The organism is Rhodococcus sp. NPDC058639, assembly GCF_042717545.1.
In the GTDB taxonomy this organism is placed as follows: domain Bacteria; phylum Actinomycetota; class Actinomycetes; order Mycobacteriales; family Mycobacteriaceae; genus Rhodococcus.
The window spans coordinates 433,666-489,121 of record NZ_JBHXRF010000001.1; the positions used below are offsets into that span (position 1 = coordinate 433,666).

56 protein-coding genes and 1 pseudogene (1 of these 57 cut by a window edge) are annotated in these 55,456 nt (G+C 66.3%); 34 read left to right on the plus strand and 23 right to left on the minus strand.

Annotated features, from left to right (window positions below; all coding sequences use genetic code 11):
* Positions 1 to 221 precede the first annotated feature (221 nt).
* The 7 genes from ACFWU2_RS02020 to ACFWU2_RS02050 are packed head-to-tail and all read right to left on the minus strand — an operon-like array spanning position 222 to position 8,598.
* Positions 222 to 1,742, minus strand: coding sequence for a TerD family protein (locus ACFWU2_RS02020; RefSeq protein WP_378599482.1), 1,521 nt, complete (start codon positions 1,740 to 1,742; stop codon positions 222 to 224).
* A gap of 3 nt (positions 1,743 to 1,745) precedes the next feature.
* A complete protein-coding gene (locus ACFWU2_RS02025; RefSeq protein WP_378599485.1) occupies positions 1,746 to 3,005 on the minus strand; it encodes a TerD family protein in 1,260 nt (419 codons plus the stop codon).
* A gap of 56 nt (positions 3,006 to 3,061) precedes the next feature.
* Positions 3,062 to 3,838, minus strand: coding sequence for an HAD family hydrolase (locus ACFWU2_RS02030; protein WP_378600231.1), 777 nt, complete (start codon positions 3,836 to 3,838; stop codon positions 3,062 to 3,064).
* Positions 3,839 to 3,894: 56 nt separating this feature from the next.
* A complete protein-coding gene (locus tag ACFWU2_RS02035; RefSeq protein ID WP_378599488.1) occupies positions 3,895 to 5,001 on the minus strand; it encodes a cysteine protease StiP family protein in 1,107 nt (368 codons plus the stop codon).
* Positions 4,998 to 6,293, minus strand: a complete 1,296-nt coding sequence (locus tag ACFWU2_RS02040) for a phosphoribosyltransferase family protein (RefSeq protein WP_378599491.1) — start codon at positions 6,291 to 6,293, stop codon at positions 4,998 to 5,000. The genes ACFWU2_RS02035 and ACFWU2_RS02040 overlap by 4 nt, the downstream gene beginning before the upstream one ends.
* Positions 6,290 to 7,447 (minus strand): HpcH/HpaI aldolase/citrate lyase family protein, encoded by a 1,158-nt coding sequence (locus tag ACFWU2_RS02045; RefSeq protein ID WP_378599494.1) that lies wholly within the window; start codon positions 7,445 to 7,447, stop codon positions 6,290 to 6,292. Before ACFWU2_RS02045 ends, ACFWU2_RS02040 begins: the two co-directional genes overlap by 4 nt.
* Before the next feature lie 29 nt (positions 7,448 to 7,476).
* Positions 7,477 to 8,598 (minus strand): hypothetical protein, encoded by a 1,122-nt coding sequence (locus ACFWU2_RS02050; protein WP_378600235.1) that lies wholly within the window; start codon positions 8,596 to 8,598, stop codon positions 7,477 to 7,479.
* A gap of 298 nt (positions 8,599 to 8,896) precedes the next feature.
* Between ACFWU2_RS02050 and ACFWU2_RS02055 the strand changes: the two genes are divergently transcribed.
* The 4 genes from ACFWU2_RS02055 to ACFWU2_RS02070 all read left to right on the plus strand — a co-directional run bounded on the left by ACFWU2_RS02055 (position 8,897) and on the right by ACFWU2_RS02070 (position 13,966).
* Positions 8,897 to 9,472 (plus strand): TerD family protein, encoded by a 576-nt coding sequence (locus ACFWU2_RS02055; RefSeq protein ID WP_169623015.1) that lies wholly within the window; start codon positions 8,897 to 8,899, stop codon positions 9,470 to 9,472.
* Between the two features lie 113 nt (positions 9,473 to 9,585).
* Positions 9,586 to 10,686: a DUF475 domain-containing protein gene (locus ACFWU2_RS02060; RefSeq protein WP_378599498.1), complete on the plus strand. Its 1,101-nt coding sequence runs from the start codon at positions 9,586 to 9,588 to the stop codon at positions 10,684 to 10,686.
* A gap of 123 nt (positions 10,687 to 10,809) precedes the next feature.
* Entirely contained in the window at positions 10,810 to 11,466 is a 657-nt protein-coding gene (locus tag ACFWU2_RS02065) for a tellurium resistance protein (RefSeq protein WP_378599501.1), read from the plus strand.
* A gap of 127 nt (positions 11,467 to 11,593) precedes the next feature.
* Positions 11,594 to 13,966, plus strand: a complete 2,373-nt coding sequence (locus ACFWU2_RS02070) for an FdhF/YdeP family oxidoreductase (protein WP_378599504.1) — start codon at positions 11,594 to 11,596, stop codon at positions 13,964 to 13,966.
* Between the two features lie 13 nt (positions 13,967 to 13,979).
* On the opposite strand, the gene ACFWU2_RS02075 is transcribed toward ACFWU2_RS02070, so the two are convergent.
* Positions 13,980 to 14,969 (minus strand): MBL fold metallo-hydrolase, encoded by a 990-nt coding sequence (locus ACFWU2_RS02075; RefSeq protein WP_378599507.1) that lies wholly within the window; start codon positions 14,967 to 14,969, stop codon positions 13,980 to 13,982.
* 157 nt (positions 14,970 to 15,126) lie between these two features.
* On the opposite strand from ACFWU2_RS02075, the gene ACFWU2_RS02080 reads away from it, so the two are divergent.
* From ACFWU2_RS02080 to ACFWU2_RS02100, 5 genes are all read left to right on the plus strand, one after another.
* Positions 15,127 to 15,606 carry a TspO/MBR family protein gene (locus tag ACFWU2_RS02080; RefSeq protein WP_378599510.1) on the plus strand — a complete coding sequence of 160 codons (480 nt, stop codon included), beginning with the start codon at positions 15,127 to 15,129 and terminating at the stop codon, positions 15,604 to 15,606.
* A 67-nt stretch (positions 15,607 to 15,673) separates the two neighbouring features.
* On the plus strand, positions 15,674 to 15,856 hold the full coding sequence (locus ACFWU2_RS02085; protein WP_072700725.1) for a hypothetical protein: 183 nt from the start codon (positions 15,674 to 15,676) through the stop codon (positions 15,854 to 15,856).
* Positions 15,857 to 15,963: 107 nt separating this feature from the next.
* Positions 15,964 to 16,500, plus strand: a complete 537-nt coding sequence (locus tag ACFWU2_RS02090; protein ID WP_378599513.1) for a DinB family protein — start codon at positions 15,964 to 15,966, stop codon at positions 16,498 to 16,500.
* A 34-nt stretch (positions 16,501 to 16,534) separates the two neighbouring features.
* Positions 16,535 to 17,881 (plus strand): phosphotransferase family protein, encoded by a 1,347-nt coding sequence (locus tag ACFWU2_RS02095; protein WP_378599516.1) that lies wholly within the window; start codon positions 16,535 to 16,537, stop codon positions 17,879 to 17,881.
* 100 nt (positions 17,882 to 17,981) lie between these two features.
* Positions 17,982 to 18,389, plus strand: a complete 408-nt coding sequence (locus ACFWU2_RS02100) for a PPOX class F420-dependent oxidoreductase (RefSeq protein WP_378599520.1) — start codon at positions 17,982 to 17,984, stop codon at positions 18,387 to 18,389.
* Between the two features lie 44 nt (positions 18,390 to 18,433).
* On the opposite strand, the gene ACFWU2_RS02105 is transcribed toward ACFWU2_RS02100, so the two are convergent.
* A complete protein-coding gene (locus ACFWU2_RS02105) occupies positions 18,434 to 18,556 on the minus strand; it encodes an excalibur calcium-binding domain-containing protein (RefSeq protein WP_378600239.1) in 123 nt (40 codons plus the stop codon).
* Here ACFWU2_RS02105 and ACFWU2_RS02110 point away from each other — a divergent pair.
* Positions 18,504 to 18,797 (plus strand): hypothetical protein, encoded by a 294-nt coding sequence (locus ACFWU2_RS02110; RefSeq protein WP_378600284.1) that lies wholly within the window; start codon positions 18,504 to 18,506, stop codon positions 18,795 to 18,797. The two genes, ACFWU2_RS02105 and ACFWU2_RS02110, sit on opposite strands and share 53 nt — an antisense overlap.
* A 200-nt stretch (positions 18,798 to 18,997) precedes the next feature.
* On the opposite strand, the pseudogene ACFWU2_RS02115 reads toward ACFWU2_RS02110, so the two are convergent.
* Both ACFWU2_RS02115 and ACFWU2_RS02120 read right to left on the minus strand, forming a co-directional pair.
* Positions 18,998 to 19,096, minus strand: a pseudogene (locus tag ACFWU2_RS02115) (DUF2510 domain-containing protein); the annotation flags it as partial.
* A gap of 86 nt (positions 19,097 to 19,182) precedes the next feature.
* Positions 19,183 to 19,770: an HdeD family acid-resistance protein gene (locus tag ACFWU2_RS02120; RefSeq protein WP_378599523.1), complete on the minus strand. Its 588-nt coding sequence runs from the start codon at positions 19,768 to 19,770 to the stop codon at positions 19,183 to 19,185.
* A 209-nt stretch (positions 19,771 to 19,979) separates the two neighbouring features.
* Here ACFWU2_RS02120 and ACFWU2_RS02125 point away from each other — a divergent pair, with 209 nt between their 5' ends.
* On the plus strand, positions 19,980 to 20,459 hold the full coding sequence (locus ACFWU2_RS02125) for a hypothetical protein (RefSeq protein ID WP_378599526.1): 480 nt from the start codon (positions 19,980 to 19,982) through the stop codon (positions 20,457 to 20,459).
* A 48-nt stretch (positions 20,460 to 20,507) separates the two neighbouring features.
* Here ACFWU2_RS02125 and ACFWU2_RS02130 read toward each other — a convergent pair whose 3' ends face one another.
* Positions 20,508 to 21,020 carry a MarR family winged helix-turn-helix transcriptional regulator gene (locus ACFWU2_RS02130; protein ID WP_378599529.1) on the minus strand — a complete coding sequence of 171 codons (513 nt, stop codon included), beginning with the start codon at positions 21,018 to 21,020 and terminating at the stop codon, positions 20,508 to 20,510.
* A gap of 70 nt (positions 21,021 to 21,090) precedes the next feature.
* Between ACFWU2_RS02130 and ACFWU2_RS02135 the strand changes: the two genes are divergently transcribed.
* Positions 21,091 to 22,500, plus strand: a complete 1,410-nt coding sequence (locus tag ACFWU2_RS02135) for an FUSC family protein (protein ID WP_378599532.1) — start codon at positions 21,091 to 21,093, stop codon at positions 22,498 to 22,500.
* Positions 22,501 to 22,502: 2 nt separating this feature from the next.
* On the opposite strand, the gene ACFWU2_RS02140 is transcribed toward ACFWU2_RS02135, so the two are convergent.
* Positions 22,503 to 22,898 carry an Lsr2 family protein gene (locus tag ACFWU2_RS02140; protein ID WP_378599535.1) on the minus strand — a complete coding sequence of 132 codons (396 nt, stop codon included), beginning with the start codon at positions 22,896 to 22,898 and terminating at the stop codon, positions 22,503 to 22,505.
* Between the two features lie 38 nt (positions 22,899 to 22,936).
* Positions 22,937 to 24,031, minus strand: a complete 1,095-nt coding sequence (locus ACFWU2_RS02145; RefSeq protein ID WP_378599538.1) for a nucleoside hydrolase — start codon at positions 24,029 to 24,031, stop codon at positions 22,937 to 22,939.
* Between the two features lie 70 nt (positions 24,032 to 24,101).
* Here ACFWU2_RS02145 and ACFWU2_RS02150 point away from each other — a divergent pair, with 70 nt between their 5' ends.
* A complete protein-coding gene (locus tag ACFWU2_RS02150; RefSeq protein ID WP_378599541.1) occupies positions 24,102 to 24,902 on the plus strand; it encodes an acyl-CoA thioesterase domain-containing protein in 801 nt (266 codons plus the stop codon).
* Positions 24,903 to 25,051: 149 nt separating this feature from the next.
* The gene (locus tag ACFWU2_RS02155) at positions 25,052 to 25,903 is read left to right on the plus strand and encodes a DUF5995 family protein (protein WP_378599545.1); all 852 of its coding nucleotides are present in this window, start codon (positions 25,052 to 25,054) and stop codon (positions 25,901 to 25,903) included.
* A gap of 34 nt (positions 25,904 to 25,937) precedes the next feature.
* Here ACFWU2_RS02155 and ACFWU2_RS02160 read toward each other — a convergent pair whose 3' ends face one another.
* A complete protein-coding gene (locus ACFWU2_RS02160) occupies positions 25,938 to 26,678 on the minus strand; it encodes a M50 family metallopeptidase (protein ID WP_378599548.1) in 741 nt (246 codons plus the stop codon).
* Positions 26,679 to 26,794: 116 nt separating this feature from the next.
* Between ACFWU2_RS02160 and ACFWU2_RS02165 the strand changes: the two genes are divergently transcribed.
* Together ACFWU2_RS02165 and ACFWU2_RS02170 are read left to right on the plus strand one after the other, a co-directional pair.
* Positions 26,795 to 27,487, plus strand: a complete 693-nt coding sequence (locus ACFWU2_RS02165) for an AzlC family ABC transporter permease (protein WP_378599551.1) — start codon at positions 26,795 to 26,797, stop codon at positions 27,485 to 27,487.
* On the plus strand, positions 27,480 to 27,809 hold the full coding sequence (locus ACFWU2_RS02170) for a branched-chain amino acid transporter permease (RefSeq protein WP_378599554.1): 330 nt from the start codon (positions 27,480 to 27,482) through the stop codon (positions 27,807 to 27,809). The genes ACFWU2_RS02165 and ACFWU2_RS02170 overlap by 8 nt, the downstream gene beginning before the upstream one ends.
* On the opposite strand, the gene ACFWU2_RS02175 is transcribed toward ACFWU2_RS02170, so the two are convergent.
* Positions 27,779 to 29,026: a glycosyltransferase 87 family protein gene (locus tag ACFWU2_RS02175; RefSeq protein WP_378599557.1), complete on the minus strand. Its 1,248-nt coding sequence runs from the start codon at positions 29,024 to 29,026 to the stop codon at positions 27,779 to 27,781. The two genes, ACFWU2_RS02170 and ACFWU2_RS02175, sit on opposite strands and share 31 nt — an antisense overlap.
* Positions 29,027 to 29,326: 300 nt before the next feature.
* Here ACFWU2_RS02175 and ACFWU2_RS02180 point away from each other — a divergent pair, with 300 nt between their 5' ends.
* Positions 29,327 to 30,514 (plus strand): AAA family ATPase, encoded by a 1,188-nt coding sequence (locus ACFWU2_RS02180; RefSeq protein ID WP_378599560.1) that lies wholly within the window; start codon positions 29,327 to 29,329, stop codon positions 30,512 to 30,514.
* A 30-nt stretch (positions 30,515 to 30,544) separates the two neighbouring features.
* Here ACFWU2_RS02180 and ACFWU2_RS02185 read toward each other — a convergent pair whose 3' ends face one another.
* The 3 genes from ACFWU2_RS02185 to ACFWU2_RS02195 form a co-directional block, all read right to left on the minus strand.
* Positions 30,545 to 31,222: a nitroreductase gene (locus ACFWU2_RS02185; protein ID WP_378599563.1), complete on the minus strand. Its 678-nt coding sequence runs from the start codon at positions 31,220 to 31,222 to the stop codon at positions 30,545 to 30,547.
* A 77-nt stretch (positions 31,223 to 31,299) separates the two neighbouring features.
* Complete coding sequence (locus tag ACFWU2_RS02190; protein WP_378599566.1) at positions 31,300 to 31,881, minus strand: SOUL family heme-binding protein; 582 nt, start codon at positions 31,879 to 31,881, stop codon at positions 31,300 to 31,302.
* 158 nt (positions 31,882 to 32,039) lie between these two features.
* Positions 32,040 to 33,047 carry an NAD(P)H-dependent glycerol-3-phosphate dehydrogenase gene (locus ACFWU2_RS02195; protein WP_378599569.1) on the minus strand — a complete coding sequence of 336 codons (1,008 nt, stop codon included), beginning with the start codon at positions 33,045 to 33,047 and terminating at the stop codon, positions 32,040 to 32,042.
* 156 nt (positions 33,048 to 33,203) lie between these two features.
* On the opposite strand from ACFWU2_RS02195, the gene ACFWU2_RS02200 reads away from it, so the two are divergent.
* The 3 genes from ACFWU2_RS02200 to ACFWU2_RS02210 are packed head-to-tail and all read left to right on the plus strand — an operon-like array spanning position 33,204 to position 34,226.
* Positions 33,204 to 33,653, plus strand: a complete 450-nt coding sequence (locus tag ACFWU2_RS02200) for a helix-turn-helix transcriptional regulator (protein WP_378599572.1) — start codon at positions 33,204 to 33,206, stop codon at positions 33,651 to 33,653.
* A 5-nt stretch (positions 33,654 to 33,658) separates the two neighbouring features.
* Positions 33,659 to 34,069 carry a VOC family protein gene (locus tag ACFWU2_RS02205; RefSeq protein ID WP_378599575.1) on the plus strand — a complete coding sequence of 137 codons (411 nt, stop codon included), beginning with the start codon at positions 33,659 to 33,661 and terminating at the stop codon, positions 34,067 to 34,069.
* Between the two features lies 1 nt (position 34,070).
* Positions 34,071 to 34,226 (plus strand): hypothetical protein, encoded by a 156-nt coding sequence (locus ACFWU2_RS02210; RefSeq protein ID WP_378600289.1) that lies wholly within the window; start codon positions 34,071 to 34,073, stop codon positions 34,224 to 34,226.
* Between the two features lie 17 nt (positions 34,227 to 34,243).
* Here the strand turns inward: ACFWU2_RS02210 and ACFWU2_RS02215 are convergent, their stop codons facing one another.
* Positions 34,244 to 34,843 carry a TetR-like C-terminal domain-containing protein gene (locus ACFWU2_RS02215; protein WP_378599578.1) on the minus strand — a complete coding sequence of 200 codons (600 nt, stop codon included), beginning with the start codon at positions 34,841 to 34,843 and terminating at the stop codon, positions 34,244 to 34,246.
* A 44-nt stretch (positions 34,844 to 34,887) separates the two neighbouring features.
* Between ACFWU2_RS02215 and ACFWU2_RS02220 the strand changes: the two genes are divergently transcribed.
* Genes ACFWU2_RS02220 through ACFWU2_RS02230 form a run of 3 tightly spaced genes read left to right on the plus strand, consistent with a single transcriptional unit; the run spans position 34,888 to position 39,394 of the window.
* A complete protein-coding gene (locus ACFWU2_RS02220) occupies positions 34,888 to 36,024 on the plus strand; it encodes a hypothetical protein (RefSeq protein WP_378599581.1) in 1,137 nt (378 codons plus the stop codon).
* A complete protein-coding gene (locus tag ACFWU2_RS02225; protein ID WP_378599584.1) occupies positions 36,021 to 37,025 on the plus strand; it encodes a TIGR03617 family F420-dependent LLM class oxidoreductase in 1,005 nt (334 codons plus the stop codon). The genes ACFWU2_RS02220 and ACFWU2_RS02225 overlap by 4 nt, the downstream gene beginning before the upstream one ends.
* Entirely contained in the window at positions 37,016 to 39,394 is a 2,379-nt protein-coding gene (locus ACFWU2_RS02230) for a PEP/pyruvate-binding domain-containing protein (RefSeq protein ID WP_378599587.1), read from the plus strand. Before ACFWU2_RS02225 ends, ACFWU2_RS02230 begins: the two co-directional genes overlap by 10 nt.
* 94 nt (positions 39,395 to 39,488) lie before the next feature.
* Here ACFWU2_RS02230 and ACFWU2_RS02235 read toward each other — a convergent pair whose 3' ends face one another.
* Positions 39,489 to 39,611 (minus strand): hypothetical protein, encoded by a 123-nt coding sequence (locus ACFWU2_RS02235; RefSeq protein WP_378599590.1) that lies wholly within the window; start codon positions 39,609 to 39,611, stop codon positions 39,489 to 39,491.
* Between the two features lie 51 nt (positions 39,612 to 39,662).
* Here ACFWU2_RS02235 and ACFWU2_RS02240 point away from each other — a divergent pair, with 51 nt between their 5' ends.
* Genes ACFWU2_RS02240 through ACFWU2_RS02250 form a run of 3 tightly spaced genes read left to right on the plus strand, consistent with a single transcriptional unit; the run spans position 39,663 to position 44,269 of the window.
* Positions 39,663 to 42,059 carry an ATP-binding cassette domain-containing protein gene (locus ACFWU2_RS02240; RefSeq protein WP_378599594.1) on the plus strand — a complete coding sequence of 799 codons (2,397 nt, stop codon included), beginning with the start codon at positions 39,663 to 39,665 and terminating at the stop codon, positions 42,057 to 42,059.
* Positions 42,060 to 42,117: 58 nt separating this feature from the next.
* On the plus strand, positions 42,118 to 43,254 hold the full coding sequence (locus ACFWU2_RS02245; RefSeq protein ID WP_378599597.1) for an alkaline phosphatase family protein: 1,137 nt from the start codon (positions 42,118 to 42,120) through the stop codon (positions 43,252 to 43,254).
* A gap of 40 nt (positions 43,255 to 43,294) precedes the next feature.
* On the plus strand, positions 43,295 to 44,269 hold the full coding sequence (locus ACFWU2_RS02250; RefSeq protein ID WP_378599600.1) for an alpha/beta hydrolase: 975 nt from the start codon (positions 43,295 to 43,297) through the stop codon (positions 44,267 to 44,269).
* A 7-nt stretch (positions 44,270 to 44,276) separates the two neighbouring features.
* On the opposite strand, the gene ACFWU2_RS02255 is transcribed toward ACFWU2_RS02250, so the two are convergent.
* The gene (locus ACFWU2_RS02255) at positions 44,277 to 45,125 is read right to left on the minus strand and encodes an alpha/beta hydrolase (RefSeq protein ID WP_378599603.1); all 849 of its coding nucleotides are present in this window, start codon (positions 45,123 to 45,125) and stop codon (positions 44,277 to 44,279) included.
* Positions 45,126 to 45,457: 332 nt separating this feature from the next.
* On the opposite strand from ACFWU2_RS02255, the gene ACFWU2_RS02260 reads away from it, so the two are divergent.
* Positions 45,458 to 47,125: an ABC-F family ATP-binding cassette domain-containing protein gene (locus tag ACFWU2_RS02260; protein WP_378599607.1), complete on the plus strand. Its 1,668-nt coding sequence runs from the start codon at positions 45,458 to 45,460 to the stop codon at positions 47,123 to 47,125.
* A 6-nt stretch (positions 47,126 to 47,131) separates the two neighbouring features.
* On the opposite strand, the gene ACFWU2_RS02265 is transcribed toward ACFWU2_RS02260, so the two are convergent.
* Positions 47,132 to 48,052 (minus strand): LysR substrate-binding domain-containing protein, encoded by a 921-nt coding sequence (locus tag ACFWU2_RS02265; RefSeq protein ID WP_378600244.1) that lies wholly within the window; start codon positions 48,050 to 48,052, stop codon positions 47,132 to 47,134.
* Between the two features lie 95 nt (positions 48,053 to 48,147).
* Here ACFWU2_RS02265 and ACFWU2_RS02270 point away from each other — a divergent pair, with 95 nt between their 5' ends.
* From ACFWU2_RS02270 to ACFWU2_RS02300, 7 genes are all read left to right on the plus strand, one after another.
* Positions 48,148 to 49,548: an NAD(P)/FAD-dependent oxidoreductase gene (locus ACFWU2_RS02270; RefSeq protein ID WP_378599609.1), complete on the plus strand. Its 1,401-nt coding sequence runs from the start codon at positions 48,148 to 48,150 to the stop codon at positions 49,546 to 49,548.
* A 272-nt stretch (positions 49,549 to 49,820) separates the two neighbouring features.
* Positions 49,821 to 50,243: a holo-ACP synthase gene (locus tag ACFWU2_RS02275; RefSeq protein ID WP_378599611.1), complete on the plus strand. Its 423-nt coding sequence runs from the start codon at positions 49,821 to 49,823 to the stop codon at positions 50,241 to 50,243.
* On the plus strand, positions 50,240 to 50,482 hold the full coding sequence (locus ACFWU2_RS02280) for an acyl carrier protein (protein WP_169622941.1): 243 nt from the start codon (positions 50,240 to 50,242) through the stop codon (positions 50,480 to 50,482). The genes ACFWU2_RS02275 and ACFWU2_RS02280 overlap by 4 nt, the downstream gene beginning before the upstream one ends.
* A complete protein-coding gene (locus ACFWU2_RS02285) occupies positions 50,479 to 51,678 on the plus strand; it encodes an acyl-CoA dehydrogenase family protein (RefSeq protein ID WP_378599613.1) in 1,200 nt (399 codons plus the stop codon). The genes ACFWU2_RS02280 and ACFWU2_RS02285 overlap by 4 nt, the downstream gene beginning before the upstream one ends.
* Complete coding sequence (locus tag ACFWU2_RS02290) at positions 51,675 to 52,616, plus strand: amino acid--[acyl-carrier-protein] ligase (RefSeq protein ID WP_378599616.1); 942 nt, start codon at positions 51,675 to 51,677, stop codon at positions 52,614 to 52,616. Before ACFWU2_RS02285 ends, ACFWU2_RS02290 begins: the two co-directional genes overlap by 4 nt.
* Complete coding sequence (locus tag ACFWU2_RS02295) at positions 52,613 to 53,572, plus strand: DUF1839 family protein (RefSeq protein WP_378599619.1); 960 nt, start codon at positions 52,613 to 52,615, stop codon at positions 53,570 to 53,572. The genes ACFWU2_RS02290 and ACFWU2_RS02295 overlap by 4 nt, the downstream gene beginning before the upstream one ends.
* 15 nt (positions 53,573 to 53,587) lie before the next feature.
* Positions 53,588 to 55,456, plus strand: the 5' portion of a protein-coding gene (locus ACFWU2_RS02300) for a glycosyl hydrolase (protein ID WP_378599621.1). It continues 603 nt past the right edge of the window; only the first 1,869 of its 2,472 coding nucleotides appear in the window; the start codon lies at positions 53,588 to 53,590; its stop codon lies off the right edge, out of view.

The window sequence follows — 55,456 nt, forward strand, 5'->3', positions numbered from 1 at the left end:
GCGTTCGTCCAGGTGGCCTCCGCCGTTCCGTCCTGTGGCTCGGGGGCGGCGTGGGGGGGGGGGGCCCCCCCCCCCCCCCCCCCGGGCCCCCGGGCGCCGCGCCCCCCCCCCCAACCCCCCCCCCCCCAAACCCCCCCCCCCCCCCACGACGTCATAGGGGAAACCTATGGAGAGCAGCTCGAGCGGGCGATGATCAACTTCCGCAGGCCGTCGACGCGCGATCAGGTTCTGATGGCTCCGAGTGCTGCCACCACCGTGCGCAGCAATTCCTCGTCCGTGGGGAGCGTGTCGGCTGCGAACCGCCAGTCGGTATTCGTCCACGGGTCGGCGAGGTGACCGTCCTCGGCAGCGGGCAGATGCTGCGACGCGTCCCGCAGCAGGGCGTACGCGGGATTGTCCACGACCTTGTCGTCCGAACCGGTGATCACAATCGAAATATCCTGCGACGAACCCATTCTTGCCAGGTGCACGACGTTCACCAGATCGATGCTGCCGAACCCGTGCGGCAGGCCCGCGAGCACGATGACGCGGGGTTCGGGCCGGAGCGTGTCGGCACCGGACGACAGCGCCAAGCCTGTGAGGTCGGCGGCTTCGGCGAGGCCCTTCAGCTTGGGCGCCACCCCGGCGACGTCGTGAATGGGAGGCCCGGCGAGCATGGGGCGTGCCAGTTCGCCCAACGCGAGCAACGATCCGGACGGATCGATGATGTCGAGGCGGGATCCGGGGCGCGCGGACAACAGGCGCAGCGCCAGCGACGACGCGACCGCGCCGGCAACTGCGGCCTCGCCGTCAATCCACAACGGCCTGCCCAGGGGAAGCGGTACGCACAGCGGTAGCCGAAGCGATCCGCGATCGGGTGCCGACAACTCGCCCACGCGCACACCGTCTCCCGGGACCAGCGTGCCGCGCCATGCGTCCGAGTCCCACGAGGCAAGGGACGCGGGCAGCACCGCATCGACCGTGTCGAGTTCGGCGGCGAGTGTCACGCTGTCGTCACGATGCCGGGACTCCGCTGCCGCAACGAGTTCTTCGCAGCGCCGGTGTGCTTGTGCGCGGGCGGTTTCTGCTGCCCGACCGGTACGGGAGGAGGGGTCCGCCACTGCCGCCGACAACTCGTCGTCGAGCCGATGCTGCGCGTATTCGTGCGCAGCGACGTAGGCGGCGGCCGATCGGGAGGCGTCTTCGAAGATCCGCCACACCAGTTCGTATGACGGAGGAAGCTCGGTCCCTGTCGTCGCCGGTGCCGCATCCGCCTGTGCGGGAGCAAGATCGGCGGGCTCGTCGACCACGACGCCGTGCGCGATGAACATCTCCGCGAGTCCACCGGCATAACCCGCACCGAGCGCGCGCATCTTCCAGTTTCCGTTGCGGCGGTAGATCTCCCAGCACAGAAGTGCGGATTCTGTGCCCGTCGCCGGCGTGATGTGGAAGGACGCGAAGGGTGTTCCGTCGGTGTGACACAGCGTGGTGGATACCGAGGTCGCCGATTCTGCTCCCACGGCGCACAGCACTCGCGCGCCCGGGCGCAGGACGTCCGGCTCGAGGACGATGGTGTCGCCCTCGACCCGGACGCCCGCTGTGGCCGGCTGGTTGTAGAAGACCACGTCGTCCGCAGTCGCGACCTGCAGGAGGTCGTCCACCACGAATGCGCACAGGTCGAGCGGAACCTGCGCGGACGCGGCGAAGCGCAGCGTGCGGACCGTCAGCGGGGCGTTTTGCCCCGCCGAGAATTCATGCGTCATCCGCTACGTAGCCAGGAACCGGCCCAGTTGGGGTGCGGCCTCACCGGGATGCTTGGCCTGGATGCCCTCGCCGATCGCTTGCAGCTTCCAGGAGTTGCCCTCGCGGTACACCTTCGCCATCACCATGCCCGTGAACGGCATACCGCCCTGCATGGTGTACCGGGCGAGTTCGCCGTTGGTGGTGCCGTCGACGAGACGGCAGAACGCATTCTGAACCTGCTCGAAGGAATGACCCTTGTACGACGTGACGACGAACATCACGGTCGTGATGTGCGCCGGGATACGCGTGAGGTCGACGAGCACGACCTCGTCGTCGCCCGCGCCCTCACCGGTCAGGTTGTCGCCCTGGTGCTGGACCGATCCGTCCTTCGACTGCAACTGGCCGTAGTAGGCCACGTCCACGATGTTGTGGTCGGCGAACAGGACGGCGGACGCATCGAGGTCGATGTCGGCGGAACGATTGCCGAACAGGCCGCGCTTCTCGATCGGATCCCAGCCGAGGCCCATGCGCAGGTACGTCAGTGCCACGCCGCCTTCTTTGCGGAGCGTGACCTTCTGGCCCTTGACGAGGCTCACGGGACGGTTCTTCGACAGGCTGACCTCGGCGGGCTGCGCGGGTGCGGCTGCCGGCGGCGGAGCCTGGTCGTACTGCTGCTGCGGCGCGGGCGGCGGGGTGTACGCGGGCGGCGGGGCGTACTGCTGCTGCGGCGGCGGAGGCGGCGTCTGGGCAACGCTCGGTGCCGGCGCCGATGCCGGTGCGTCGTCGACGGACACCCCGTGATCGGTGACGAGCGCTGCGAATCCTCCCGCGTAGCCCTGGCCGACCGCGCGTACCTTCCACGAGCCCTGTCGCCGGTACAGCTCGAGAGCGATCACGATGGACTCGCTGGACAACCCCTCGATCCGGTATTCGAACAGCACGTTGCCCGCTGCGTCGGAGACACGGGCGGTGGGCGGCGCGAACCGGCCGAAACTGCTCGACGCGTCGTCGAGTGTGATCACCGCGCGCACCTGGTCGATATCGGCGGGCACCTGCGGCAACGACACCGCCAGCGACGAGTTCTGTCCCGCCTGCCCGGGCACGAGACGCACACCCGGCCCGACCGGCTGATTGAAGAACACGAAGTCGGCGTCGGACCGCACCTTTCCGTCGGCCTTGACGAGCAGCGCCGACAGATCGGCGGGCGTCGTGAGTTCGAGCGAAACGACGACGTCGGAGACGGTGAGCGGTCCGTTCTGACCCTTGGAGAGCGAAGTCGGCAAGAGATGTGTCCTCACTGTGTCGGCAACCGTGTTGGCGGTCGCGTGCAAGTCCTACTCTACGAACCGCCCTCGACGCGGGCAGACCGGGCGAACCAGGAGAGGATTTCTTCGCCGGCTGCGATGCCCGAGTGTTCGGTCACCGAGAGGTTCGCATGCTGCCATTCGAGCAGTTCGAGTTCGCCGTGACGTGGGCGGATCGCAGCGTCCGCAGCTCTCAGCATCTCGGCATCGAGCGCTCCGTCGCCGGCTGCGAACACGGGGGCGTCGGCGTCGATCACTCCCTCTTCGGCGAGCCGGCGGTGCACCTCGGCCACCGCGTGGGACTTACAGACGCTGTCGGGCATCGTGTAGATCTTGCGGCCCTGCTGCGAGACGTTCCAGCCGCGGATACCGCACCATTCCTGCCAGTCCTCGACGAAGCCGGCCGGCTGGGCGGCGACGTCGACGACGAGATAGCAGAACAACCCGTCGGCGATCCGGAACTTGGAGACCCAGCTCTCGGAGATGCGCCGCCGCAACTCGGCGGTGACCTCGTCGAGGGAGGCGCCTCCTTCGCGTACGGCGGTCTCCACGTGCCGGCGCCATTGTTCGTCCGGTTCCCCGTCTGCCAGCAACGCTCCGCCGTTGCTGGTGATGGCATATCGCCACGGGCCGCCGGGCAGATCGATGCGGCGGAACTGTTCCGGTGTCCGGGTGGTGGTGGGAACCACGGTATGCGCGGACGTGAGGTCTTCGAGTTGTCGTGCGGCGGTCTCGGTGACGTACGACAGCGGTGCGCCCTCGTAGTACTCGATGCACCGCAGATTCCCCGCCGAATACTGCGTTCCTGTCATCGCCGCACGCGAATAGATGAGGGTGCGGTCGAGGTCGGTGGCGATCAATGCTGCTGTCACGGTAGACCCTTGATGAGTCCCATGCACGAATACGCGAGGTCGGGAATCTCTTCGACGGGAACGTCGCGGGCAGCGGCGAGCATCCGGATGTGTGCGTGCTCGTCGGCGGTCATGTCGCGTACGAGGATCTTCCACGGCACCCGGCGCAGCAGTACCCGGGTCGTCTCTCCGACACCGGGTTTGACGAAATTGATGCTGGAGATGCCGTACCGCACGCGGATGCGTTCCACCGACTCCCACCCTGCCCAGGTCGGTTCGCGGTCGGACCCGAGCAGTTCGCGTGCGCTCGCCAGTGCCGATGTGCGATCGCCGAATTCGGCCGACACCGTATCGAGCAGGAGCGTCGAGACATCGTCGCCGGCGAGTTCGGCGTAGTACTTCGCACCGTGGAATTCGCCGGGGCCTATCCACGTGTCGTTCAGTACCGTGCGCGACACCAGACCCGACACCGTCGAGTTCAGGCACGCCGACGCGATGAGGAAGTCGTCTCGGGTGCCGTAGGTCCGCACGCAATGGCCGGGATCGGCGAGCACGGCGAGGTCGTCCGACAGGGCCGGGCCACCGGCGGCGGAGTACTCCGCCAGCGCAGCCGCCAGTTCTCGCGCGATCGCGCCCTTGCCGGTCCAGCCGTCGACGAACACGACCGAGGCGGGGTCGTGATGTTCGGTGATGTAATCGAGTGCCGCGGAGTCGATTCCGCGTCCACGCACGATCGAGACCGCGTAGTGCGGCAGAGACAGACCGTGATGCCGCTGCGCCCAGCGGCGGATCAGGATTCCCACCGGCGTTCCCGCGCGCGCCAACGACACGAGGGTGAGGTCCGTCCCGCGTTCGGCGATCAGGAGTTCGGTCAGGGTTCCCACCGCGTGGGCGAGTCGTCCCGCGGTGGACGCGAGTGCCTTGTCGAACAACTCGCGGTACGGGGCGTCGGGCTGGTACTCGACCGGCAAGGACTCTGCGTAGTGCGCGAGTCCCGCCTGGATGCGGGCCTCACGCTCGGCGATGTCGCCTTCGAGGTCGACGTGCGAGAGATCCTTGAGCAGCCAGGTCACCTCGTCGGGGGCGTACGAACCGAAATCGGGTCCGGTCAACGGCGTGGTCATCGTGTCTCCCTCGAGGCAGCCAGTGCTGCCGGATCTGTGGCCGGCACCATCACCACCAGTACGTCCTCGCCGGCCGCGCTCAGAACGTCGAGCACACCCCCGTCCGCGCGCAGGCGGTCGGTATCGCCCGGCGAGTCGACCACGAGGATCAACTCCGGGCGTACCTCGGTGGGTTCTGTCCACCGGGCGTTGTACAGGTACCGGGCCGCCTCGGTTTCGTGTTCGGACGGTATGTGTTCCGGTGCGACGAAAGAGAATCCGCGCCGCAGCGGGTAACCCGGGACATCCCGGACGTACGCGGGCGACCGTGTCGTGGTCTGGAATCTGGTCGCGGTGCCACGATCGGAGAGCGCCTGTGCCAGTCGCAGCGGCAGGTACATGAGCTCTTCGTGGCCGATGACGATCGCCGGACGATCGCTCTCCCGGACGGACTCGACCGTCGCTGCCGCCGTGGCGACTGCGGAGTCGTAGGCCGCGAAGTCGCTGCCCAGCACGCCGTGCCGTCCTCCGTCGGGGACGTCCGACGGCCAGGGCACAGAGACGAATCGCACGGCACCGCGGTGAGCAGCGACAGGATTGAGGTCGGGAGCCGGCAGCGCGGTGACCCGGTCGGTGAGATCGGCGGGCAGCACGGTGTGGCCGTGCGCGAGACTCACGTGCTCGATCGTCGCGCTGAGGTCGAGTTCCGCCGCGGCGGTCTGGCGACGGTGCTCGTCGCCGCGCATGTCCACGAGCGACGCCACGATGTAACGGTCGCGGGGATGAATCCGGTGCAGCGCGCGGATGGCGTCGACAGCCGTTGCTCCGGTAGAGATTTCGTCGTCGACCAGAACGAGCGGTGCGGTGTTGGCGAAGAGATCCGGCGAGGTGGGCTGCAGCAGGTGCGAAGTCGCGTGGGAGTGTCCCTCCTCGAAACCTGCGAACACCACCGCGCCGGGAACGCGGCGACGTGTCGAATGCAGGTAACACCCCGCCCCAACCGCTTCTGCGACGCAGTGGCCCAAACCGGTTGCGGTTTCCGCGAATCCCAGAACGAGCGCATTCGAGGCGTCGTCACCGAGCAGGTCGGCGACGAGTTTCCCGAGATCGCGGCCCGCCGCCAGTACCGAGGCGGGGTCGGTGGGAATGTGCTTGCCGAGCACGGTCGACACCAGCAGATGCGCCCGGCGCGGGTTCCGGCGCAGGCCGGGCTGGACGAGTTCCGGGACGGTGTATCCGCTCGAGGTGCCTCGATGCTCGAGTGCGAGCCCGAACTCCTCGGTAGCCCAATACTTCTGGAGGATGTCGGTCATCGGTCCACCAGCGCCGTCAACAGGTCGACGAACGTAACGCCCTTGTTGGTGACTCCGAATACGGACGCGCGGACCAGCGTCTGCTCCGCCCAGGTGCGGTGGGGACGGCGTTCGTTCATCTTGTTGCCGTACCCGGACGCGCTGACCCCACCGGTGTCGCGATCGAGAATGTCGGTCGCGTCGTGATACTCCTCGTGCGTGACCGCCGACAACGCGTGCACCGCCGCGACGTGCGACGGGTGGATGACCGTCTTGCCCTGGATGCCGTTCGCGCGGTCCAGCGCGATCTCCCGCAGGAGACCGTCGAGATCCCGGCTGACGAGTTGCTGCCGGAACACCACGGCGTCCTGCTCCTCGAACGGGGTAGCGCGCAGCATAGGCCGGAACATGCGTTCGTGGTCGGCGAAGTATTCCCACACCGGGCCGGTGATGACGAACCCGGTGCCGTCGGTGCGGCCGAGGTGATTGACGATGTCGGCGATCACGTCGACGACGACCCGCACGTCGTAGATCGTCAGGTCGCGGTCGCGCCGGATGCCGAAGGTCGCACACATATCGGTTGCGCCGATCCGGACGGCGAGGATCCGGTCGCGATGTTCGGCAAGCAGCCGGGCGATCGCGCGCAGTTCGTCGTCGCGGGTTTCGCGATGCACCACGGCGGCCGACTCGATGACGGGCATCGCGTAGAGGTTCCGCCCGACCCGCTCGGAGGCGGCCGCGACGGCGTCGAGGAAGTCGCTTCCGGTGGCGGCACCGAACTTGGGAAGCACGAATCCGGTGAGCACGCTGCTCCCGGAACCCAGCATCTCGGTGAGCCGGTCGATTCCGTCGGGGGTGCGGACGCGAACGAACAACATCATCGGCGCTTCGCTGCGAAGAGCGAGTTCGTCGAGGGTTGCGACGGCGTTGCGGAGCCCGTCTTCGACTTCGTCGTCGGCGACGGCATCCTCGAGATCGAGCACCATCGAGGTCACGCCTTCGGCGGAGCGCCGGACGATGGTGGCCGTGAGGTCGTGCCGGGTGGCGGGGACGTACAACGTGGCACCGAGCGCCATCGCGAGCCGCTGACGGGCGTCGGCGTGACCGAACGGCTGGGGATGGTGCAGGAACAGGCGGTCCAAGGTGGGCCGATCCAGATGTCGGAAGTGCCGCATCGCCCGCACCTCGGTATGAGTAGCCCCGGTCATCGGTCCGTGTTCCGTCCTCTCATGCGATTCACCACTCCGGTGATGAACGTCGATACCGCGTCCAGGTCTTTGACGTACGCCCAGTAGTCGGGATGTACACCGGTCAGCGCATCGACTGCCCGGTCGATTCGATTCAGCTGGGCGTCGAGGACGGATCCCCATTCTGCGGTGAGTCCACGCTGTACCGCGAGGTGTTGTGCATCACGCAGCCGAAACCGTACGTCACGGACTTTCGACTCGGGGTTTTCCTTGACGGCCCGTAGCGTCGCGAGCCGGCTGGTCACGGCATCGACCAGATCTTCGGCCCGCGCAAGCTCCGCGCGCACCACACCGGCCTGGGCGAGCGCTTCTTCGGGACGTCCTGCTGCGAGGGACGCCCGGGCGACGTCGAGTTCCTCGGCGGCGCGCTCGAGCAGAAGGAGGGCTTGTTGTTCGTTGCCGGACAGATCCGCCGAACTGGCGGCATTGAACTCGCGCAGCAACGCCGAGTAGGCCGGTGCGAGACCTTCCGACCGGGTGCGCACGGCGCCGAGCCGGGTGGTGACGGAGGCGAGGGTGTTGCGTGCCTCGGCCTGCCGTCCCGGTGCCTCCGCGAGCGCTTCACGAAACGCTGTGGTTGCTTCCTTCACCTGGTGGGCGGCGGTACGCACCGCACCCGCACCGGTCGCGGCACCGAGGGTGCTGAGTGCGCGTTGCACCGCGTCGGCGGTCGCGCGGACGGACGGGTACTCGGCGAACGCACTGTTTTCGGGCGCGTCCAGGGCACCGAGGGCGTCGCGGGCATCGGCACTCACCCGGGCGGCCAGCTGGGGCGCGGTCTGCGCGACCGTGACCGCGTGTTCGAGATGACCCCGGTGGCGCTCGTAGAACTCGTCCAGACTTCTTGCGGCGTCCGCAATCTGGTGGATGACCTGCTCGTAGGCTGCGGCAGGGGCCAGTTCTTCCTCGGGTTCGGTGCGAGCGAGTTGCAGATACGCCTCGGCTGCCTGGTAGCACTTCTGCCGGATCGGTTCCCACCTGCGGAGGAGGTCCCGTTCCGGCGCGACCTCGTGGGAGGCGATGACGCCGGCCTCCGCGATGGACTGGCGCTTGTCCATGTCGAGGAACGCGGCCACCATCGCGTCATGGGCGCGGAGGGCCGCGGGATCATCGGTGCGCCCGCCGCCGAAGAGGCGGCGCGTCCATCGGCTCGCCACAAGACCGAATGGTACTGCTCGCCCGGCCCGTGCCTGTCGACTCGACGTCCCGGGACCCTGTACGGGGGCCTCGGCCGGGTATTCGCGGCGTGACCCGGCACGGAGTCGGCATAGTGGGTAGGGGCGCACCTCACAGAGACCTATTACTGTGGGGGCATACGCGCACACTGGGCGTGCCCTTCCGGTACGTCGACCGTAGGAACGATCGAAAGGACCCCGCATGGGCGTCAGCTTGACCAAGGGTGGCAACGTTTCGCTCACCAAGGAAGCGCCGAACCTCACGGCTGTGGCCGTCGGCCTCGGCTGGGACGTGCGTACCACCACCGGTACCGACTTCGACCTCGACGCCAGTGCGATCGCTACGGGTGCCGACAAGAAGGTCGTCTCCGACCAGCACTTCGTGTTCTTCAACAACATGAAGTCGCCCGACGGCTCGATCGAGCACGCCGGCGACAACCGCACCGGTGAGGGCGAGGGCGACGACGAGGTCATCAACGTCGATCTGTCCGCCGTTCCGGCGAACATCGAGTCCATCTTCTTCCCCGTCTCGATCTACGACGGTGAGACCCGCAGCCAGTCGTTCGGCCAGGTTCGCAACGCGTACATCCGCGTCGTCGACCGCGCCAACGGCTCCGAGCTGGCCCGTTACGACCTCTCCGAGGATGCGTCCACCGAGACCGCCATGGTCTTCGGTGAGCTGTACCGCAACGGTGCCGAGTGGAAGTTCCGGGCCATCGGCCAGGGCTACGCCTCGGGCCTGTCGGGCATTGCGCGTGATTACGGTGTCAACGTCTAGTTCGATCAGTCGTGATCCGGTCCCGGCCGTGCCGGGGCCGGATCGACGCTCTCCGGAGCCTGCAGTAACCACCCTGCACCGCCCCTGACTTCTACTCAGAAAGGCCACGCTTCGTGGTTCTGCGAATATTCGGCCCGTCGCTGGCCGTCACCGTCATCTCTCTCGTGGTGGCGTTTCTCTACGGCGGTCCCCAGGCTCTGTTCCTCTGTGTGATCCTCGGCATCCTCGAAGTCTCGCTCTCGTTCGACAACGCGGTCATCAACGCGACCGTGCTGCGCCGGATGAGCGAGTTCTGGCAGAAGATCTTCCTCACCGTCGGCATCCTCATCGCCGTCTTCGGCATGCGTCTGGTGTTCCCGCTGCTCATCGTGTGGGTGGCATCCGGACTCGGTCCGATCGCGGCACTCGATCTTGCGCTCAATCCGCCGGCGGACGGGGCCGCATACTTCCCCGACGGCAGCGCGAGCTACGAGACGCTGATCACCGACGCGCACCCCCAGATCGCTGCGTTCGGCGGCATGTTCCTGCTCATGCTGTTCCTGCACTTCATGCTCGAAGAGCGTGAGATCAAGTGGCTGCGATGGCTCGAAGTGCCCCTCGCGAAGGCCGGCAAGCTCGACCAGCTCGAGGTTGTTGTCGCCACGGCACTGCTGCTGATCACCGCCACCGTCATCGCACCCGACGACAAGGTGTCGACGGTGATGATCGCCGGCGCGCTCGGCATGATCACCTACATCGCGGTCAACGGTCTCGGCGAGATGTTCCACGTCCCCGAAGAAGACGAAGTACCCAGCGGTGGGCCGAGCGGACTGGCCAAGGCCACCGGTAAGGCCGGGTTCTTCCTGTTCCTCTACCTCGAGGTACTCGACGCTTCGTTCTCGTTCGACGGCGTCATCGGGGCGTTCGCGATCACGTCCGACCCGATCATCATCGCTCTGGGTCTGGGCTTCATCGGCGCGATGTTCGTCCGATCCATCACCATCTACCTCGTCCGCAAGGGCACGCTGAACGATTACGTGTATCTCGAGCACGGTGCCCACTGGGCGATCGGCGCGCTCGCGTTGATCCTGCTGTACTCGATCGGCACGCACGTTCCCGAGGTGATCACCGGCTTGGTCGGTATCGCCCTGATCGGCGCAGCCTTCGCTTCGAGCGTCTACCGCAATCGCAACAACGGGAAGAAGACGGACGCGGACGAAGTAGTGTCCGCCTGAGCAGTCCGACAGTGAGTTCGACAGCGAAGGGAGCCTCCGACCCGGATCTCGGGAAGAAGGCTCCCTTCGCTGTTTCGTATCCCCAGTGCAGTCCGCACACCGCAGTTCCGACGAAAGGCAATCGTGGCCATCGACTACAGCAAGAAACCTGAACAGAATTCGGGCGTCAACCTCAGCAAGATCAACCTCACGAAGGAGTCCCCGACGGTCAGCCTGTCCAAGGGCGGGTCTGCTCGGGGAGTCACACGCGTCAACCTCGACTGGTCGCGCGGGGAGCAGAAGAAGGGCTTCCTCGCGAAGCTGACCGGAGCGAGTAACGGTGTCGACCTCGACCTCGGGTGCCTCTTCGAGCTTGCCGATGGTTCCAAGGGTGTCATCCAGGCCCTCGGCAACAGCTTCGGATCGCTGAACACCCCGCCGTACATCCACCTCGACGGTGACGACCGCACCGGGTCGGTGGCGGGTGGCGAGAACATGCACATCAACCTCGAGCGACCCGAACTGTTCAAGCGCGTGCTGATCTTCGCGATGATCTACCAGGGCGCGCCCAACTGGGCCGCGGTCGACGGTGTGGTCACGCTGTCCCCGCCGTCCGGACCGCAGATCGAGGTCCGCCTCGATTCCCCCAACAACGGGGCACGCATCTGCGCCATCGCGATGATCGAGAACACCGGTCAGGGAGTCACCGTGAACCGCCTGGTGGAGTACATCGACGGCAGCCAGTCCGATCTCGACCGCAAGTACGGGTGGGGCATGAAGTGGCAGGCCGGCCGCAAGTAGCGGACGGACGGGGCAGGGGTGCGGCCACGGTCGCGTGGCCGCACCCCGCGGCTCTTCGACCTCCGGGTTCTATGGGGTCTGTCACACTGGACGGAGCACAAAACGCTGCGCTGTGAGGAGTGATCCGATGCGGGACGATGAACGACGCGAGTACGACGAGCAGGACCTGCGCGTCGGAGACCACAAGAACAGTGCGGCCGGTGTCACCGGCGTTGCGGTCGCGTTGAAGCGCTCGTTGCGCGAGATGGGCATAGTGCGCTCGGCCGAGACTCTTCTCCAGCTCAATCAGGAGGAGGGGTTCGACTGTATGAGCTGCGCGTGGCCCGATCCGGAGCCGGGGCACCGGAAGATCGCGGAGTTCTGTGAGAACGGCGCCAAGGCGGTTGCCGAGGAAGCCTCCCGCGACCGTGTCACTCCCGATTTCTTCGCGCGGCACAGCATCGCGGACCTCGACCAGCACAGTGAACTGTGGCTCGGTAAGCAGGGGCGCATCACGCACCCGATGGTCAAACGGCCGGGCGCCACCCACTACACACCGATCGAGTGGGAGGACGCCTTCGCACTGATCGGTGAGCAACTGCGCTCGCTGGACAGCCCCGACGAAGCCCTGTTCTATACCTCCGGCCGGGCGTCGAACGAGGCGGCGTTCGTGTACCAGTTGTTCGCCCGTGCCTTCGGCACCAACAACCTGCCCGACTGCTCCAACATGTGCCACGAATCCACCAGCATCGCGTTGCAGGAGTCGATCGGTATCGGCAAGGCCAGCGTCACGCTCGACGACGTCTACAACGCCGAGCTGATCATTCTCCAGGGCCAGAACCCCGGTACGAACCACCCGCGCATGCTCACCGCGCTCGAAGAGGCCAAGCGCAACGGAGCCAAGATCCTCGCGATCAATCCGCTCCGGGAGGCGGGCCTGGTCAACTTCCGTAATCCGCAGACCCCGCGCGGCGTGGTCGGGCACGGCACAGACCTCGCCGACCTGCACCTGCCCATCGCGGTGAACGGCGACCTCGCGCTGATGCAGGGGATCGCGTCGTTGCTCGTCGAATGGGATGCGATCGACCACGATTTCGTGCGGGAGTACACCGACGGTTTCGACGACTGGAAGCGGCATGTCCAGAACGTCGACTGGGACGAGGTGATCTCGGCGACCGGGCTGTCGCGGCAACTGATCACCGAGGCGGCCCAGATGCTGCGTCGGTCGAAGGCGACGGTGTTCTGCTGGGCAATGGGTGTGACGCAGCATCGCAACGCCGTCGCGACCATCAAGGAAATCTGCAATGTCGCGTTCGCGCAGGGGAACATCGGGCGACGCGGTGCCGGATTGATGCCCGTGCGCGGCCATTCCAACGTGCAGGGCGACCGCACCATGGGCATCTGGGAGCGCCCGCCGCAACACTTCCTCGACGCGCTCGAGAAGGAGTTCGGATTCGACCCGCCCCGCGAATACGGTTTCGACACCGTCGATTCCATCCGCGCGATGCGGGACGGCAAGGCGAAGTTCTTCCTCGGCCTGGGAGGAAACTTCGTGCAATCCGCCCCCGACACCGTGGCCACATCCGAAGCGATGTCCGGAATCGACATGACCGTCCACATCTCCACCAAGCTCAATCGGTCACATCTGGTGTGCGGGGATACCGCGCTCATCCTGCCGACGCTGGGACGCACCGAGAAGGACGTGCAGGCGTCGGGTCACCAGTTCGTCTCCGTCGAAGACACGGAATGCTCGGTGCACGCCTCCCGTGGTCCGCTCGAGCCTGCCAGTGAGCATCTCCGGTCGGAGGTTTCGATCATCACGGGCATCGCCGAGGCGACGATCGGAGACCGCTACGGGCTCGACTGGAAGGCGATGCGCGACGACTACGTGAACATCCGTTCGCACATCGCGAGAGTGGTTCCCGGTTGTGAGGGTTACGAAGTCAACGTCCGGCGACCCGGAGGATTCATCCTTCCGCATCCGCCGCGCGACACCCGGACCTTCCAAACCGAATCCGGCAAAGCAGAATTCGCGGTGTCACCGATCGAGGTTGTCCAGGTTCCTCCCGGGCATCTCCTGTTGCAGACCCTGCGCAGTCACGACCAGTTCAACACCACGATCTACGGGCTGAGCGACCGGTATCGTGGCATCGAGGGTGGTCGTCGCGTGGTGTTCATGCATCGCGAGGACATCGCTGCCGCCGGACTCGATCCCGGCGACATCGTCGACCTGTTCACGCGGTGGGACGGTGACGAGCGGGTGAGGTGTGCCCACAGGTTCCGCGTCGTCGAATACGACGTGCCGAGGGGATCGGCAGCGGCTTACTACCCGGAGACGAACCCACTGGTTCCTCTCGATTCGACTGCGCTCGAAAGCAATTGCCCGACCTACAAGTCGGTTGTCATCTCGGTTGTGCCCGCGGGTACACGCAACAGCGAGTGCCCCGACGTCGGCGGCACGCAAGAGGTGGGGTCCGACTGGTCGCACAAGTCCCGTCCCCAGCCGGAGCATCTGTCGTAACGGCGGGTCGTGCTCAGAGAATTCCCTCGCGGAGGAGCGTCTCCGCGTCGGCGAACGCGCGGGCCCGACGGCGGATCGTGGGCGGGCCGGGGGGATTCCCGTTCCACTGATCGAACAGGGTGCTCAAGCTGAGCACGATCCGTTCCGGCGACTCCCAGCCGCGCCACTGCTCGAATTCCCGGCTGCGCACGAGTTCTCGCGCGGCCTGTAGAGGCGAGAGACCGGCTCTGTACCGCTCCCCGGCCGCGTCGTTCACCCATGCCCAGTAGTCACGCAATGCGCGGATCTCGACGGGGCCGCACAGGGGTCCGTGGCCCGGGACGTACGTCGCGGCATCCCACGACAACAATCGGTCCAGCGCGGAGAACCAGTTCTCGATCGGTCCGTGCCACAGGATCGGCGTCGAGCCGATGAAGAGCAGATCGCCTGCGAACACCACGCCGGCGTCGGGTACGTACGCGACGAGGTCCCCGGCGGTGTGGCACGGACCGAGTTGCTCGAGTTCTACTCGGCGGCTGCCGATCTCCACGATGTCGCGTGTGTCGAAAGTGCGGTCGGGCAGACGAGGAGTACGGCGGGGGAAGCGCGCGCCACCGCGCACTCGGGCCATGTACGCACCTGCCGCACCGACCGGTCCCGGAAGCTTTCCGAGCAGGCCGCCGGCTCCCGCGAGCGCGGCGAGCGCCGCAGGCGGGAGATCTTCGTGCATACCCGCCAGTGCGGCACGGCTTGTCGTGATGCGAGCAGTCGGTGGGAGCGTGTCGTTGCCCCACCAATGGTCACCGTCGCTGTGCGTGTTGACGGCCTCGGTGATCGGAGCGTGCGCCACGAGAGGTTGCTGCACATCCGCCACGCGCTTCGCCCACGCCGTGTCCCAGACGGTGTCCACGACCATCGAAGCCGTACCCGGAGCGACGATCAGCCCGGTGTTGGCTTCGCCCCAACCTCCCGACGGACGCACGAAAGCCCATACCCCGTCGCCGATCTGTGTGAGCCCGCTCATCATCCGCCCCCGTCGTCGTCCCCTGCGTGTTCGCGGGTCAGGTTACTCGCCGGGGTGCCGGGGCGTTTCGAGGCGCGAGAGCCCGGGTAGCCGATCGGAGTCCGCGAACCGGCCGACGACCGACGCCGTGGAATGCACTCGACAGGAGCCACCCCGCATGAAGCTCACCACCGTCCTCGCCACCGCCGCAGCGACCACTGTGACCGCGGTCGTCGGTTCCATCGCTTCCCGCGAAACGGATTCCAAGTGGTACCGCAGACTGCGCAAACCCGGCATCCAGCCGCCTGCTGCGGCATTCCCCGTGGTGTGGACGGCGCTCTACGCGGATATCGCGGCGACCTCGGCGGTCGCGATCGACTCGCTGACCGAACGCGGGGATCACGACGGCCGGCGCAAGTACGTCACGGCGCTCGGCGTCAACCTGGCTCTCAATGCGTCGTGGTCGTGGATGTTCTTCGCGTGGCACCGGCTTGTTCCCGCGACACTGGTGGCCGCCGCGCTGGCCGCGAGTACGGTCGACCTCACCCGCCGGACCGCGGCGGCGAACCCGGTGGCAGGTGCGGCGCTCGCTCCCTACGCCGCATGGACGAGTTTCGCGACGGTGCTCTCCGGACGGATCACGCAGCTCAATCGCTGATCGTTCTCACGAGCTGGGCGGGATGGGCCCGCGCGAGGCGACTACGCGCGTGGGCGATGATGGAACCATGCTCGAAACATCGGTGATCATCGGGATCGGCTCCATCTGCATCGGCTTCGTCTTTTTTCTTCTCGCGGCGACGGGAGCACGGTCGCGCTGGGACAGGAAGGTCACGATCACGTTGTTCGTGATCGCCATCGTGTTCATGACGATCATTCCCGTGATCGGTGCGGTCGGCTTCGCCGCCTGACCACTTTCTGTACCGAATTCGGCACAACGCGGGGATCTAGGACCGAAGCCGACCGCAATCGTTTCTACCGTGGCAGCATCGACGGAATCCGGAAACGAGGAGTGGTCATGAGCCAGAACACTGTCACCGGTGAACACGCGGACATCCTCGAGATGCTGGCCGAGCAGCGCGAGATGTTTCTCATCACCGTCCGCGGAATCAACGACGAGCAGGCGCGCACGCGCTCCACCGTGAGCGATCTGACGCTGGGTGGACTCGTCAAGCACGTTGCGGACACCGAGCGGTCCTGGATCGAGACGATCCGCGAGATGGACGAAAACGCCGAGGTCACGGACATGGATGCGCAGATGGAGCAGTACTTCATGCGCGACGACGAGTCCCTCGCCGATCTGCTCGAGAGCTACCGCGCGATCGCGGATGCGACGGAGGAGTACGTCGTGACACTCGACCTGAACCGCCAGGTGCCGCTTCCGATTGCTCCGTGGAGCCCGACACGGGAATGGATGAGTGCCCGCAAGATCCTCATCCACATCATCCGCGAGACCGCCCACCACAGCGGACACGCCGACATCATTCGTGAATCGCTCGACGGCGCCAACACCACGCAACAGCGCGGCGAGGCCGCGGGCATGGAATTCGACTGATCGCCCCGGCCGCACGACGACGGTCCGGTACAGGATGAGCGAGACGTTCGAGGACGCACTTGCGGAGCGACTGTCGACGGTCCTGGGCGCGGCGTGCGTCTTCACCGGCGTCGAACGGCTTACCGGCGGGGCCAGCCGCGAGACCTGGTCGCTCACGACGAAGTCCCATCCCGCGGTGCCACCCGAACTGATCCTGCGCCGCGACCCGCCGGGCCGAGAAGAGCCCACCCGAATGTCCATGGAAGCAGCGGCTTTCGTGGAAGCGGGCAGAGTGGGAGTCCCCGTGCCGGAGATCGTGGACAGCAGCGGCACCGAGCCGTTACCGGGTATCGGCTCGTACCTGGTGATGTCACGACTGCCCGGAGAGGCGCTGCCCCAACGTCTGCTTTGCGACGAGCGGTTCGGTTCCGTGCGAGCGCGCCTACCGTACGACCTCGGACGCGTGCTCGCCCGACTGCACCGGATGGACCCGGTGGCGGTGCCGGGCCTTCCGGACTATGACCCGGTGGAGTTCCTGTTCGGCGAGTACACGCGGACCGGAGGTCCGTTGCCCGTTCTGGAGGCGGCGTTTTCCTGGCTGAGAGCCAACCGGCCAACCGCAACACGAAAGTCGGTCGTGCACGGCGACTTCCGTAACGGGAACATCCTCGTCGACGAGGACGGCATCCGAGGGGTGCTGGACTGGGAGTTGGCGCACCTGGGCGACCCGATGGAAGATCTCGGCTGGCTGTGCACGAAGACATGGCGATTCGGGTCGCCGCACCCCGTCGGAGGATTCGGGTCTCGCGACGACCTGTTTCGCGGTTACGCCGAGGAATGCGGTGTGACACCGGATGCGGATGCGGTGCGATGGTGGGAGGTTTTCGGGTCGCTGCGGTGGGCGGTCATCTGCCGGGTGCAGGCGATGCGTGCGGGCGAGGACGGCGACAACACCCTCGAATTGCTGGCCATCGGCCGTCGCGTTGCGGAATGTGAACGCGACCTGCTGGATCTGCTCGGCGTGCCGGCGAGCGCGACCGGTGATGTCGCACAGGCCGGTGACGATCGGGCAGACGAGTTGTTCGGCACTCCCCACATCGGGGAGTTGCTGCGGGCGGTCCAGGATTTCGTCGTCGACGCATCGGCGGGAGCCGACCCGAGGACCGTCTATCGATCTCGTGTCGCCGCGCATGTTCTCGGTATCGCCGCGCGCGAGTCGGAGGTCGGATACGCGCTGCGAGAAGAACTTCGCGCGCGGCTCGCGGCCCTGGGTTATCGCACGGAATCTGAACTCGCGCTCGGCCTGCGCGCAGGTGACATCACTCTCGGGGAGACGCCGGTCGGCTACGTCGTCCGAGATCTGGCCGAAACCCGGCTGAGCGTCGCCAACCCGCGGTATTGAGCGTCGGCGCGCCGTCTTCTTGTTGCACTTGTGGCGGACGACGCGGGCGTCCGGGCATAGGCTTGTCCGGTCCGATCCTCACCTCGAGAAAGGCTCGATTGTGCCGAAGCCTCCGGTTCCTGCCGCTGTTGCCGAGTTCCTTGCTCAGCCCAATTACGCCACCATCAGCACCCTGCGGGCCGACGGGCAACCGGTGTCGGTGCCCACCTGGTACATGTACGAGAACGGACGCATTCTCGTGAACATGGACGAGGGACGAAAGCGGCTCGAATACCTGCGCCACGACCCGCGCGTGAGCCTGTCCGCGATGGATCCCCAGGACTGGATCACCCACGTCAGCATCCAGGGCCGGGTGGTGGAATTCGTCGACGATCCGGACCTGACCGACATCGACCGCATCTCGGCGCACTACACCGGCAACCCTTACCACCAGCGCGACAGGCGGCGGGTGAGCGCGTGGATCGAGATCGATCATTGGCACGCGTGGGGACGACTCGCGAACGCCTGACCGGTCGTTATCGGTCGGCGGAGGCCGCCTGCACCGCCGGGAGGCTACTTTTCGCAGGCGATGCCATCCCCGTCCCTGTCCAGGTGGGCTGCATACCCGGGTTCGCCTCTACGGATGGGAGCGGCACCTGCTGCCTTTACCTCGCTGCAGTTCTTGTACGACGCGATCGGCTCCGGCGGAGCCGGCGGAGGTGTGTACTCCGCTGTGGGTGGAGGTGTGTATTGCGTCGCCGGAGGCGGGGTGTACGCCGGGGCAGCCGGCGGCGTGTATTCCGTTGTCGCGCTGGTTGTCGTTTCGATCTGGGGGACCGGCGGCACCGGAGCCGGCATCTCCGAGGTCGTTGTCGGTGCCGCCGTAGTCGTCCGGAGCGTTGTCGTCGTGGTGGGTCGCGCCGTTGTTGTGGTCTGAGATGCCGAACTGGTCGTAGTGGACACGACCGAGGACGGATCAGGCGCCGGCTGTTCCTCCCCTAGGGCTGCTCCGAGGGCCAGCATTCCCACGAACCCCGCGCCGACCACCCAAGGCCACTTCCGGCGCTTCTTTTCATCGCCGGCCGACGGGTGACCTCCTGGATCGACAGAACCGAAGACCTGGGTGGGAGTATCGCTACCTTTGGGCCTGGTTTGCTCGGTCCACTGTTCACCATCCCAGTAGCGGTCGATGGATGGGTCGAAGGGGTCGGGATGCCAGCCGGCAGGAGGATTCATGGTCGATCCGTTCTGAGGAAGTGTGTTCCGTCAGAACGTCGGGGATACCGGTCGGTTTGTTACACCGCAAGCAGGAGCGCCGCCCGTCAGATGACGCCGATCCGCTTCGCGGAGTTGCGCACCTGGAACGCCATGACGATCAGCAGCGCACCGAACAGGATCGCGTAGATGCCGACCAGGAAGATCAGGCTCAGGATGCCTTCACCGGGGAAGATGAGAAGGATTAGGCCGAACACCACCGCGAGGACCCCGGCGATCACCGACCAGATCCACCCGGAATCCGGGACCTTCCGGAATCGAAGGCCGCCGACGATGCCGGTGATGCCGTACAGGATGGCGTAGAAGGCGATCACGTACAGCAGGGCCAGCGCGGTGATCCCGGGCCAGACGAGGGCCACGATGCCGGCGACGACAGATACGACACCCATCGCGAGCCACCAGCCCCACCCGGCGAGCGACGCGCGGTCGCGTACCGCTTGGGCACCGAGCACCACCCCGTCGACGATCGCATAGATCGCGAAGACGATGACCAGTGCCCACACCGTGATGTCTGGCCACACCAGTGCGACGATGCCGAAGAGCACGGCGAGAATGCCGCGGATGAGCACCACCCACCAGATTTGCTTGAACAGCGACCTGAACGGGTCGGAGGGAGAAACGGGGCTCGCGGACATGGGAACTCCTCGTGATGACACCTCGAAGTCGTGATCTTGGTGTGCCCAGAATAGGCCCGCGGACGTGGCCGTGACCCGTAAACGGCACCGCTGCGTTGCGCGGGTGCGGCCCGTTCGCAGAAGGGTCGGTGGCATCGTGAAAACTGATGCGGCAGGATTCGCCGCCGCGACCCCCGGCGGACCTGCGACCGAAAGCGAGGCGAAGTACTGTGTGGCCCGATCATTGGCCGAAGACGACCCAGCGGATCGCGTCCGCGACCGATGCGGCGCTCACCGCTGCGCGCGCCGGAGCGAGCGACCTATTCGGCGATGCACTCGACGATCTCGTGGGCCTGCCGTACGAGACGGTCACCGCGGTCCATGCCGGGATGATGCGTGAGTTGTTCGAAGAACTTCATCCCGATGGCCTGACAGGTGAGGACGTGCAGACCGTACTCACGCGAGCTGTACGCGACGGTGTGCGATGGCTTCCGTCGATGCAGCCTGACGCGGTGGTCGCGGTGATCACCGGTGCACTGGGTGTGCAGGACGTCGAGGCGACGGATCCTCGTATCGCGCCGGAGCAGTACCTCACCGCCGGGCTACTGGTATTGACCGATCTTCTGGCTGCGCGAAAGGCGGCCCCCGGTCCCTGTCTGCGCCGGGCGATTGCGGAGATCGAACGGTCGGAAACGATGGAGATGCCCTGATTCGCAGCGCCGGATGCAATCACGGCCTGCCGGCGATCCGGGTGCCGATCAGGGTAAGTTCTGATCTTCGACGTTGCGTGCGATGCGCCGCAGCAGGCCGGTCAGGACGTCGAGTTCGTCCTCGCTCAGTCCGTCCAGCATTTGCCGCTCGCTCTGCACCCGCCGGGGTAGTTCCGACTCGACCAGGGCGCGGCCGGTATCGGTGATGGACAACAGCACGACGCGTCCGTCCCGCTCGAGGCGAAGCCGTTCCACAAGTCCGAGTTTCGCGAGTCGCTCGGTGTGCTTGGTGGTGGACGCGCCGGAAATGCCGGTGACAGAGGTGACTTCGCTGGCACGCAGCGGGTGGGGGCTTCGCGCAAGCGCGCTGAGCACCTCGAATTCGGTGCGTCCGATGCCGCTCGGTTCGAGTTCGCGTTCGAGGCGCACGAGGGCGAGTGCACCGATGCGCGTGATGCGGCCGATCACGTCGAGGGGTCGGAGGTCGAGGTCGGGGTAGAGGTCTTCCCATGCGCGACGGACGCGGTCGACGTAGTCGGGGCGGTCGGAAGACGAGGGCATATGCGCATTCTAACGGCCGGACCGAATCGCTTCGTAGATAATTTATCCTCAAAGTATTACTGTGGAAGGAATGCAGCGCTCCTCCTCCGGCATGCGTGACAGTCGCGTGCAGCACTCGGTACGCGCGCTGGCCCATTCCGTATCGCCGTCCGCATGGCGCGACGTGGTCGAAATGCGCCGCGCGGACCCGACTGTCGCGATCGCGATACGCGTCGGCTTCGCGACGCTCATCGCGCTCGTCGGTGGTGGACTGCTCGGGTACAGCGAGGTCGCAGGTTTTGCCGCGCTCGGATCGCTGTGCTGTGCCTTCCTCCGCCACGAGCCGTACCCGCGGATGGCAGGAAAGCTCGCGTGTATCGGAGCGTGTGTCGTCGCATACACGTTCTCCGGTGCGATGCTCGGCGCGCTCGGACTCTCGATATGGCTTCAGATCCCGGTGCTGTCGGTGGCGGCAGGGCTGGCATATCTATTCCTGTCCGCATTCAGGATGACGGGCCCGGGGCCCGTCATCCTGATCTTCGCCGCCGCCGGCGCGGCGGGTTTCGCCCACACCGGTTCCGATGTGCGGATCGCCACCGCCGCGGCCGCGGCGGGCGCACTGGTCGGCTGGATCGTCGCGCTGCTCCCGGCACTCTGGAATCCACACGGGCCGGCGCGCATTGCCGTGGCGCGTGCTCTCGCGGCGACCGCATCCCTCGAGACCGACGGTGAAGCAGCCGTGCCCGCCGCCTGCGCGGCGGCCGCCCGTGCGCGGGAAGTGATCGCGCTCAGCGGCCGTAGGGATTCGCATACCGTCGAACTACTGGCGCTCGTCGACGCCGCGGAAGCAGTGATCGACAACGGGCCTCACGACACGCTCGCGGGACGCCGCGCCGACTTCGTCAGATTCGAGGCGGAACTGCGGAAGGTGCGCCCCGCCATCGATATTCCTCGCGGGGACATCTCGGCCTTGCCGGTCCTCGAGCGTCCTCGGGGCTTCGTTCGGGAGGGAGCGCTGCTCCTGCGTGACCGGGCGCTGCTCGTCGGCTCGTGCCGCGTCCTGGCCGCTTCGGCACTTGCGGGATGCTTCGCGGCGGCCGTCGGGTTGGAGCATCCACTGTGGGCCACGATGGGCGCGATGGCCGCCCTGCAGGGCGTCAATTACCGGCACACCGTCGCCCGTGCGATTCAACGTCTGCTCGGCAACGTCGTCGGGGCTCTCATCGCGGCGGCGGTGCTGGTACTCGATCTCGGTTATTGGCCGGTCGTCGCGGTCATCGTGCTGCTCCAGACGATCACCGAGTTGTTCGTCACCCGCAATTACGCCGTCGCAAGCATCTTCGTCACCGCAATGGCGCTGCTACTCACCGGAATCGGCGAACCGCTCGGTGCCGATATCGCGCTCAGTCGAGTCGGGGACACCCTCATCGGCGTGGTGGTGGGTGTAGTCGTCGCCGCGGTGACCATCCACCGCGACGATCGACATCACCTGCCGTCCTGAGATCAGGAGTGCGCTGTCTCGAACCGTTCGAGGATGTGCGACGGAATGCGGCCCCGCGAACTGACGTCGAACCCTTCGTTGCGGGCCCAGTGCCGGATCGCCGCCAGTTGTTCCGGGGAACGGGTGGACGGAAGGGTCTTGCGCTTGCGGGCTGCCCGTGGCCGCGACGGCTTGATCACACGTTCCGTGACATCGGCGCGCGGGGCCGGTGTGCGTGCGCCGGGGGGCTTCTTCAGCCACGGACGTAGAACGGCCCAGAACTTGTCCGCGTTTGCCGGCCGGAGGTCGATTTCGTACTCCACGTCGTCCACGGCGATCCGAAACGATTGCGCCAGACCATCGGCGATGGGTTGACCGTCGATGTCGTCGAAATACTCGACGCGCACTTTCTGCGCCACGCTATTCTCCTTGTCCCCGAAATGTTGCAAATGCGACGCTAGTTGTTACTCCCGGGTACGTACAAGTCGCGCACATAAAGTGCGACTCGCTCGATGAGATGGGTGAAGAAATACTCGGGTTCCGTACCGACCACGATGTCCGCATCGGGTTCTCGTCCCCAGATTCCCGACCAGTCGGCGACCGTCGTGCCCCGAGTGATCCGCCCGTCGAGTTCGACATCGACGGTGGCGGGTCGCGTCACGAAGGGGACGGTGCCGAGTGCGACCGCGGCGGCGAACGGATCGTGCACGTGGGCGAGGTATCCCAGGTTCTGGTCTCGATGGAACTCCATGTAGAACCGCAGCGCATCGGACAGGTGGCGCACGACGGGAACGGAGGCCCGTGATCGGCGGCCGCGGGGATCGTCCGGCGACAGGTCCTCTCCGGGAACACTTCCCGCGAGTTCTGCGATCCGAGCGATGTGTGCGGGATGCATCTCGATCGACTCGGTCGTATCCAATGGGCAGATGAGCGGGCGCCGCTCCGGGTCGAGTCCCGCGAACGCGTCGAACACGACCTTCGCGGCCTCGGGATCGACCGCGACGTTCCACTCCGAGGTCGGCGTGGTGTTGCCCGGGTGATTGAAGCAACCTCCCATCACCACCAGCCGGCGGAGCCTGGTGAGAACACCGGGGTCGAGACGCACAGCGAGAGCGAGGTTCGTCAGGGGTCCGGTGACGAGCCCGGTCAGTTCCCCGGGCCGTTCGCGCGTGAGCTCGACCCAAGCTTCGGCAGCGGAGCGTGCCGACGGGCCGCGCGTCGGCGCAGGCAGTTCCGCGTAACCGACGCCGCGGGGACCGTGCGTATCCTCGGTCGTCATCAACGGCGCGACGAGGGGTACCGTCGATCCCACCGCGACTTCGATATCCGGGCGGCCGCACACCTCCAGCCACGCAAGGGTATTCGTCGCCACCTGGTGTACCGGGACATTTCCCGCGGTGCACAGGACTGCGGCGATCTCGGCCTCCGGGCTCGCCAGCAGGTACAGCAGGGCGAGTGCGTCGTCGATGCCGGTGTCGACATCGACGATCAGTGGGATCGGTGCCCGGGTCGTATCTACCTCGTGTGCGCGCACGCGCTCATCTTGGCCCATCGCTTTCGTTGTCACCCCCGGGGGCGTCCCCGGTGAACGGGCTCACACCTGCACTTGCGAGAATCCGGGAATGCCCCAACGCCCGGAACGTGGATTCTTCACCGAAGCCGACGGTATCTACACGCCGACGAAGTACGCGGCCAGTCCGTGGTCGGACACCATGCTCAACGGGCCGTGTGTGAGCGGGCTGATCGCCCGGGAACTCGAGAATGCCCACGCGCCGGACGGATTCGTGCCGGCGCGCTTCACTCTCGATCTGTTCGCGCCGGTCCGCAACGAGACGATCACGTTCAGCACCACTCGCGTGCGGGACGGAAACCGGATCCGGGTCGCCGATGCGAGCCTGATCCAGAGCGGGAAGGTATCGGCCCGGGCCACGGTCGTGTACCTGCGGCGGTCGGAACAGCCTCCGGGCACCGTCTGGACCCGGGACGAACATCCTTCGCCGCCCCCGGAAGTGGTCGATTCCCCTCCGGCCACGGATACCTACTCCTGGTACAGCAGCGACGGCCGCTGGTCACGAGGGCGTTCGGAGCATCAGAATTCGGATCGCAAACGCCTGTGGTCGAGGCAGCTTCCGGTGATCGTCGGGGAGGAACAGTCGCCGTTCGTCAACACCGCGATGGTGGGCGAGGGAACAAGCTTCGTGACCAACTGGGGTGACGAGGGCGTGGGATTCATCAACGCGGATGTGACGCTCGCCTTGTCGCGCCTGCCCGAAGGTCTCGAAATAGGTGTGGAGGCGGACAATCACATCGGTACCGACGGGGTCGCGGTGGGCACGGCCGTGCTGTTCGACAGGCTCGGTCCGTTCGGGACCGGGGTGGTCACCGCGCTGGCCAATGCGCACCGGCAGGTCGACTTCGGCTGACCCGCTCTGCTCCGTCCGGTTCGTCGTCCGTCCCCGTGGTCGGGATTCCTGCCGGGCCGGTTCGGGTCGGGCGTGTTCATCGCGATCGGTGATCGAAGTCGAATGGCCGCGTTTGTCCGAAACAGTGGACCGGGCTAGCCTTGATCCTCATGAAAAAACCGGCTGGCTTCATGGTCTCTGCGTTCACCGCTGCCACGATGGCCGTAGGCCTCCTCGTCGGTACGGCCACGTCCACTGCCCAGGCGCGCCCCGCTTCCGCCTGCCCGCCCCGCGTGGACGCCGGGGTCATGGCGGAAATAGCGGACGTATCGGCACCCGAGAACAACCGGACCCTGCAGGACGCTCGCGACAACGTCACCGAGATCGCCGAGCTGTGGGGTGACGCGGGAGACCCGCGCGGCGGATTCGCGGTCGTCTACAAGGAGATCCTCGACACCACCGTCCCCTCGATCGAGCGCGGCGACTACGACGATGCGCAATGGGCCGAGGACCTCGCCGTGGACTTCGTGCAGCGCTATCTGGCAGGCGTGCACGCGCATGCGACGGGCGCGCCGGTGCCCGCGCCGTGGGAGCTCTACTACCGGACCGCAACGGACTGCGAGCACTCCGGCGGTCGTGTGGCCACCAGCGGGATGAGCGCGCATCTGCTGCTCGACCTGCCCGCCGCGCTGGCCGCGGTCGATACCCCGGCTGAGCGGTGGGACGACTTCAACCAGTACGGCGAGGTCCTCGGCACGGCGACGCCGAACATCATCCGCGAGATCGAGGCCGACTACGGAACCGATCTCACCGAACTCTTCTCGGTGTCGATCGTGGGCGACGTCATCGGCAGTGAGCGTGCCGCCGGGATCTTCTTCCAGACGGTGCGCGCGGTGGCATGGGCCAGCAGCCGGGCACTGATGTCCCCGGCCACGGAGGGCGCGGGTGAGGCCGCGATGTGGGCCGAGTGGCACGCCTCCGAGGTCGTTCTCGACACCGCGGAAGCCATCGGGATCTTCTGACCGGCCGAGTGCCGACAGTGTGACGGCGGGGCGGTCACCCGAGGTGGGTCACCACGACCCGCACCGTCCCGTACACGGCGGTCCCCGCCGTGACGAGCGCGAAGATCGCGATCCAGATCCCGGCCGGTATCCGGGTGAGCCCGCGCAACTGATCGGCGTCCGAGCCGCGCCCGCGACCCTGCCGGTGGGTGCGTGCCAGTTCCAGAACCGGACGCGTCGCGCCGAGGAGCAGGATCCAGGTGATCAGATACGCGGCCGCGTAGCGGACCACGGGATCACCGAAGTAAGCGGCCGCACCGACCAGGGCGCCGGCGAGAACCACCGAGATGAACCCGTAGAGATTGCGGATCAGCAGCAACAGGACCGCGAGCGCTGCGAGGATCGACCACAGCACCGCGGCGGGACGATCGAGGGTCAGCAGGGTCGCGGCCGCGAAGCCCAGGACGGCGGGGCCGGTGTACCCGGCGAAGGTCGTCGCGATCATTCCGGGTCCGCGGGGGTTGCCGGAGGAAACCATCACACCGGAGGTGTCGCTGTGCAGCCGGATCCCGGAGAGTTTCCGCCCGACGAGAGCGGCGACGAGCGCGTGGGAGCCCTCGTGTGCCTGCGTGATGACATGCCGGGTCTTGAGCCACAGCGGCCGCACCCACACCAGCAGAAGGGCGATGATCGCCGTACCGACCACCAGCCATGACGGAGCCGGCTCATCGACCGTGGAGACGGCCTGCCACGCGGACTGCACCGCGTTCGTGAAGGAATCGAGGGTGGACGCCACCGGTCACCTTTCCGTGTCGGGCCGCCGAGTGCGGTCCCGTCGAACTGTCGGGAGGACGGACGCGTCATCGTACGGTGCGCGCGGAGGGTGATGCGCCCGTCGATAATCTGGGAGCCATGCTCAACCCTCGCACCACGCAGATCCGTGCGGGTATCGCCGATTCGTGGGCCGTCGGCCTCGGTCTCGTCCCACTCGGTCTCGCGTTCGGCGTGGTGCTCACGCAAGGCGGGTTCGAGTGGTGGTGGGCGCCGGTCTTCTCCACCGTGATCTACGCGGGGTCGATGGAGTTCCTCGCGATCGGTCTGATCGGCGCCGTGACGCCCCTTGCGTCGATCGCCGCCGCGACGCTGCTGGTCAATTTCCGTCATGTCTTCTACGGACTGTCGTTTCCGCTGCACCGGATCCGCAGTCGCATCGGACGGCTCTACGGCATCTACGCGCTCACCGACGAGTCGTACGCGATCGTCGCGCCCAAGGCACGCGACGACCTGTCCGGCACCCGGATCCTCACCGTGCAAGTGGTGTGCCAGATCGTGTGGGTTGCGTCGGGCACGGTCGGTGCGCTGATCGGGGCGGTGCTGCCCGCCGGACTGGAGGGTCTCGAGTTCGCCCTCACCGCGTTGTTCGCGGTGCTCGCGATCGATGCGTTCCGTGCGAACCGGGACGTGCCCGCTCCCGTGATCGCGCTGGTGTGCGGTCTCGTGGCGATGCTCGTCGCGAAAGAGCAGATGCTGGTGATCGGCCTGACGCTGTTCGTCGTGGCGCTGTTCGTCCGGTTCGTCTACCGGAATGCGACGACTCGTGCCTGACTCGGTGCCGGGTGCCGGATACGTATTCACCGCGTTGTTCGTGATGTTCGCGGTGACCGTGGCGCTGCGCGCGGCGCCTTTCGTGGCGTTGTCCGCTTTGCGGGACTCGGCCTTCGTCGGCTTTCTCGGCCGCACGATGCCCGCGGGGGTCATGGTGATCCTGGTGATGTACACACTGCGTGACGTCGGGCAGACGACGTGGCTGCCCGCGACCGTCGGCCTGGCGGGAACCGTCGCGGTGCACGTGTGGCGCCGCAACGCCGCTCTCAGCACGGTGGTGGGGACAGGTCTCTATCTGGTCGCGTCCACCGTGTGGGGCTGAGCCTCCTGCTGCGCCGCCGGTACGTCTTCGGACACGCCGGATTCTTCGGCCAGTGCCGGGCGGCGGCTGCGCGCCGCGATCACCGCGGCGACGAACACCGCGATGGCTGCAAGGCACTGCGACGTGCCGAGTACTTCGAGAAGGAGTTGTTCCACCCATCCTCGCGACGCCGCGTCGCGCAGCAGGTGGTTGGGCCCGGCGAGGAAGACCAGGGTGGCGGGGAGCAGGACGGGCCACCAGGAGCGATAACGGGGTGCGACGAGAAGCGGCACGAGGAACAGCGCGTACACCCAGTGATGGGTGACCGCGATGGGTGCGGCGAGCAGCGACGCCAGGCCGACGAGCGCGAGCGCCACCACGGGTTCGTCCGCGCGGAGGAAGCGGTAGGCGGCCCACGCGGTGGCGGCCACGATCAGCGCGGCGCCGGCCAGCCACAGGGCTTTGCTGAGGCCCTCGGACAAGTCGAATCGCGCGATGAGGCCGGTCAGTGCCTGATTCCGGAAGAATCCGGGGTCGCCCGCACGATCGGTCGCGAAGAATTCCTCGGTCCAGAAGAAGACGGTCGACTCGGGTCGCAGCCAGTAGCCGAACGCGACGGTCGCGATGAACGCGCCGAACGCGCGCGCTACCGACGGCAGATCCCGGCGCAGCAACAGGAGCAGGCCGAATGCTGCCGGAGTGACCTTGATCGCGGCGGCCAGGGCGATACCCACACCGCGGAAGCGCTTGGGGATGACCCCGAGGACGTCGGCGACGACGAGTGCCATCAGCACGATGTTGATCTGGCCGAACGCGAAGTTCGAGCGGAACGGTTCGAGGAAGAGGACGACACCGAGCGTGGCCGACGCGATCAGGCCGGCGTGACCGATGTCCAGGCGACGGTAGATCACCTGCAGCATCCACCACACGAGTGCGATGAGTCCGGCCGTCCACACCACCTGCAGCACGGCGCTGCTCACCAGAGCCATCGGAGCGAAGAGGAAGGCCGCGAACGGTGGGTAGATGAACCGGAACCCGGAATGACTGAAGAAGCCCTCGGTGTAGAGCGGTGTGTGGTGGAGGAAAGCCCAGCCCGCGTCGCGGAATACGTCGAGGTCCATCAGGTATTCGGTGGTCGCGTCACGCATATAGCCCCACACCGCCAGGACCGAGACCACGAGACCCACCGCGATCAACGCGGATCGCACAGGTCGGGAGCGGACTTCGGTCAACAGCACGGGCGGGTACCTCCGGGTCGGAAACGGATGTGGCTACGTTACACAATCGTTGTAATTTCCGTGGAGGGACGAGAAGCATGGTCTCGCAGCCGCTTTGACATACCCTGTTTGTCGGCTTCTAAATGTGATCTCTCTCACGACTAGGTCGTCCGGAGAATATTCAGCTCTCTAGAAATAACGCTAGATTCTCGAATATTCTCCGGACATGCGTCACGTCCCGCTGATACATCTGCATTCGGCTCTCTACGACACGCGCTAGAGCAACCCAGAAACACCTGTGCAGCTCGCTACCATCGACCGATGGATCCGGTCCGCAACCCGTACGCCCCCGGCGCGGGACAGCGCCCGCCCGAACTCGCCGGCAGAGAGAAACAACTCGCGGCATTCGATGTCGTTCTCGAGCGCATCTCCCGCGGCCGGCCCGAACGCAGCGTCGTGCTCACCGGTCTGCGCGGTGTCGGGAAAACCGTTCTGCTCAATCACCTGCGCTCCGCTGCCATAGCCAAGAGCTGGGGCACGGGCAAGATCGAGGCGCGTCCGGACCAGGGTTTGCGACGCCCGCTGTCGTCTGCCCTGCACATGGCGGTGCGTGAGATTGCGGCCGCACATCCGGATCCCGAATCCGTCGACCACTTCCTCGGCGTACTCAAATCTTTCGCTCTGCGCGCCACAGCGGACAAAGGGATGCGCGAACGCTGGCAACCCGGAATCGACGCGCCGGCGGTGAAAGGTCGCGCCGATTCCGGCGACATCGAGATCGACCTCGTCGAACTGCTCGTGGACGCCGCAGGACTCGCTCGGGACGTCGGGGTGGGAATCGCCTTGTTCATCGACGAGATGCAAGACCTCGGGCCGGAAGACGTGTCCGCTATCTGCGGTGCGTGCCACGAACTGAGTCAGGACACCGCTCCGCTGATCGTCGTGGGAGCCGGGCTGCCGCACCTGCCCGCCGTGTTGTCCGCGTCGAAGTCGTACTCCGAACGATTGTTCACCTACCACCGGATCGGTCGCCTCGATCGGGACGCGGCCGATCATGCCCTCATTGCGCCCGCCGAGCGGGAGGACGTCGAATTCACGAGGGACGCACTGGATCTGCTGTACGAGACGGCAGACGGTTATCCGTATTTCGTCCAGGCGTACGGGAAAGCCACCTGGGATCTGGCCGCGGACAGCCCGATCACCGCAGAGGACGTACGGGTCGCGGCCCCCACTGCGGAAGAAGAACTGGCCGTGGGGTTTTTCGGTTCGCGTTACGAGCGGGCCACTCCGGCCGAGCGTGAATACATGCGGGCCATGGCGGACCTGTCGGGTGACGACGGACCCATCGCAACGTCCAAGATCGCCGCCGAACTCGGCCGCAAGCCGGCCTCACTGTCTCCCGCACGCGATGGATTGATCAAGAAAGGTCTGATCTATTCCGCCGAAAGAGGATTCATCGGTTTCACGGTGCCGCACTTCGGCCGGTATCTCCGCAGTCAAACCGATTGAGCCGCACCCGGGCCGCGACGCCTCCGCGCGCTATTCGTCCACCCAGTCGACAGTCGCGTCGAGGGCGGCGCGATCGGTGCGGCAGGTGTTGGCCGGGTGTGCTTCGTCGGCATACCCGAACGACACCGCGCACACGATGTCGCGGTCGTCGCCGATGCCCAATTCGCGATGTAATGCCGCCGATGCCATCGGCACCGCGGCTTGCGGTACCGCCGCGATCCCGAGCGACTCCGCGGCGAGAAGTAGGTTCGACACATAGCCACCGCAATCGACGGCGCCGTACACACCGAGCGCCTTGTCGGTGCTGACGACGGCGACGTGAGGCGCCCCGAAGAACCGGAAGTTCTCGAGCATCTGCTCGCCGCGTCGCGCGTAGTCGTCGCGGGCGATCCCCAGCGCGTTGTAGAGCGCATACCCGGCGTTGCGCCGGCGCTCGGCGTACTCCCCGCGATACTCGGCGGGGCCCGGGATGTCCGGGTCCAGGGCACCCGACGCGGCCTGCGTGTACACCGCGTCCCGCAGCCGATCGGTCGCGGCGCCGCTGGTCAGGTGGACGCGCCAGGGTTGCGAGTTGCACCACGACGCCGTCCGCTGAGCCATCCCGAGCATCCCCTCGATGTCGTCGCGCGGGACCTGCTTGGACAGAAAGGCGCGACAGCTGTAGCGGGAGTCGAGAAGGTTCGACAACACGTCGGCGGAACTCGTCATTCGCTCACTGTCGCATACCGGCCGGGCCGCGGTACCCGACGGGATCGCCGCCTCGGCGCGGGTCGGCCTCTCGTGGATCAGCGAGCAGCGACCGGGACTGCCACCTCGTTGCGACGCCGAATCGGGACCGTCCAGGGCGGGTCGTAGAACCAGGCCACCGGTGGGCCGATGGCGATCCACTCCGTCGACTCCAGCGTTCGCAGCAACTCGGCGGTGCGCTCCGCTACCGCGGCGCGGCTGCGGACGCCGCTGAATTGCAGCACCGCCAGCGTCTCGCCTTGGATCTCGACGAGTTCCACGGACCGGTCCGCGGGGTCGGGCAGGTCCTCCATGGCCCATTTCGACGGCATATAGAACCGGATGACCGACGAGTCGTCCGAGGCTCCGGCCTGGGACACGGGTGCGGTCATCGCGATCGTCGACTTGCTTCCGTTGGAGCCGAAGATATAGCCCGCCAGGCGCCGGAATCCCACGTCGCGGGCACGTTCCTCGTCGCCGTGCACCGTGGTTTCGGCAGCGATCCGAGGGCCGTACCTGCGGACTTCGAGTCCGTGAGTCTTCGCCTGGACTTCGTACCGCGGTTCCTCGGTGCCGGTGCGGATACCGACCGCCGAACCGACGCCCTTCGCCGCGCCCGTCACCATGTTCACCACTCGCATATCGGTCTCCCGTCGGAGTGTTCGGCCTCAGACCTCCACGGTAGGCGCGGTGGTCATCCCGGTGGGCCGTCATCTCGACGAGAAACCTGCGGCGGTCGGCCGTCTCACCAGGTGTACCGCTTTCTAGTGCAATTCCGAGACTGCCGGATAATCGCCGATCAAACGACATCCTCCTCGTCGCCGGGCGTGACCCGGCGCAGACCGCGATACGCGTCCGCCGGGCTGCGGTGCCCTCCGACCACGGCCGCCACCTCTGCCGCGATGGGCATCTGGATTCCGGCCTCGCGAGCCAACTCCATGACGGTAGGCGCCGTCTTCACTCCCTCGGCGACCTGCCCGAGTTCGGCCACCGCCTCGTCGACGCTGAGCCCGCGCGCCAGCGCTTCGCCGAGCCTCCGGTTGCGGGAGGCCGGACTGGTACACGTGGCGATCAAATCCCCCATGCCGGTGAGGCCGGCGAACGTCCGGGCGTTGGCGCCCATCGCTTCTCCGAGGCGCGTCATCTCGGCGAGGCCGCGAGACAGGACCATCGCGCGAGTGTTGTCACCGACGCGTAATCCCTCCGCCATGCCCGCGGCGATCGCCACGATGTTTTTGAGGATTCCGCCGAGTTCGCAGCCGAGGACGTCGGTATTGCGATAGACCCGAAACAGCGTGGATGCGAACAGGGGTTGGAGAGCCGTGCCGACGGAGTCGTCCTGCATCGCCACGACCGAGGCGGCAGCCTTGCCGTCCGCAATTTCGCTCGCGATGTTCGGGCCGGAAAGCAGCCCGACGGGATGGCCGGGGAGGCACTCGCTGATCACCTGCGTGGGCCGCAACCGCGTCCCGGGTTCCAGCCCCTTCGCAAGGGAAACGATCGGCACCCACGCTCGGAGTTCGTGGACGAGTGGCTCGAGCGTCGAACGCACAGCGTACGACGGCACCCCCACGACGAGCACGTCTGCTTCGTGGGCGGCCTCGTCGATGTCCGCGGTGGCACGCAGGGCGTCCGGAAGCTTCCGGTCGCCCAGGTAGCGGCGGTTGCGGTGGTCGACGTTGATCTCGTCGGCGGTTTCCTTGTTCCGCGACCACAAGAGCGTCGGCGTGTTCTTCGCGGCGAGACCGGCGACGGTCGTGCCCCACGACCCAGAGCCGAGAACGACTACGCGAACCGGACGTGCCATCGGTGAATTCCTCTCGTCCAGATACGGGCGTACCGGTCAGACTGTCATGCCGTGACGCCTCTCGGTTGTTGTTCCCGGACGCAGACGAGACGAACCACCTCGGCGCGATTTTTCCGGTCGTGGTTCCCACGGTGCGAGACGTGGCAGGATATGCACGTGACCGGGAAACCCGACACAGCACAGCGTCTGCGCGACCTCGCGCTGTTGCGGCGCGTTCGTGATCGGATCGACCGCGAATACGCACAGCCTCTGGACGTCGAGGCCTTGGCCCGCGGGGTGAACATCTCGGCCGGGCACCTCAGCAGGCAATTCCGAATCGCCTACGGTGAATCGCCGTACTCGTATCTCATGACGCGTCGTATCGAGCGCGCGATGGCTCTGCTCCGTCGTGGCGATCGCACCGTCACCGAGGTCTGCTTCGAGGTGGGTTGCTCTTCTCTGGGCACCTTCAGTACGCGCTTCACCGAGTTGGTCGGTGTCCCTCCGAGCACCTACAGGCGGGAGGCGGCACTCGCGACGGACGGCATGCCGTCGTGCGTGGCCAAACAGGTGACACGACCGATCAGAAATCGAGAAGCATCGGTGGCCGGATCCGACTTACGGTGATCGTCATGGACATCAACATTCATCACACCTTCCTTCCCCACACGGATCCGGACGCTTCGCTGGCGTTCTATCGCGACACTCTCGGCTTCGAGGTTCGTAACGACGTCGGCTACGGCGGGATGCGGTGGATCACGGTCGGCTCCGCCGACGGTGCCGGTCCCTCCGTCGTCCTGTATCCGCCCACCGCCGACCCGGGCATCACCGAAGACGAGGGCCGCACCATCGCCGAGATGATGGCGAAAGGAACCTTCGCCTCGATCATCTTGTCCACCGCAGATCTCGACGGGACCTTCGCGCGTTTGCAGGCCGGCGACACGGAGATCGTGCAAGAGCCGATGGACCAGCCGTACGGGGTTCGCGACTGTGCCCTCCGCGACCCCGCCGGCAACATGGTTCGCATCCAGGAATCGAGCTGACATGACGACCGCGCACCTCGACGAGAACTTGGCACGTTTCAATCACCCCAAGGATCTGATTGTGGTCGAGGAACTACCTCGCGATCCCGGTGGCAAGGTCGTCGAACCCAAACTCCGCGCAGCGTACGGCAGTAAGGATGCGGGCTCGATTCACTGATACGGCGAGTGGTTCCGTCACGCGGGGGGCCAGCGGCCAGTGATCATCTCGGTCATCTCGTTCACCCAGGTGTCGTCGAGGGCGGCGTCCCGGCGGATCAAGATGCGGAAAATCGCGGTCCCCGCGACCACCTCCACGAGCATGGGTAATTGGTCGTCGTCGCGACGCTCCTGACCGAAGCGAGACTCGAATGCGGTCAGATTCCCGGCCAATCGCGCGATCATCATGTTGTGCAATTCCGGGTCGGCAACGGTGTCGGCGATCAGACCCGGCAATGCCGATCGCACCTCAGGCCGGTCGAAGATGACCCGGATCGTCTCGACCAGAACCCTGATTTCATTGCGGATATCTCCCGAATCGTCCGGCATGGAAATCGTTTCGGCAGAAAGTACTGCCTCGTGGACAAGTTGCGCCTTGCCCGACCATCGCCGGTAGATGGCAGCGGTGGTGGTCCCGGCGCGCGCGGCGATCGCCGACAACGACAACGCGGAATAGCCCGTCTCGAGAATCAATTCGCGGGTGGCGGCAATGATCGAGGCATCAATCCTGGTGTCGCGCGGCCGTCCCGGCGACGGCTGCGCAGACCTCTTGCCATCCTTTGGGCTTTCTGCTGTCATGACTTCATCGTAATTCCAATACGGTCTGCATCGTATTTGAGGGAGTGCCTGTGAACTTGAGTCCGCTCGACGAGTATCCGATCCATCAGGCACCTCTGCCGTTGACGTGGCCGACCACGTCTGATCGAAACTTCTACGACCGGTCGTATTTCAACGTGCTCGATCGGGAGGGCCGCTTCATGGCGCTCACCGGAGTCGGCTACTACCCGCGCCTCGGCGTGAAAGACGCCTACTTCGTCATCCGCCGCGGCGATATGCAGACCGCGCTTCACCTCAGCGACGCCATCGACGAGGACCGCTTTCACCAGAACGTCAACGGCTACTGTCTCGAAGTCATCGAGCCACTGCAGCAGCTGCACCTGACACTGGCACAGACCGAGGGTATTTCCGCAGACCTCACCTGGCGCGGGCTGTTTCCTGCTGCGCTGGAGAAGCCGCACGAGATGCTCACCGAGCGGCGAGTGACCTTACAGGCGTGTCGCTTCGCCCAGGTCGGGTCCTGGGAGGGGTGGATCGATGTCGACGGCGAACGGCTCGAAGTCAGTCATGACACCAGCGTGGCGAGCCGTGACCGATCGTGGGGGATCAGACCTGTCGGTGAGGCCGAGCCAACCGGTCGGCCAGACGCTTCGTTTGCCGGAATGTGGTGGCTCTACCTACCCCTGGCCTTCGACGACTATCAACTCTTCTTGATCCTGCAAGAGGATTCCGACGGCCGCCGCAGCCTCTACGACTGCACGCGCCGCTGGCGGGACGGGCGCGTCGAACAACTCGACGGAGTGCGCGCCACCATCGACTACCAGACCGGAACCAGGATTCCCCGGGGCGCCCATGTCGAGTTCATGAACCGTGCAGGGGACCGAATTCAGCTAGATGTCGAATCGAAGTTGTTCGCGCCTATTGCATTCGGGTCGGGGTACGGAGGCGACTCCTCGTGGGCACACGGCAGCTGGAAGGGCGGCCCCTTCGCCGAACGCGTCAGCTTCGACCTCACGGACCCGGAGGTGATGGCCCGAGCGCCCTTCAGTCTCATCGACCACGTCGGCAAAGCTGTGTGCACTGAAGCCGACGGGACGGTCTGCGAAGGTGCGGGCTTGTTCGAGCACGGCGTGATCGGCCCGCACCACCCGTCGGGCTTCTCCGACTGGACAGACGTCGCGGATCGGGCGCCGCTGCAGTGAAGATCATGACAGCCCTGTTCGGGCCCACGGATGCCGTCGAACGCGCGCAAGTGCTCAAGGAAGCCGGTGCATCCGGTGTATTCACCTTCGAGGGACCGTTCGACGTGTTCACACCTCTGGTGTTGGCGTCGTCGGTCAAAGGTCTCGACGTGATGTCGAACGTCGCGATCGCATTCCCCCGCAATCCAATTCAACTTGCGCACCAGGCCAACGATCTGCAACTGCTCAGCGAGGGGCGCTTCATCCTGGGTCTGGGCACACAGGTGCGGGCACAGATCGAGAAGCGCTACGGCACACAGTTCGATCATCCGGTCGCGCGAATGAAGGAATTGGTGGGGGCGTTGCGCGCGATCTTCGCGACGTGGAATGAGGGGCAGCGACTGGACTTCCGCGGTGAGTTCTACCGCCATACCTTGATGACACCGACCTTCGTGCCCGGGCCGAACCCGTTCGGTCCGCCGCCGATCTATCTCGGCGCGCTCGGGCCTCGGCTGACCAAAGCCACCGCAGAAGTGGCCGACGGTCTGTTGGTGATGCCTTTCGGATCGAAGCGGTTCCTGCACGAGACGACGCTGCCGGCCGTTCGCGACGGGCTGGCGGCTGCCGGCCGCAGCGAGGACGACTTCGAGGTGGTTCCCGAGGTCATCGTGTCGGTGGGTACCGGACGGGACGACGACCATGCCTCAACCCGGATGCTGCTGGCGTTCTACGGCTCCACCCCGGCCTACCGGCCGGTGCTCGACGCCCACGGCTGGGGCGATCTGCAACCCGCACTCAACGCGATGTCCAAGCAGGGCCGCTGGCGGGAGATGGCCTCGTTGATCGACGACGACATACTGCACACCATCGCTGCGTGCGGAACCCCGAAAGAGGTCGCCGCGCACATCCGTGATCGCGTCGACGGTGTGTCGGACCGGATTTGTCTGTATCAACCGGGTCCTATCGAGGTCGAGGCGCTCGCCGAAATCGTCGACGCATTGGGGGGATCATCATGCCCTTGACCGCAATCGAATTCGACGAGGTCACCGATGACCGCTACGGCGGCAAAGCGGCCGGACTCGCGCAGTTGCGCCGCCTCGGACTTCCGGTACCGGTGGGATTCGTCATTGCTGATGCTCCCGAGTGGGTCAGCATCGATGATGTGGGGGAATGGTTCTCGCGCATGGCCGCAGTCGGTGCTGTACCAGTGGCCGTCAGGTCCTCGGCAGTCGGGGAAGACGGCGGCGACCAGTCATTCGCCGGACAATACGACACCGTGCTGGGCGTGAACTCCGTCGATGACTTCGCCGCGGCCGTGCAGAGGTGCGCTGCCTCCGTGCGTTCGCGACGCGCCGCGGCCTACAGCGGGCAACCCACGGCCACCATGCATCTGGTGGTGCAGCATATGGTGGACGCGCGCGCCGCCGGCGTTGTGTTCACCGCCGATCCGGCGACCGGCAGGCGCGACCTCACGGTGATCGACGCCGTCGCTGGTCTCGGTGAAGCGCTCGTCGACGGTACGGCGTCTTCAGACCACATTGTCCTGGATTCGGACGGTAACCCGGCCGTTCGCGATGTCGGTGAGGTGCCGGTCTTGTCGCCGGACGAGGTCGCCGATATCAGGTCCGGCGCCCTGCGTGCTGCGCAACATTGGTGCAGGCCGATGGATTTCGAGTGGGCGATCGACCGATCCGGCAAACTGTGGTGGCTGCAGGCTCGACCGATCACCACCCTGCCCGGCGATCTGGCCGAGATGGATTCGCCTCTCGCGGGCGCAGACCACGTGTACACGCGCTGCAACATCGGCGAGATGATGCCGGGTGCATTCTGCCCGTTGACCGCATCGGTATCCGGCTTTGCCATCGACTACGCGATGCAGATGACGCAGGTGGTGGCGCGGGCACAGCAGAGCTACGAGAAGCCGTGGCTACAGGTGGGCTACTTCCATGGCCACATGTTTCTGAACCTGACCGAGGGGACAGCTCTGAGCTCTGGACTCCTGGGCAATTCGTTGGAGCAGTTCTCCACTTCGATCTGCGGGCGGGTGGTTGACGAGCTGAAGCCGAAACCCCCGAAACCTTTTGTGCACAGGCTGATCAACACGGTTCGGCTCACCACTTATGCGTTGTCCGCCGGCCCCGCGATTCGGCGCCTCGAAGACCAGATCGCCGAGTTTCACATCCCGACCAGCGACGACCCACGACGCGTGAAGTGTCAGTTGGAATCTGGCGTGCAGCAATATTGCGACATCACGCTGACACATGTGCGGTCGTCATCGCGCGCGGCGGTTGCGGCCAACATTCTCGAAAGCGTCCTGATGAGGAAAGCGGTGAAGAACGGACGAAGCGAGGACGAGGGTCGTGCCGAGGCAACCCGGCTCATGGCCGGAGCCTCCGATGTCGAGAGCGCGATGATGCTCGTGGAGCTCGACTCGGTGGTACGCGCCATAGCCGCCAACGACGGGGCCGCCGAGCAGTTCTTGGCAGCAGAGCCGGGTGTCGCGGTCAACGAGCTGCAGTCCACACGAAGCGCCGACGGCACAGCTTTGCGACAGTTCTTGACCCGTCACGGTCACCGCGGTTACCGCGAGTTGTGCATGCGTGACCCCTCCTGGGCCGAGGATCCTGAAGGGCTGGGCGCGATGATGCAGGTGATGGTCCGTTCGGCGCTCGATCCGGCTCGTCGTGAATCGGCAAGCACCCACGTCGAAGCGCCCAGATCCTTCACCATCAGATTTCTTGCCCGGTTGGCACAGGGCGGCGCACGTGGGCGCGAGGAGACGAAATCGAAGATGGCGCTCATGGCGCATGCGCTCAAATTGGGCTACCGCCACCTCGGTGAGGTGCTCGCCAAGACCGGGCGACTGCCTGACTCGGATCTGGTGTTCTTTTTCGACCGTGCCGAATTGACACGCGTCGTCGGTTCGGAAGACATCACCGGTCTCGTGCAGAGCGCGCTGAAGCGTCGGGAAGCGCTGGCGTTCCAGAACTCTCTCGAGTTCGACGATGTGTCTGTCGGACGACCGACCCCGCTGATCGCCCGGCCTGCGCCAGGTGTCACCGGCGATGAGATCATCGGCCGACCCGCAAGTCGCGGGACTGTGGAAGGTGTTGTGCGGGTCGCAAAATCGATGGTCGATGCGCGCGAGCTGCAGCGGGGAGAGATCCTCGTGACGCCGGTGACGGACGTCGGGTGGACGCCGTACTTCACCGTCATCGCGGCGCTGGTCACCGACATCGGCAGCTCGGTGTCCCACGGCGCTGTGGTGGCCCGCGAATACGGCTTGCCCTGCGTCGTGAACACCTTGGTGGCCACCCAATCGCTCGAGACCGGCGACCGTGTACGCGTGGATGGAGATCGAGGTGTGGTCACCCGTCTCGACCAGTCGTGATTCATACGCTGATCTCGACCGTACACAGGCAGATCGCCATCACTCACGACTGAGCCCGAGTCATCGGCATCACGAATGTTGTTGCATCGGGCGGTCATAGGGTGAGCATGGCGGCAGCAACCTGGTCTGCCGCTGTGTGCGGCAGGGCGGTACCCATGTCGTCGAGGACGAGCAGTCGCGCGGGTTCCCCCGGGTGCACCACACTTTTGCTATACATACGTAGGCCCTGGTCGAGGACGCCGGGGTGTCGCCGGACGGATGGAGACCCATGAGCTCTGCCACGCGAGAAAAATCCGGTTCGTCCCGGCCCCACCCCGCCGACAGTCACGACTGGATCCGTGTACACGGCGCACGCGAGAACAATCTTCGGGACATCAGCCTCGAGATCCCGAAACGGCGGTTGACCGTGTTCACGGGTGTTTCGGGCTCCGGGAAGAGTTCGCTGGTGTTCGCCACGATCGCCGCGGAATCGCAGCGGATGATCAACGAGACCTACAGCGCCTTCGTGCAGGGCTTCATGCCGACCCTGGCGAGACCCGACGTCGACGTGCTCGAGGGCCTGACGACGGCGATCATCGTCGATCAGGAGCGGATGGGTTCCAACCCCCGTTCCACCGTCGGCACCGCGACCGATGCGAACGCCATGCTGCGCATCCTGTTCAGCCGGCTCGGGAAGCCCCATATCGGTTCGCAGCAGGCGTTCTCCTTCAACGTCGCCTCCATCAGCGGAGCCGGAGCGGTCACCGTGGAGAAGTCCGGAAGAACGGTGAAGGAACGCCGGAGTTTCACCGTCACCGGCGGCATGTGCCCGCGCTGCGAAGGCATGGGCAAGGTATCCGACTTCGACCTGACCGCCCTGTACGACGACAGCAAGTCGCTCGAAGAGGGTGCGCTGACCATCCCGGGTTACACCATGGACGGCTGGTACGGGCGCATATACCGCGGGTGCGGATTCTTCGATCCCGGCAAACCGATCGCGAAGTTCACGAAGAAGCAACTGAACGATCTGCTCTACAAGGAACCGACGCGGATCAAGGTCGATGGCATCAACGTGACGTTCGAAGGGCTGATCCCGAAGATCCAGAAGTCGTTCCTGTCCAAGGACAGAGAAGCGATGCAGCCGCACATCCGGGCGTTCGTCGACCGCGCGATCACCTTTCAGACGTGCCCCGAATGTCACGGCACGCGGCTCAACGAGGGGGCTCGATCGTCGAAGATCGACGGGATCAGCATTGCCGATGCGTGTGCGATGCAGATCAGCGATCTCGCCGAGTGGGTTCGCGGGCTCGACGAGCCGTCGGTGGCGCCGCTCCTGAAGTCGCTGGGCGACACACTCGATTCCTTCGTCGGGATCGGCCTGGGATACCTCGCCCTCGACCGCTCCGCGGGCACGCTGTCCGGCGGTGAGGCTCAGCGCACCAAGCTGATTCGTCACCTCGGCTCGTCGCTCACCGATGTCACCTACGTCTTCGACGAACCGACGATCGGTTTGCACCCGCACGACATCGCACGGATGAACGACCTGCTGCTGCAACTGCGCGACAAGGGCAACACCGTACTGGTCGTCGAGCACAAACCGGAGGCGATCGCGATCGCCGACCATGTCGTCGATCTCGGCCCCCGCGCCGGCACAGAAGGCGGCAAGATCGTGTTCGAGGGCACCGTGGAGGAGTTGCGCTCGAGCGGCACCCTCACCGGGAACCATTTCGACGACCGCGCGTCGCTGAAACCGTCCGTCCGTACCTCGACGGGGGCCCTCGAGGTGCGCGGTGCCGACACCCACAACCTCCGCAACGTCGACGTCGATATACCTCTCGGAGTGCTCGTCGTGGTGACCGGCGTCGCCGGATCGGGGAAGAGTTCACTGATCAGCGGTTCGATCGCTCCCCGCGACGGGGTCGTCTCGATCGACCAGGGCGCGATCAAGGGTTCGCGCCGGAGCAACCCCGCGACCTACACCGGACTGCTCGAACCGATCCGTAAGGCGTTCGCCAAGGCGAACGGCGTCAAGCCGAGTCTGTTCAGCGCCAATTCCGAAGGGGCATGCCCGAACTGCAACGGCGCCGGAGTCGTGTACTCGGACCTGGCGATGATGGCCGGAGTGGCGGCACCGTGCGAGGTGTGCGACGGCAAGCGGTTCATGGCGGAAGTGCTCGAGTACAAGTTCGGTGGCAAGGACATCGACGAGGTGCTCACGATGTCGGTCGCGCAGGCCGAGGAGTTCTTCGGCGGTGGCGCGAACGGTTCGTCGCTCCCGGCAGCGCACAAGGTTCTGAGGCGTCTCGCGGACGTCGGTCTCGGCTACATCAAGATCGGTCAGCCGCTCACCACGCTGTCCGGCGGTGAACGCCAGCGACTCAAGCTCGCGACCCACATGGGCGAGAAGGGCGATGTCTACATCCTGGACGAGCCCACGTCGGGCCTGCACCTCGCCGATGTCGAGAACTTGCTCGGCCTGCTCGACAGGCTCGTGGACTCCGGTAAATCGGTCGTGGTCATCGAGCATCACCAGGCGGTGATGGCCCACGCCGACTGGATCATCGATCTCGGTCCCGGTGCAGGCCACGACGGCGGCCGAATCGTCTTCGAGGGCACACCACGCGAACTCGTCGACGACCGCTCGACGCTCACCGGCAAGCACCTTGCCGAGTACGTCGGTGCGTGAGACCGGCTGCGAGGTCTTTGCATCTGCCGCCGCGACGAGGACAGGACATACTCGGACCATGACTCTCCCGCTGCGCGATGTCTACGCCGAGCCCACGCTTGCCGACGTGATGCCGTCGGTACTCGCGTCCGCGGGGGTTCCCGGTGAACGCAACCGCCTCGGCCTCACTGACAGCGCGCACACGGTCGTCCTGCTGGTCGACGGTATGGGATGGGAACTGTTGCAGCGCAACAGGAAAGCAGCGCCGTATCTTACCGATCTTCCCGGACGGCCGATCCGTGCCGGATTCCCCACCACGACCGCGGCGAGCATCGCCTCGCTCGGCACCGGATTGCCGTCCGGGCGCCACGGCATCACCGGATACCAGTCGTACGTCGAGGAAGCCGAGGCCGCCGTCAACTGGCTGAGCTGGACAGCGGCGGGGACCTCCTTCGATCAACGCGACACGCTCGTGCCCGAACAGGTCCAGCCCCATCCCACGGCTTTCGAACGCGGAGACGCTGCGGGCCTGGCCGTCACGACCGTCGTTCCCAGGGCATTCGACGGCAGCGGTCTGACCCGGGCGGTCCTGCGTGGTGGCAGATTCGTCGGGGTGTCCGCCTACGGTGACCTGTTGGCGGAGGTCGTTGCGGCAGCACGCTCCGGCGAGCGGAACCTCGTGTACTGCTATCTCTCGGAGGTGGACACGCTCGGCCACGTCTACGGGCCCGAATCCCGGGCGTGGCTCGCGCAACTGGCCGTGGTGGACCGCTTCGTCGAACAGCTCGCCGCCGCATTGCCGGACGGAACCCGGTTGCTCGTCACGGCAGACCACGGGATGGTCGATTCCTCTCGTGGCCGCCGAGTCGATTTCGACCACCATCCCGGTCTCGAGGAAGACGTCGACGTGGTCGCCGGTGAGCCGCGGTGCCGGCACATTCACACGGGGCGCGTGGACCGGGTCCTGGAACGGTGGGCGAACGAACTCGGCGACGACTTCTGGGTGGGCACCCGCGACGAAGTGCTGTCGGCGGGACTGTTCGGACCCGGCCCGGACCCTTCCGTCACCGGCCGCATCGGGGACATCGTCGTGATCGGCCGTGACGAGGCGACGGTGATCCGTTCCCACGGCGAGCGGACGCTCTCCGCGCTGCCCGGCCAGCACGGCGCACTCACCGCTGAAGAACTTCTCGTACCTCTTCTCCAGCTCCGGTAACGCCGCCGCACTCGGGCGGCGTGCCACTTACTGTGTTCTCATGCGCACTTCCGCTCCGGTCACGTGGCACGAACGCACGAGCAGGATCGCATTGATCGTCCTGTGGGTTGCCAGAATTCTGTTCAAGCCCGTCCTCACCCTCTGGCCCAGCAACGATTTCGGCATCTCTGTGCTCGGGCGGCTGTCCTGGCTCGTCGACAAGGTCACTCCCACACCGAGAAATGTCCAGGTCACGGAGACCGAGCTGGGTGGTGTCCCGGCGGAGCAGATCATGTCGCCGAAACCCGTGGACGATCCGCTCGAAAACGCCACCATTCTGTACTTCCACGGCGGTGGATTCATCTTCTGCGGGCCGTCCACCCATCGGCAACTGTGCGTCCAATTGGCGCTCGAATCGGGCGCCCCGGTGTACTCGATGGACTACCGGCAGGTGCCGGTAGTCCCTATTGCGGGATCGGTGCAGGACGCGATGAGCGCGTACGAGGCACTGCTCCGCATCGCAGACGACCCGACGCGGATTGTCGTCGGAGGAGACTCCGCCGGTGGATACCTGGCTGCGAAGGTGGCCGAGATCGCGGCACGCCGCGGACTTCAGCGGCCCGCGGCGGTCATCGGGTATTCGCCACTGCTGAATCTCGATCTCGACGATCACGACCGGGCCTACATGGTCAGGGATGCGTATCTCCCGATCAAGGCGCTCGACAAGCTACGTCCTCGGTGGATCGGGGAGGACGCGATCGAGGGCGAAATGAACCCGGTCGACGCCGACCCCGCACTGTTTCCGCCGATGTTTCTCTGCGCCGCCGAATACGAACTCACCCGCCCCGACGTCGAGACCATGACGTACCGCCTCGCCGAGGCGGGTCGCGTGGTCGAAACCCACCTGTGGCGCGGGCAGGTCCATGCGTGGCCGGTTCTTGCGCGCGCATTGCCCGAAGCCCAGGCACTCATCACGCTGAGCATCGCGTTCGCTCGCCGCGCCGTCGTGGCGATGGGCGACGGCCGCGCCGCCTGAACGCAAGCTAGGGCTTCGTCTTCAGGAGGCGTGGCTGCAACCATTCGACGAGATCACCGAGCACACGATCGTTCTCGGGTTCGTTGAACACCTCGTGGAACAGCCCGTCGTACAACTTCGACGTCAGATCCGCGGATCCGGCATGGTCGGCGACCACGCGTGCCCCCGCGGGGTCGGCCAGTGTGTCGGCGGAGCCGTGCAGCACGAGCAGCGGCAACGTCAGGCCGGGCAGACGCTCCGCGACACTCTCCTCGTTGAGCACGAGGACCCGCGCGAGGCCGGCGGGCACCAAACCGTGATGCACGAGCGGATCCGCGTCGTACGCGGCGACCACGGCGGGATCGCGTGAAACCGCTGCGCTGTCGAGTTTCTGCACCGGCACACCCGGCAGAACGCGACCGATCAGCTTTCCGAGTTCCACGACGAGCTTCGGCGTGCCGGAAGTGACCACGAGCGCCGGTCCGGACAGCACCAGCGCGGTGAGGCTGTCCTGGTGATCGAGCGCGTACGCGAGAGCGATCGCACCACCCATGGAATGGCCGAGGAGGAACGTCGGCAGGCCGGGATGGGCCGCGGTCGCGATGTCGAACAGTGCGTCGAGGTCGTCGGTGAAGTCGTTCATGGTGCGCGCGTGCAGTCGCTTGCCGCCGGATCGGCCGTGTCCTCGATGGTCCGGTGCATAGACCACGATGCCGAGTTCGGTGAGCCGTTCGGCGACGTGGTCGTAGCGACGCGCATGCTCACCGAGGCCGTGCGCCAGGACGAGCAGCGCGGTGGGTTCACCGTCCGGCGACCACACGTCGTACACGATTCGAGTGCCGTTTCCACCGGTGAACGAGGACTCGAGGTGCTGCATGGGGTCTCCTGCCGGAAGGTCGACGTCGGGGCCATCGCATCCTTGCACGTGTGTGGCTCGCGTCTCGGGACTCGCCACGGACGAATCGGAGTTACCGGTCGGGAAGTAATCCGATTGACGCCCTGTTGTGCGTCGGTACCCTGGATGTCGTGATCCAGGAACTCCTCTTCCACTGACGCCCGCCGGCCCGCCCCTTCCCTCGCCCGCGCGACGGGAATCGGAGAAGCGGGCCGTTGCCTGTGTCCCTCGGCCGCTGACCCGGCCGTTCGTCGGAATCCGGGTGACTCCACCCCACCACAGTGGGGACGAGGTGTCCGGTATGCGGAGGAAAAATGACCACCACAATCACACTGCCTCGCCGTTCGCGCGCGCAACTCGGAGCGCTCGACGTGCACATCGCCCGCGGCGGCCACCCCGTCCTGCAAGGCGTCGACCTCGCTGTCTCACCCGGTTCCCGGATCGGCGTGGTCGGTGAGAACGGACAGGGAAAGTCCACGTTGCTGCATATTCTCGCGGGCAGCCTCGAGCCCGATTCCGGATCCGTTCGACGATTCGGGTCGCTCGGCGTCGCCGAGCAGGAGATGACGGTCAGCGGCGGTCGCACGGTCGGTGACCTCATCGACACCGAACTCGCCGCGGCCCGTGCAGCCCTGCGCGCGCTGGACGACAGTGCCGTCGGGCTGTCCGAGGGCAGGTCGGCTGCTGCGGAGACCTACGCGAAGGCACTCGAGGCAGCCGAGCAACTGGAGGCCTGGGACGCCGATCGCCGCGTCGATGCGGCCCTGGAGGCACTCGGCGCCGTGACCGATCGGTCCCGGCTCCTGTCCGAGATGTCCGTGGGGCAGCGCTACCGCGTGCGCCTCGCAGCCCTGCTCGGCGCGGAACACGACTTCCTTCTCCTGGACGAGCCCACCAACCACCTCGACGCCGACGGTCTCGACTACCTCACCGAGCGACTGCAACAGACCCGCAGCGGTCTCGTCCTCGTCAGCCACGACCGGGCCCTGCTGTCCGATGTCGCGACTTCGATCCTCGACCTGAACCCGAGCCGGGACGGGCGCCCCCGCCTCTACGGCGGCGGCTACGCCGGTTATCGCGAGGGACGAAAGGCCGAATATGCGCGATGGGTCGAGGAATACAACCGGCAGGAGGCCGAGCGTGCCCGGCTCACCGGCGAGCTCGAGCACGCCCGGGACAGGCTGGTCGACGGTTGGCGACCGGACAAGGGAACGGGAAAACACCAGCGCGCGACCCGCGCTCCCGGCCTGGTGCGGTCCGTCCACCGCCGGCAGGACGCGCTCGACGAGCAGGAGATCACGACGCCTGTTCCTCCGCTGCGGTTCACGATGCCTTCGCTCGGCGCCGAACTCGACTTGCTCGAGCCCGACGCGCCGCTGATCCGGGCGGAGAAGATTGCGGTCGCGGGCCGGCTCGACCGGTCGGTGTCGCTCGCGGTGCTCGCCGGGTCGCGGCTGATGGTGACGGGACCGAACGGTGCCGGGAAGTCGACACTCCTTGCCGTGCTGGCACAGACGATCGAGCCGACGTCGGGAACGCTGGTCGTGGACCCGGTGGTCAGGGTCGGGCGACTCGCGCAGGAGTCGGCACCGCCGTCGGGCAAGCGGGTACGCGAGGTGTACGACACCCACATCGGACTCCTCACCGCCCACGGTGTGGTGCCCGAGGACCGGACCGTGCCCCTGCAGGATCTCGGTCTGCTCGACGAGCGGGATCTCGACAAGCGGGTGCGGGATCTGTCGATGGGCCAGCAGCGGCGCCTCGACCTCGCGATGATGCTCGCGACCCGGCCCCACGTTCTGCTGCTCGACGAGCCGACGAACCATCTGTCGATCACCCTCGTGGACGAGATGACCGAGGCCCTGGAGGTCACCGACGCCGCTGTGGTGCTCGCGACCCATGATCGTCAGCTTCGCAGGGACGTTGCGGGGTGGAAGCATCTGAACCTGACGGTGAACCGGGGGGACCGCGAGGTCGCGTGACCGGCGTCAGTTCCCGGAATCGCGTACGGCGGCCGGAGGGGTGGGCGCCGTGGGCACGATCGAGTGGGCCAGCGCCTGAACGAGAAATTCGAGTTCCGGTGTCGGTGTCGCCCCGCTCCGCAGGACACCGCACACCGGCACACGCAGCCGATGGTCGGTCTCGCGCATGAACTTCAGGCCCTTGTGCGGTGTCTCGGCGGCGGTGCCCGCGTAGAGGACCGTCCATGCACGCGGGTTGGTGATGACCTCGAGGGTGGCGGTGTGGTCGCTGGCGATCGGGGGACCGAGCCGGACGCGGCGACCGACCTCGACGAACGCGTCCTCGATCACACGGTGCAGCAGAACCTGGTTGTTCCGGGGTGGCAACAACAACGGATAGTGCGCGAGTTCTCCGATGTCCACGGTGGAGAAGGCGGACAACGGGTGTCTCGTCGAGGTGACGATGACGAGATCTTCGATCCCGAGACGTATCGCCTCGAGGCCGGGCCGGTCCACGTCGCCGCGAATCAGGGCGAGGTCGGCTTCGCCGGACGCGACAGCGTTGACCCGATCGGTGAAGTCCTTGATGACGAATTCGACGTCGAGGTTGGGGTGGCGTTCGCGTACGCGGGAGATGGCGTCGAGACTCTGGGACGCGAAACTCATGTTCGCCGTGATCCGGATACTTCCCCGCGGCTCGTGCCCGACTTCGAGCGCGCGGGCCTCGAGGCTCAGCACCTCGGCGGCGATGGGCATCAGCCGTACCCCCGCCGGGGTGAGCTTGACCGAGCGCGTCGAGCGCTCGAACAGCTTCGCGCCCACCTCCTGCTCGAGTTTCGCGATCTGGTGACTGATCGCCGACTGGGAGATGAAGCATCGTTCGGCTGCCCGCGAGAAGCTCGTCTCTTCTCCCACGGCGAGGAAGTACCGCAGTTGCCGGAAGTCCATCACGTCCCTACTTATGAGCAGAACAGATAACAGTTCCCCGAATATCCCAGGTTACTGGATACCGGAGGGGTCGGAAACCTAGGTTGGACTAATACATGAACTCGAGTGGAGGTATCGCTAGCGTGGGTGGGACAGGAAAGGAAGAGGCGAACATCGTCGACCGGACAGAGGTTGTCATCGTCGGTTCCGGCTTCGGAGCACTGGCAACGGCGAAGAAACTCGCGAAGGCCGGCAAGCCGTTCGTCCTCATCTCGGAGACCACCGAGCATCTGTTCCAGCCGCTGCTCTACCAGGTGGCGACGGGCGTCATCTCGCCCGGCGAGATCGCACCGTCCGTCCGCGCGATCCTCGCGAAGTACCCGCAGGCCGATGTGCGGCTGGGCCGGGTCGTCGACGTTGATCCGGATACCAACAGCGTCGTCTACGAGGCCGGCGGCATTCGGCACACCCTCGGGTACGACCACCTCGTCGCCGCGACCGGTGCCCGCCAGGCGTACTTCGGCCGCGACGAGTTCGCCGACCTGACGTATGCGCTCAAGACCGTCGACGATGCCGAGCGGCTGCGCCGCCAGATCGTCCGCTGCTTCGAGGAGGCGCACACGACCTCCGATCCGGAGCACCGGAAGAATCTGCTCAGCTTCATCGTCGTCGGGGCAGGGCCCACCGGAGTCGAGCTTGCCGGCCAGATCAAGGAACTCGCACAGCGTTACTTCGCGGACGCGATCCACAACATCACCGCGGACGACGTCACCGTCACGCTCGTCGAAGGTGCCGACAAGGTGCTCCCGCCGTTCGGCGGCAAGCTGAGCGAGTACTCGAAGGAATCGCTCGAAAAAGCCGGTGTCGAGGTTGTGCTCAACACCCTCGTGACCGACATCGACGAGCACGGCGCGACCCTGTCCACGCCGACCACCGAGGAATCGCGTCGTCTCACGGCCGAGACGATCATCTGGTCCGCCGGCATCCAGGCCAACGACTTCGCCGCTGTGCTCGCCGAGCGCACGCGCTGCGAGACGGTCCGCGGAGGACGGCTCGTGGTCGACGAGGACTTCACGGTGGGTAGCGCCGACAACATCTACGCCATCGGCGACATGGTCACGCTCGACAATCTGCCGGCGCAGTCGCCGTTCGCCATGCAGGGCGGCCGGCACGTCGCCAAGATGATCCTGGGCAAGATCCCGGCCGGCACGCCCTTCAAGTACAAGGACAAGGGCAGCATGGCGATCATCAACCGCTTCCGCGCCATCACGCGGGTCGGGAAGATCGAACTCACCGGGTTCATCGCGTGGGTGTTGTGGCTTGCCGTGCACCTCGTGTACCTCGTGGGCTTCCGCAATCGCTATATCGCGGTGATGTCGTGGTGCGGATCCTTCCTGGGCCACCGCCGTCCGCACTTCTACTACGCGCAGGAACCCACGCCGGTCGCTGCTCCTCCGGAGCCGGTATCTGCGTCGGCGGACGAGGCAGGCACAGAACCGGTGCGCGTGTCCGCGTAGGGACCCAGGAACGCGTCGTCTTCAGGACCCCGGCCGTCGTCACGGCCGGGGTTCTGGCGACTTGTGAGCCGGGACACATGTGGGCGCGGCGGGATTGAGTTCGCGCTCGCACAGCTCTAAAGTCACGTCGAATTGCGCAAAACGGGCGTCGGGGCTCGGTGGGGGGACATGTCGGAGCGCACAGATGTCGGGCGGAACCTGATGAATTCTTCCGAAGTGGCAGTGGCCGAACATCTTCGGCCACTATCTGTCTCCGCACGCCGGAGGAACCCGTGAATGCCGGCCAGGCCCCCACGACGACGCCTCGCATCGGTTGCGACGTGGTGACTGTCGCCGACGTCGCCCGGAGCATCGACCTCTTCGGGGATCGGTACCTGCGACGGGTCTTCACACCGCACGAACTCTCGGTTTGCACCGGGGCCGCCCGCGTTCAGCGACTTGCCGCACGGTTCGCGGCGAAAGAAGCCGTAATGAAGGTGCTCCGCCCGCGCGACGACGCGATTCCGTGGCGCTCCATCGAAATACGCCGTGCTCCCTGGGGCGGATGTGCAGTGCACCTGGACGGTAACGCTGCCGCGCGCGCGTCGGATGAACAGTTGACCGATTTCCAGGTCTCGCTTTCCCACGAGCCCGACTACGCCTTCGCAACCGTGGCCGCGACCCGCACAGCAGTGACAGAAAGAGAACAGGCATGACTGAACAGGCAATCCGCAAGGTGCTCGGAGAGCACGCCAAGCTGTCGGTCGACGCCACAGAACTCGATCTCACTGCGGATCTCTACGAACTCGGACTGACCTCCCACGCGAGCGTCAACGTGATGCTCGCTCTCGAAGACGCATTCGACATCGAGTTTCCCGACGAACTCCTGCGTAAGAGCACCTTTGCGAGCGTCGGTTCGATCCGCTCGGCCCTGACCGAACTGGGTGTCGGGTGAGCGTCGTCGACGCTGCGTTCGGCAGTGCGCCCACCCGGTTGTCGTTGCGAGAGCGAGCCGAGATCGTCGGCCGCGACGTCGCTGCGGTGTGGGCGGACGAAGTCGATCGCGAGGCCCGGTTCCCTCGTGAGGCCGTCGACGCGCTGCGCTCCCACAAACTGCTCACGTGTGCCGTTCCGGCGGCGCACGGCGGCGAGGACGCATCGCTGAGCGACCTGTGCGAGATCGCGCGCATCCTCGGCCGCTACTGCGCTTCCACCGCGATGATCTTCGCGATGCATCAGACGCAGATCCTCTCGCTCGTCCGGCATTCGACGCCGGGTGTGGCCGCGTTCGTCGCCGACGCCGCACAGCACGACTACCTCATCGCGTCGGCGACCACCGAACTCGGCACGGGCGGCGACGTGCGCAGTAGCCTCTGCGCAGTCGAGCGCGTCGACGATTCCGTGTCCGTCGTGAAGAACGCCCCGGTCATCTCGTACGGCGAGTACGCCGACGCGGTCCTGGTGACGGCGCGCCGCACGGCCGACAGCCCGCCGAGCGACCAGGTTCTCGTCGTGTGCCCCCGTGACGGTGTGACTCTCGAGCCGACCGGATCCTGGAACACCCTGGGGTTGCGTGGCACCTGTAGTCCCGGATTCATCTTGTCCGCAAAGACTTCCGCGGATCTGATCGTGGGTGCGGCGTACTCCGAGATCTCGTCACGGACCATGCTGCCCGTATCTCACAGCGTGTGGTCGGCCGTGTGGCTGGGAATCGCCGATGCGGCCATGGAGAAGGCCCGCGCGTACGTGCGGTCGGCGGCCCGCAAGCAGCCCGGCGTCACTCCGCCCGGCGCGCTGCGTCTCGCGGAGGCGGCCGCCGCTCACCAGCAGTTCGCCGATCTCGTCTTCTCGGCCGCGGGACGTTTCGACCGGACCACGGCTGCGGAAGCAGGTTCGGTGGAGGCCGAATCGCTGACGGGCATGGGGTTCTCGCTGGCGATGAACAATCTCAAGGTGAGTGCCTCCACTGCCGCCGTGGACCTCGTGAACCGGTCGATGCTGATCTGCGGAATCGCGGGTTACCGAGAAGACGGCGCGTATTCGCTCGGCAGGCATCTGCGCGACGCGCACGGTGCCGCGGTAATGGTCAACAACGACCGCATCATGAACAACTCTGCCCAGATGTCGATCGCATACCGAGGGACGATATGACCAGCACGGCCGTCGGGGACCGCACGGAACTCGAACGGGCACGCCTGGACTTCCAGCAGCAGTTGCTCGCCGCGGGATTGCTCGTCGAGACCGCGGTTCCCGGGCTCTACGGCCGCTCCGGCGAATTCGAAGACATCGTCGACGGAATCGACCGGGTGGTGGTTGCGGCGGGCCCGGGCGCGGCGGCGACCCGCCTGCGCTTCCCTCCGGTCTTTCCGCGCACCAGTTTCGAGCGAACCGACTACATCGCCTCGTTCCCGCACCTGACCGGTGCCGTGACGACGTTCGCCGGGACCAACGCCGAACACGCCGAGTTGCTTGCTGCTCGCGCGCGGGGCGAAGCGTGGGACTCCTGGCTCGAACCGGCCGATACCGTCCTGGTGTCGGCGGCATGCCACCCCGCATACGCGAGGTACAGCGGCACCTTGCGTGAGGGTGGCAACCTGCTCGATGTGTACGGCTACTGTTTCCGGCACGAACCGGCAATCGATCCTGCCCGCATGCAGGCGTTCCGAATGCACGAGTTTGTGCGTCTGGGCACCGCCGACGACGCCGCGCAGCACCGCGACACCTGGATCGGGCGCGGACTCGAGGTATTGGACTCGCTCGGTCTCGACGCCACCGCGGTGCCGGCCAACGACCCGTTCTTCGGCCGTGCCGGACGCATGCTCGCCGCGAATCAGCGCCACGAGAACCTCAAAACCGAGTTGACGGTGCGGCTCTACGGAGACCTCGACGACGGCACCGCCGTGGTGTCGTGCAACTGCCACCGCGACCACTTCGGAGACACCTTCGGCATCGCCACGTCGGATGGCGAGGTCGCACACAGTGCGTGCGTAGGTTTCGGAATGGAGCGCATCGCGCTGGCGATGCTGCGCACGCACGGCCTTGCCGTCGGCGACTGGCCGGACACGGTGCGCAACAGGATGTTTCCGTGACGCGACGGCTCATCGACGTCCAGGTCGAGGACTACGTTCCGCATGCAATCCACGGCGCAGACCGTGTGTGGACCGAAACCAACTGCTACGTCGACCTCTGGGTCGAAGTGCTGCATGCGCTCGGACTCGACCCCGTGCCGGCCGCGGCGTGTGCCTTCTCCGCGCGTTTCGACGGCAGCCAGTGGACCTTTCTGAAGTTCAAGCCCGAGGACCTTTTCTCCCTGTACGGCATCGAGGTCGCGGAGATGAACGTGTGGCGCCGGCCCATCGAGCACCTCGAAGCGAACGCCGCCGCAGGTCTGCTGTCGGCCGTCGAGGTCGACGCCTTCTGGCTGCCGGACACGGACGGAACCGGTTACCGCCGAGAGCATTCGAAGACGACCATCGTGCCGAACCTCATCGACCGTGATGCGGAAGTTCTCGAGTACTTCCACAACAGCGGCTACCATCGCCTCGTCGCAGACGACTTCCGCGGTGTGTTCGGCCTCGACGATCCGATTTCCGCCTGGCCGCCCTACATCGAGCAGGTGCGGCTCGGTGTCTCGGTTCCGGAGTGTGACGCTTTCGACGCCATCGTGCGTCGGCACCTCCGCCATCGGTCCGTTGCCAACCCGGTGCGCGCGCTCGCCGAGCGCGTCCTCGAAGACGTCGACCAGTTGAGCTCGGGCGGGATGGAACTGTTCCACCGGTGGACCTTCGGTGTGCTGCGTCAGTGCGGGGCGAGCGCCGAACTCGCGGCCGACGTATGCGAATACATGGAGAACCACGGCTATCCGGGCACAGCGACCGCCGCGCCGGGATTCCGTTCGGTCTCCGAGGGAGCGAAGAGCGTGCAGTTCCGCATGGCCCGTGCCGCCCGCGGACGGATTGTCGATCCCGCCGAACAACTCGGCCGGATGGCCGATGCCTGGGACGCCTCGATCACGACGGCCGCGCGCGCTGCCGGATCTCGCTAGGAACACCACGCGAGCATGGATCTCCTTGCCGACGCGCAGTGGGTATGCACCGCTGTGGAGCCAGGTTCCGTCGGCCACCCCGACGAACTCGACGCGATCGAACCCCGGTGGCTACCGGTATCCGTCCCGGGTACCGCGGCGGGAGCCATCCGCGACGCGAACGGGGTGGACGCGGCACGAAACGCGCAGACCGACGCGAGCGACTGGTGGTTCGTCACCGACGTGCCCGCGCGCGGACGCGGGCCGTGGCGCCTGTCCTTCGACGGTCTCGCCACCGAGGCCGAGATCTGGGTGGGATCGCAGCGCGTCGCGGTGTCGGACTCGATGTTCGTCCCGCTCGCCGTGGTCCTCGACGAACTGCCGCAGTCGGCTCGAATCGCCCTCCGTTTCCCGTCTCTCGACGCGGCACTGAAGACGCGGCGACCCCGCGGCCGGTGGCGCTCGTCGTTGATCCCTGCCCAGGGCCTTCGCTGGTTCCGCACGACGCTCCTCGGCCGCGCACCCGTATTCGGCGGGGTGCCCGCTCCGGTCGGGCCTTGGCGGCCGGTCCGTCTGCTCGACGGCGCCGACCCTGTGATGATCTCCCGCCGCGTCCACGCTCACCTCGACGAGAGCGACGGCGTGGTGGAGATCGAGGTCGGGCTCGCCGGACCCGCGGTGACATCGGCACTCGCCACGGTGGGTGAGCAGGAAGCCTGCGCGGAAATCGTCTCCTGCCAGGATGGTTCGCTACTCGTTCGTGCTCGCGTCGTGATACCGGCGGCACGGTTGTGGTGGCCGCACACCCACGGGCGGCCGGTCGGGTACAGCGTCGACCTGCACCTCGACGGGAAGCCCCTTCACCTCGGGTCGGTCGGTTTCCGCTCCGTCACGGCAGACTACGACGTCGACGGATTCTCGCTGCAGGTCAACGGAATCGACGTGTTCTGTCGCGGGATCGTGTGGACACCCTCCGATCCGATCGGGCTGAACACACCGCAGGAGACACGGCGAGTGCTCGAGCGGTGCGTCGATGCCGGCATCAACATGATCCGGATCCCCGGGACCACGGTGTACGAACGCGACGACTTCTATTCGGATTGTGCCGAACTGGGAATCATGGTGTGGCAGGACGTCATGCTCGCCACGACCGACCCCCCCGACGACGCGGGGTTCCGCGCGTTGCTCGAGGAAGAGTTGCGGTCGTTCGCGCTGAGGCTCTCGGGCAACCCCGCACTCGTCGTGCTGTGCGGTGGGAGCGAAACGGAGCAGCAACCGTCCATGCTCGGAGTCCAGCGCCCGGCCATCCCCGCCATCGACGATTTGCTTCCGACGATCGCGGACGCGGTCGCTCCGGGAGTCGTCTGGGTGTCGTCGTCACCATCAGCGCCTCCGGGCTCGGATGCGCTGCCGATCGATGTGAGTTCCGGTGTGGCGCACTATTTCGGGGTCGGCGGCTATCGCCGGCCACTCTCCGATGTCCGTGCGGCAGGCGTGCGGTTCGCCGCCGAATGTCTCGCATTCTCCATTCCTCCCGGAAACGACGCTGTCGAGGCGGCATTCGGCAGCGTGGCCGTCGCGGGTCACCATCCGGCGTGGAAGGCCGCTGTTCCGCGCGACAACGGAGCGTCGTGGGACTTCGAGGATGTCCGGGATCACTATGTGCGCAGTGTGTTCGGCACCGATCCCGCAGCCGAACGATGGTCCGACCCCGAGCGCTACCTCGATCTCGGCCGCGCCGCCGTATGCGAAGCCTTCACCGAAGTTCTCCAGCATTGGCGTCGGCCGGACTCCGGTTGCCGGGGCGCTCTGGTGCTGGCGGCCCGGGATCTGGAACCGGGAGCCGGATGGGGCGTCCTCGACCATGCCGGTGCCCCGAAAGCCCCGTGGTTCGTCCTCAGTCGT

Bases quoted from the DNA above. Each gene is read 5' to 3' on its own strand.
- ACFWU2_RS02020 (WP_378599482.1), bottom strand. From the start codon at position 1,742: ATGACGCATGAATTCTCGGCGGGGCAAAACGCCCCGCTGACGGTCCGC.
- ACFWU2_RS02030 (WP_378600231.1), bottom strand. From the start codon at position 3,838: ATGACAGGAACGCAGTATTCGGCGGGGAATCTGCGGTGCATCGAGTAC.
- ACFWU2_RS02035 (WP_378599488.1), bottom strand. From the start codon at position 5,001: ATGACCACGCCGTTGACCGGACCCGATTTCGGTTCGTACGCCCCCGAC.
- ACFWU2_RS02040 (WP_378599491.1), bottom strand. From the start codon at position 6,293: ATGACCGACATCCTCCAGAAGTATTGGGCTACCGAGGAGTTCGGGCTC.
- ACFWU2_RS02045 (WP_378599494.1), bottom strand. From the start codon at position 7,447: ATGCGGCACTTCCGACATCTGGATCGGCCCACCTTGGACCGCCTGTTC.
- ACFWU2_RS02050 (WP_378600235.1), bottom strand. From the start codon at position 8,598: ATGGTGGCCGCGTTCCTCGACATGGACAAGCGCCAGTCCATCGCGGAG.
- ACFWU2_RS02055 (WP_169623015.1), top strand. From the start codon at position 8,897: ATGGGCGTCAGCTTGACCAAGGGTGGCAACGTTTCGCTCACCAAGGAA.
- ACFWU2_RS02070 (WP_378599504.1), top strand. From the start codon at position 11,594: ATGCGGGACGATGAACGACGCGAGTACGACGAGCAGGACCTGCGCGTC.
- ACFWU2_RS02075 (WP_378599507.1), bottom strand. From the start codon at position 14,969: ATGAGCGGGCTCACACAGATCGGCGACGGGGTATGGGCTTTCGTGCGT.
- ACFWU2_RS02080 (WP_378599510.1), top strand. From the start codon at position 15,127: ATGAAGCTCACCACCGTCCTCGCCACCGCCGCAGCGACCACTGTGACC.
- ACFWU2_RS02085 (WP_072700725.1), top strand. From the start codon at position 15,674: ATGCTCGAAACATCGGTGATCATCGGGATCGGCTCCATCTGCATCGGC.
- ACFWU2_RS02090 (WP_378599513.1), top strand. From the start codon at position 15,964: ATGAGCCAGAACACTGTCACCGGTGAACACGCGGACATCCTCGAGATG.
- ACFWU2_RS02095 (WP_378599516.1), top strand. From the start codon at position 16,535: ATGAGCGAGACGTTCGAGGACGCACTTGCGGAGCGACTGTCGACGGTC.
- ACFWU2_RS02110 (WP_378600284.1), top strand. From the start codon at position 18,504: ATGGGAGCGGCACCTGCTGCCTTTACCTCGCTGCAGTTCTTGTACGAC.
- ACFWU2_RS02120 (WP_378599523.1), bottom strand. From the start codon at position 19,770: ATGTCCGCGAGCCCCGTTTCTCCCTCCGACCCGTTCAGGTCGCTGTTC.
- ACFWU2_RS02130 (WP_378599529.1), bottom strand. From the start codon at position 21,020: ATGCCCTCGTCTTCCGACCGCCCCGACTACGTCGACCGCGTCCGTCGC.
- ACFWU2_RS02135 (WP_378599532.1), top strand. From the start codon at position 21,091: ATGCAGCGCTCCTCCTCCGGCATGCGTGACAGTCGCGTGCAGCACTCG.
- ACFWU2_RS02145 (WP_378599538.1), bottom strand. From the start codon at position 24,031: ATGGGCCAAGATGAGCGCGTGCGCGCACACGAGGTAGATACGACCCGG.
- ACFWU2_RS02150 (WP_378599541.1), top strand. From the start codon at position 24,102: ATGCCCCAACGCCCGGAACGTGGATTCTTCACCGAAGCCGACGGTATC.
- ACFWU2_RS02155 (WP_378599545.1), top strand. From the start codon at position 25,052: ATGAAAAAACCGGCTGGCTTCATGGTCTCTGCGTTCACCGCTGCCACG.
- ACFWU2_RS02165 (WP_378599551.1), top strand. From the start codon at position 26,795: ATGCTCAACCCTCGCACCACGCAGATCCGTGCGGGTATCGCCGATTCG.
- ACFWU2_RS02180 (WP_378599560.1), top strand. From the start codon at position 29,327: ATGGATCCGGTCCGCAACCCGTACGCCCCCGGCGCGGGACAGCGCCCG.
- ACFWU2_RS02185 (WP_378599563.1), bottom strand. From the start codon at position 31,222: ATGACGAGTTCCGCCGACGTGTTGTCGAACCTTCTCGACTCCCGCTAC.
- ACFWU2_RS02190 (WP_378599566.1), bottom strand. From the start codon at position 31,881: ATGCGAGTGGTGAACATGGTGACGGGCGCGGCGAAGGGCGTCGGTTCG.
- ACFWU2_RS02195 (WP_378599569.1), bottom strand. From the start codon at position 33,047: ATGGCACGTCCGGTTCGCGTAGTCGTTCTCGGCTCTGGGTCGTGGGGC.
- ACFWU2_RS02205 (WP_378599575.1), top strand. From the start codon at position 33,659: ATGGACATCAACATTCATCACACCTTCCTTCCCCACACGGATCCGGAC.
- ACFWU2_RS02210 (WP_378600289.1), top strand. From the start codon at position 34,071: ATGACGACCGCGCACCTCGACGAGAACTTGGCACGTTTCAATCACCCC.
- ACFWU2_RS02215 (WP_378599578.1), bottom strand. From the start codon at position 34,843: ATGACAGCAGAAAGCCCAAAGGATGGCAAGAGGTCTGCGCAGCCGTCG.
- ACFWU2_RS02230 (WP_378599587.1), top strand. From the start codon at position 37,016: ATGCCCTTGACCGCAATCGAATTCGACGAGGTCACCGATGACCGCTAC.
- ACFWU2_RS02235 (WP_378599590.1), bottom strand. From the start codon at position 39,611: ATGTATAGCAAAAGTGTGGTGCACCCGGGGGAACCCGCGCGACTGCTC.
- ACFWU2_RS02240 (WP_378599594.1), top strand. From the start codon at position 39,663: ATGAGCTCTGCCACGCGAGAAAAATCCGGTTCGTCCCGGCCCCACCCC.
- ACFWU2_RS02245 (WP_378599597.1), top strand. From the start codon at position 42,118: ATGACTCTCCCGCTGCGCGATGTCTACGCCGAGCCCACGCTTGCCGAC.
- ACFWU2_RS02250 (WP_378599600.1), top strand. From the start codon at position 43,295: ATGCGCACTTCCGCTCCGGTCACGTGGCACGAACGCACGAGCAGGATC.
- ACFWU2_RS02255 (WP_378599603.1), bottom strand. From the start codon at position 45,125: ATGCAGCACCTCGAGTCCTCGTTCACCGGTGGAAACGGCACTCGAATC.
- ACFWU2_RS02260 (WP_378599607.1), top strand. From the start codon at position 45,458: ATGACCACCACAATCACACTGCCTCGCCGTTCGCGCGCGCAACTCGGA.
- ACFWU2_RS02265 (WP_378600244.1), bottom strand. From the start codon at position 48,052: ATGGACTTCCGGCAACTGCGGTACTTCCTCGCCGTGGGAGAAGAGACG.
- ACFWU2_RS02270 (WP_378599609.1), top strand. From the start codon at position 48,148: ATGAACTCGAGTGGAGGTATCGCTAGCGTGGGTGGGACAGGAAAGGAA.
- ACFWU2_RS02280 (WP_169622941.1), top strand. From the start codon at position 50,240: ATGACTGAACAGGCAATCCGCAAGGTGCTCGGAGAGCACGCCAAGCTG.
- ACFWU2_RS02290 (WP_378599616.1), top strand. From the start codon at position 51,675: ATGACCAGCACGGCCGTCGGGGACCGCACGGAACTCGAACGGGCACGC.